The organism is Pseudomonas sp. USTB-Z (assembly GCF_019691255.1).
GTDB classification, from domain to species: Bacteria; Pseudomonadota; Gammaproteobacteria; order Pseudomonadales; family Pseudomonadaceae; genus Aquipseudomonas; species Aquipseudomonas alloputida.
Genome location: NZ_JAECZP010000023.1, coordinates 1 through 57,104 on the forward strand (window position 1 = coordinate 1; position 57,104 = coordinate 57,104).

The 57,104-nt window shown below is 62.0% G+C and carries 50 protein-coding genes, 1 other RNA gene and 2 pseudogenes (1 of these 53 running past the window's edge); 24 read left to right on the top strand and 29 right to left on the bottom strand.

Annotation, left to right across the window (positions count from 1 at the left end; translation table 11 throughout):
* Positions 1-225: 225 nt before the first annotated feature.
* The 6 genes from I8746_RS21975 (at position 226) to I8746_RS22000 (ending at position 5,152) form a co-directional block, all read left to right on the top strand.
* Positions 226-1,164 (top strand): 2-hydroxyacid dehydrogenase, encoded by a 939-nt coding sequence (locus I8746_RS21975; RefSeq protein ID WP_014755801.1) that lies wholly within the window; start codon positions 226-228, stop codon positions 1,162-1,164.
* A gap of 51 nt (positions 1,165-1,215) precedes the next feature.
* Positions 1,216-2,004 (top strand): PhzF family phenazine biosynthesis protein, encoded by a 789-nt coding sequence (locus I8746_RS21980; RefSeq protein ID WP_221101055.1) that lies wholly within the window; start codon positions 1,216-1,218, stop codon positions 2,002-2,004.
* Positions 2,005-2,143: 139 nt separating this feature from the next.
* Positions 2,144-2,551: a GFA family protein gene (locus I8746_RS21985; protein ID WP_161775440.1), complete on the top strand. Its 408-nt coding sequence runs from the start codon at positions 2,144-2,146 to the stop codon at positions 2,549-2,551.
* A gap of 127 nt (positions 2,552-2,678) precedes the next feature.
* Complete coding sequence (locus tag I8746_RS21990) at positions 2,679-3,017, top strand: FKBP-type peptidyl-prolyl cis-trans isomerase (RefSeq protein ID WP_003254365.1); 339 nt, start codon at positions 2,679-2,681, stop codon at positions 3,015-3,017.
* A 234-nt stretch (positions 3,018-3,251) separates the two neighbouring features.
* Complete coding sequence (locus I8746_RS21995) at positions 3,252-3,914, top strand: hypothetical protein (RefSeq protein ID WP_012051663.1); 663 nt, start codon at positions 3,252-3,254, stop codon at positions 3,912-3,914.
* Between the two features lie 44 nt (positions 3,915-3,958).
* On the top strand, positions 3,959-5,152 hold the full coding sequence (locus tag I8746_RS22000) for a D-amino acid dehydrogenase (RefSeq protein ID WP_221101056.1): 1,194 nt from the start codon (positions 3,959-3,961) through the stop codon (positions 5,150-5,152).
* 118 nt (positions 5,153-5,270) lie between these two features.
* Here I8746_RS22000 and I8746_RS22005 read toward each other — a convergent pair whose 3' ends face one another.
* The 3 genes from I8746_RS22005 to I8746_RS22015 all read right to left on the bottom strand — a co-directional run bounded on the left by I8746_RS22005 (position 5,271) and on the right by I8746_RS22015 (position 8,482).
* A complete protein-coding gene (locus tag I8746_RS22005) occupies positions 5,271-5,999 on the bottom strand; it encodes an aspartate/glutamate racemase family protein (protein ID WP_010955048.1) in 729 nt (242 codons plus the stop codon).
* A gap of 16 nt (positions 6,000-6,015) precedes the next feature.
* A complete protein-coding gene (locus tag I8746_RS22010) occupies positions 6,016-7,548 on the bottom strand; it encodes an NCS1 family nucleobase:cation symporter-1 (RefSeq protein WP_088513766.1) in 1,533 nt (510 codons plus the stop codon).
* Between the two features lie 496 nt (positions 7,549-8,044).
* Positions 8,045-8,482 carry an Lrp/AsnC family transcriptional regulator gene (locus I8746_RS22015; protein ID WP_003254357.1) on the bottom strand — a complete coding sequence of 146 codons (438 nt, stop codon included), beginning with the start codon at positions 8,480-8,482 and terminating at the stop codon, positions 8,045-8,047.
* A gap of 133 nt (positions 8,483-8,615) precedes the next feature.
* Here I8746_RS22015 and I8746_RS22020 point away from each other — a divergent pair, with 133 nt between their 5' ends.
* Entirely contained in the window at positions 8,616-9,539 is a 924-nt protein-coding gene (locus tag I8746_RS22020; protein WP_010955046.1) for a DMT family transporter, read from the top strand.
* A 31-nt stretch (positions 9,540-9,570) separates the two neighbouring features.
* Positions 9,571-10,497: a class I SAM-dependent methyltransferase gene (locus I8746_RS22025; RefSeq protein ID WP_371919701.1), complete on the top strand. Its 927-nt coding sequence runs from the start codon at positions 9,571-9,573 to the stop codon at positions 10,495-10,497.
* A 58-nt stretch (positions 10,498-10,555) separates the two neighbouring features.
* Here the strand turns inward: I8746_RS22025 and I8746_RS22030 are convergent.
* Positions 10,556-11,358 (bottom strand): annotated as a pseudogene (locus I8746_RS22030) (mechanosensitive ion channel family protein); the annotation flags it as partial.
* Between the two features lie 67 nt (positions 11,359-11,425).
* Here I8746_RS22030 and I8746_RS27290 point away from each other — a divergent pair.
* The 3 genes and pseudogenes from I8746_RS27290 to I8746_RS22045 all read left to right on the top strand — a co-directional run.
* Positions 11,426-11,593 (top strand): annotated as a pseudogene (locus I8746_RS27290) (class I SAM-dependent methyltransferase); the annotation flags it as partial.
* Between the two features lie 195 nt (positions 11,594-11,788).
* Complete coding sequence (locus tag I8746_RS22040) at positions 11,789-13,300, top strand: MFS transporter (protein WP_012051667.1); 1,512 nt, start codon at positions 11,789-11,791, stop codon at positions 13,298-13,300.
* A gap of 86 nt (positions 13,301-13,386) precedes the next feature.
* The gene (locus I8746_RS22045) at positions 13,387-13,767 is read left to right on the top strand and encodes a hypothetical protein (protein ID WP_012051668.1); all 381 of its coding nucleotides are present in this window, start codon (positions 13,387-13,389) and stop codon (positions 13,765-13,767) included.
* Positions 13,768-13,882: 115 nt separating this feature from the next.
* Here the strand turns inward: I8746_RS22045 and I8746_RS22050 are convergent, their stop codons facing one another.
* The 8 genes from I8746_RS22050 to gcl all read right to left on the bottom strand — a co-directional run bounded on the left by I8746_RS22050 (position 13,883) and on the right by gcl (position 23,622).
* The gene (locus I8746_RS22050; RefSeq protein WP_221101057.1) at positions 13,883-14,881 is read right to left on the bottom strand and encodes a sulfate ABC transporter substrate-binding protein; all 999 of its coding nucleotides are present in this window, start codon (positions 14,879-14,881) and stop codon (positions 13,883-13,885) included.
* Positions 14,882-15,090: 209 nt separating this feature from the next.
* Complete coding sequence (locus tag I8746_RS22055) at positions 15,091-15,912, bottom strand: ion transporter (RefSeq protein WP_012051670.1); 822 nt, start codon at positions 15,910-15,912, stop codon at positions 15,091-15,093.
* Positions 15,913-15,957: 45 nt separating this feature from the next.
* The gene (locus I8746_RS22060) at positions 15,958-16,830 is read right to left on the bottom strand and encodes an urea transporter (RefSeq protein WP_108190947.1); all 873 of its coding nucleotides are present in this window, start codon (positions 16,828-16,830) and stop codon (positions 15,958-15,960) included.
* Between the two features lie 206 nt (positions 16,831-17,036).
* Complete coding sequence (gene pyk / locus I8746_RS22065; RefSeq protein WP_003254349.1) at positions 17,037-18,452, bottom strand: pyruvate kinase; 1,416 nt, start codon at positions 18,450-18,452, stop codon at positions 17,037-17,039.
* Positions 18,449-19,723, bottom strand: a complete 1,275-nt coding sequence (locus I8746_RS22070; protein ID WP_003254348.1) for a glycerate kinase — start codon at positions 19,721-19,723, stop codon at positions 18,449-18,451. The genes pyk and I8746_RS22070 overlap by 4 nt, the downstream gene beginning before the upstream one ends.
* A 240-nt stretch (positions 19,724-19,963) precedes the next feature.
* Positions 19,964-20,857 carry a 2-hydroxy-3-oxopropionate reductase gene (locus tag I8746_RS22075; protein ID WP_003254347.1) on the bottom strand — a complete coding sequence of 298 codons (894 nt, stop codon included), beginning with the start codon at positions 20,855-20,857 and terminating at the stop codon, positions 19,964-19,966.
* A gap of 152 nt (positions 20,858-21,009) precedes the next feature.
* Entirely contained in the window at positions 21,010-21,792 is a 783-nt protein-coding gene (gene hyi / locus I8746_RS22080; protein WP_192907490.1) for a hydroxypyruvate isomerase, read from the bottom strand.
* Positions 21,793-21,846: 54 nt separating this feature from the next.
* On the bottom strand, positions 21,847-23,622 hold the full coding sequence (gene gcl / locus I8746_RS22085; RefSeq protein WP_003254345.1) for a glyoxylate carboligase: 1,776 nt from the start codon (positions 23,620-23,622) through the stop codon (positions 21,847-21,849).
* A 257-nt stretch (positions 23,623-23,879) separates the two neighbouring features.
* Here gcl and I8746_RS22090 point away from each other — a divergent pair, with 257 nt between their 5' ends.
* Positions 23,880-24,320 (top strand): heme-binding protein, encoded by a 441-nt coding sequence (locus I8746_RS22090; protein ID WP_012051674.1) that lies wholly within the window; start codon positions 23,880-23,882, stop codon positions 24,318-24,320.
* A gap of 122 nt (positions 24,321-24,442) precedes the next feature.
* Here the strand turns inward: I8746_RS22090 and I8746_RS22095 are convergent, their stop codons facing one another.
* A complete protein-coding gene (locus I8746_RS22095) occupies positions 24,443-25,054 on the bottom strand; it encodes a TetR/AcrR family transcriptional regulator (protein ID WP_010955036.1) in 612 nt (203 codons plus the stop codon).
* Between the two features lie 132 nt (positions 25,055-25,186).
* Between I8746_RS22095 and I8746_RS22100 the strand changes: the two genes are divergently transcribed.
* The gene (locus I8746_RS22100; RefSeq protein ID WP_088513764.1) at positions 25,187-26,101 is read left to right on the top strand and encodes a DUF808 domain-containing protein; all 915 of its coding nucleotides are present in this window, start codon (positions 25,187-25,189) and stop codon (positions 26,099-26,101) included.
* Between the two features lie 139 nt (positions 26,102-26,240).
* Here the strand turns inward: I8746_RS22100 and I8746_RS22105 are convergent, their stop codons facing one another.
* The 7 genes from I8746_RS22105 to puuE all read right to left on the bottom strand — a co-directional run bounded on the left by I8746_RS22105 (position 26,241) and on the right by puuE (position 33,210).
* A complete protein-coding gene (locus tag I8746_RS22105; protein WP_012051676.1) occupies positions 26,241-27,023 on the bottom strand; it encodes an outer membrane protein OmpK in 783 nt (260 codons plus the stop codon).
* A gap of 352 nt (positions 27,024-27,375) precedes the next feature.
* The gene (locus tag I8746_RS22110) at positions 27,376-28,161 is read right to left on the bottom strand and encodes an outer membrane protein OmpK (RefSeq protein ID WP_003254337.1); all 786 of its coding nucleotides are present in this window, start codon (positions 28,159-28,161) and stop codon (positions 27,376-27,378) included.
* Positions 28,162-28,301: 140 nt separating this feature from the next.
* Positions 28,302-29,657 carry a nucleobase:cation symporter-2 family protein gene (locus I8746_RS22115; RefSeq protein ID WP_003254336.1) on the bottom strand — a complete coding sequence of 452 codons (1,356 nt, stop codon included), beginning with the start codon at positions 29,655-29,657 and terminating at the stop codon, positions 28,302-28,304.
* A gap of 185 nt (positions 29,658-29,842) precedes the next feature.
* On the bottom strand, positions 29,843-31,171 hold the full coding sequence (locus I8746_RS22120; protein WP_221101058.1) for a urate hydroxylase PuuD: 1,329 nt from the start codon (positions 31,169-31,171) through the stop codon (positions 29,843-29,845).
* Positions 31,172-31,215: 44 nt separating this feature from the next.
* On the bottom strand, positions 31,216-31,719 hold the full coding sequence (locus I8746_RS22125; protein WP_003254333.1) for an ureidoglycolate lyase: 504 nt from the start codon (positions 31,717-31,719) through the stop codon (positions 31,216-31,218).
* A 49-nt stretch (positions 31,720-31,768) separates the two neighbouring features.
* Positions 31,769-32,284 (bottom strand): 2-oxo-4-hydroxy-4-carboxy-5-ureidoimidazoline decarboxylase, encoded by a 516-nt coding sequence (gene uraD, locus I8746_RS22130; RefSeq protein ID WP_004576924.1) that lies wholly within the window; start codon positions 32,282-32,284, stop codon positions 31,769-31,771.
* On the bottom strand, positions 32,284-33,210 hold the full coding sequence (puuE, locus tag I8746_RS22135) for an allantoinase PuuE (protein ID WP_014590202.1): 927 nt from the start codon (positions 33,208-33,210) through the stop codon (positions 32,284-32,286). Before puuE ends, uraD begins: the two co-directional genes overlap by 1 nt.
* Positions 33,211-33,609: 399 nt before the next feature.
* Here puuE and uraH point away from each other — a divergent pair, with 399 nt between their 5' ends.
* The gene (uraH, locus tag I8746_RS22140; RefSeq protein ID WP_221101059.1) at positions 33,610-33,963 is read left to right on the top strand and encodes a hydroxyisourate hydrolase; all 354 of its coding nucleotides are present in this window, start codon (positions 33,610-33,612) and stop codon (positions 33,961-33,963) included.
* Positions 33,964-34,271: 308 nt separating this feature from the next.
* Here uraH and I8746_RS22145 read toward each other — a convergent pair whose 3' ends face one another.
* On the bottom strand, positions 34,272-35,621 hold the full coding sequence (locus I8746_RS22145) for an NCS2 family permease (RefSeq protein WP_004577064.1): 1,350 nt from the start codon (positions 35,619-35,621) through the stop codon (positions 34,272-34,274).
* A gap of 284 nt (positions 35,622-35,905) precedes the next feature.
* Between I8746_RS22145 and I8746_RS22150 the strand changes: the two genes are divergently transcribed.
* Both I8746_RS22150 and aqpZ read left to right on the top strand, forming a co-directional pair.
* Positions 35,906-36,661 carry a GntR family transcriptional regulator gene (locus I8746_RS22150; protein WP_004577063.1) on the top strand — a complete coding sequence of 252 codons (756 nt, stop codon included), beginning with the start codon at positions 35,906-35,908 and terminating at the stop codon, positions 36,659-36,661.
* Between the two features lie 149 nt (positions 36,662-36,810).
* On the top strand, positions 36,811-37,509 hold the full coding sequence (aqpZ, locus tag I8746_RS22155) for an aquaporin Z (RefSeq protein ID WP_012051680.1): 699 nt from the start codon (positions 36,811-36,813) through the stop codon (positions 37,507-37,509).
* On the opposite strand, the gene guaD is transcribed toward aqpZ, so the two are convergent.
* The 4 genes from guaD to xdhA all read right to left on the bottom strand — a co-directional run bounded on the left by guaD (position 37,506) and on the right by xdhA (position 43,685).
* A complete protein-coding gene (gene guaD / locus I8746_RS22160) occupies positions 37,506-38,810 on the bottom strand; it encodes a guanine deaminase (protein WP_003254322.1) in 1,305 nt (434 codons plus the stop codon). The genes aqpZ and guaD overlap by 4 nt on opposite strands.
* Before the next feature lie 10 nt (positions 38,811-38,820).
* Positions 38,821-39,666 carry a xanthine dehydrogenase accessory protein XdhC gene (gene xdhC, locus I8746_RS22165; RefSeq protein ID WP_003254321.1) on the bottom strand — a complete coding sequence of 282 codons (846 nt, stop codon included), beginning with the start codon at positions 39,664-39,666 and terminating at the stop codon, positions 38,821-38,823.
* 172 nt (positions 39,667-39,838) lie between these two features.
* Complete coding sequence (gene xdhB, locus I8746_RS22170) at positions 39,839-42,238, bottom strand: xanthine dehydrogenase molybdopterin binding subunit (RefSeq protein WP_012051681.1); 2,400 nt, start codon at positions 42,236-42,238, stop codon at positions 39,839-39,841.
* Positions 42,231-43,685 carry a xanthine dehydrogenase small subunit gene (gene xdhA / locus I8746_RS22175; protein ID WP_088513759.1) on the bottom strand — a complete coding sequence of 485 codons (1,455 nt, stop codon included), beginning with the start codon at positions 43,683-43,685 and terminating at the stop codon, positions 42,231-42,233. Before xdhA ends, xdhB begins: the two co-directional genes overlap by 8 nt.
* A 268-nt stretch (positions 43,686-43,953) precedes the next feature.
* Between xdhA and I8746_RS22180 the strand changes: the two genes are divergently transcribed.
* The 5 genes from I8746_RS22180 (at position 43,954) to ffs (ending at position 52,092) form a co-directional block, all read left to right on the top strand.
* Entirely contained in the window at positions 43,954-44,613 is a 660-nt protein-coding gene (locus I8746_RS22180) for a GntR family transcriptional regulator (protein ID WP_003254317.1), read from the top strand.
* Positions 44,614-44,616: 3 nt separating this feature from the next.
* Entirely contained in the window at positions 44,617-48,105 is a 3,489-nt protein-coding gene (smc, locus tag I8746_RS22185; RefSeq protein WP_221101060.1) for a chromosome segregation protein SMC, read from the top strand.
* A 205-nt stretch (positions 48,106-48,310) separates the two neighbouring features.
* On the top strand, positions 48,311-49,204 hold the full coding sequence (gene zipA, locus I8746_RS22190; protein WP_012051683.1) for a cell division protein ZipA: 894 nt from the start codon (positions 48,311-48,313) through the stop codon (positions 49,202-49,204).
* A 235-nt stretch (positions 49,205-49,439) separates the two neighbouring features.
* Positions 49,440-51,770, top strand: a complete 2,331-nt coding sequence (ligA, locus tag I8746_RS22195; protein WP_003254312.1) for an NAD-dependent DNA ligase LigA — start codon at positions 49,440-49,442, stop codon at positions 51,768-51,770.
* 225 nt (positions 51,771-51,995) lie between these two features.
* Positions 51,996-52,092: signal recognition particle sRNA small type (gene ffs / locus I8746_RS22200), an RNA gene on the top strand.
* Between the two features lie 28 nt (positions 52,093-52,120).
* On the opposite strand, the gene I8746_RS22205 is transcribed toward ffs, so the two are convergent.
* Entirely contained in the window at positions 52,121-52,540 is a 420-nt protein-coding gene (locus tag I8746_RS22205; protein ID WP_012051684.1) for a helix-turn-helix domain-containing protein, read from the bottom strand.
* A gap of 83 nt (positions 52,541-52,623) precedes the next feature.
* On the opposite strand from I8746_RS22205, the gene I8746_RS22210 reads away from it, so the two are divergent.
* Complete coding sequence (locus I8746_RS22210; protein WP_012051685.1) at positions 52,624-53,112, top strand: DUF2938 domain-containing protein; 489 nt, start codon at positions 52,624-52,626, stop codon at positions 53,110-53,112.
* A gap of 15 nt (positions 53,113-53,127) precedes the next feature.
* Here I8746_RS22210 and I8746_RS22215 read toward each other — a convergent pair whose 3' ends face one another.
* Together I8746_RS22215 and I8746_RS22220 are read right to left on the bottom strand one after the other, a co-directional pair.
* The gene (locus I8746_RS22215; RefSeq protein ID WP_010955016.1) at positions 53,128-53,307 is read right to left on the bottom strand and encodes a hypothetical protein; all 180 of its coding nucleotides are present in this window, start codon (positions 53,305-53,307) and stop codon (positions 53,128-53,130) included.
* Between the two features lie 32 nt (positions 53,308-53,339).
* Positions 53,340-53,534 carry a hypothetical protein gene (locus I8746_RS22220; protein ID WP_041168372.1) on the bottom strand — a complete coding sequence of 65 codons (195 nt, stop codon included), beginning with the start codon at positions 53,532-53,534 and terminating at the stop codon, positions 53,340-53,342.
* A gap of 463 nt (positions 53,535-53,997) precedes the next feature.
* On the opposite strand from I8746_RS22220, the gene I8746_RS22225 reads away from it, so the two are divergent.
* Positions 53,998-54,273 (top strand): hypothetical protein, encoded by a 276-nt coding sequence (locus I8746_RS22225; RefSeq protein ID WP_012051686.1) that lies wholly within the window; start codon positions 53,998-54,000, stop codon positions 54,271-54,273.
* Between the two features lie 209 nt (positions 54,274-54,482).
* On the opposite strand, the gene I8746_RS22230 is transcribed toward I8746_RS22225, so the two are convergent.
* Entirely contained in the window at positions 54,483-55,289 is an 807-nt protein-coding gene (locus I8746_RS22230) for an ABC transporter substrate-binding protein (protein WP_221101061.1), read from the bottom strand.
* A gap of 121 nt (positions 55,290-55,410) precedes the next feature.
* On the opposite strand from I8746_RS22230, the gene dnaX reads away from it, so the two are divergent.
* Positions 55,411-57,104 carry the 5' portion of a DNA polymerase III subunit gamma/tau gene (gene dnaX / locus I8746_RS22235; RefSeq protein ID WP_012051688.1) on the top strand. The gene runs 385 nt beyond the window's last position, so 1,694 of the gene's 2,079 nt are visible here — the first part of the coding sequence; the start codon lies at positions 55,411-55,413; its stop codon lies off the right edge, out of view.

Genomic DNA, 57,104 nt, shown 5'->3' on the forward strand with positions numbered 1-57,104 from the left:
GAAGGCCCCATCCTGGGGCCTCAGCGCTTGACGGGCATCCATGCCCGTCACCTGCCTCCGCAAGGCCTGCGTTCGGCCTCCTGAAGTCGCGAAGATCAAGATCAAGATCAACAGCAACAGCAACAGCAACAGCAACAGCACAGTACAGTTTTGCCTTGTTATTTCCATTGACTGTACTGGCCGGTGACTCCGCATAATGACGCCTCGAATTCACCCGGAGGTGGCATGAGCAAGACAGTCCTGGTACTGGTGGAAACCGTCGACGATTACCTGCCCATGCTGGAGCAGGCCGGTTACCACCTGATCCGTGCCCCTTCGCCGCAACTGCGCGCCGATGCCATTCATCGCCACGCCGAAGAAATCGATGCGGTCCTCACCCGTGGGCCGCTGGGGCTATCCGCCACCGAAATTGACGCATTACCCAGATTGCAGATCATCTGCGTGATCGGCGCCGGCTACGAGCAGGTCGACCTGGCCGCCGCCGCCGCACGCGGCATAACCGTCACCAATGGCGCCGGGGCCAATGCCGCAGCCGTCGCCGACCACACCCTGGCCCTGCTGCTGGCGCTGCTGCGCGACATTCCTCGTGCCGATGCCAGCACGCGGCGCGGTGAATGGAACCGGGTGATCAGCCCCTCCGTGAGTGGCAAACGCCTGGGCATTCTCGGCCTCGGCGCAGTGGGGCTGGCGATCGCCAAGCGGGCCCACTTGGGCTTCGACATGCCCGTCAGCTACCACAGCCGCACACCACGCCAGGATGTGCCCTATGCCTGGTTCGACAGCCCTCGGCACTTGGCTGAAGCCGTCGACATCCTGGTGGTGGCCACCCCCGGTGGCGCCAACACTCGGCATCTGGTCGATGCCCACGTCCTTCAGGCCCTGGGGGCTGAAGGCTATCTGGTGAACATCGCCCGTGCCAGCGTGGTCGACACGCAGGCCCTGATTGCCGTATTGCAGCGGGGCCAACTGGCTGGCGCCGCGCTGGATGTCTTCGATGACGAGCCAGCAGTGCCCGATGCACTCAAGGCCTTGCCCAACACTGTGCTCACCCCCCACGTGGCTGGCCAATCGCCAGAAGCCGCGCGCGACACGGTGGCCTTGGTGCTGCGCAACCTGCAGGCGTTCTTTGCCGGTGAGCCAGTGTTGACCCCGGTACGCCCGTAGCCCTTTTCCAGATATCTGCCTGGCAGCGCCCAGGTAACAAGGAGTGTGTGCATGCAACTCGAAATCTTCCAGGTCGATGCCTTTTCCACTGAACCGTTCGGTGGCAACCCGGCCGCAGTGATCCCACTGGAAAGCTGGCTGCCGGACGATGTGCTGCAGCGCATCGCTGAAGAAAACAACCTGTCAGAAACAGCCTACTTCGTGCGCAAAGGCGAAACGTTCGACCTGCGTTGGTTCACCCCCACCGTGGAAGTCGACCTGTGCGGCCATGCTACCTTGGCCTCGGCTTACGTGCTGTTTGAGCAACTGGGTGAGCAGGCGCAAGTACTGCGCTTCAACACCCGCAGTGGCGAGCTGCGTGTCAGCCGCGGCACTGATGGCCTGCTGGCCATGGACTTCCCGGCCAAACAACCCGTAGCGGTGGACACGCCGGCGGGCCTGCTGCAGGCGCTGGGCTTGAGCCAGGCGAAGGCGGTGTACCGTAGCGACGATTATGTGGTGGTGATCGATGACGCCATGCTGCTCGAAACGTTGGAACCCGACTTTGTTGCGCTGTCGGCCTTCGACGTCCGTGGCATTGCCGTGACCGCGGCAGGGCGTGGCTTTGACTTCGTCACCCGCTGGTTCGGCCCGCGGGTTGGTGTGAATGAAGACCCGGTAACCGGCTCGGCACACACCTCGCTGGCGCCGTTATGGGCCCAAAGGCTGGGCAAGAACGTGCTGAGCTGCGAGCAGGGCGGGGCACGCAAAGGGCAGTTGCAGTGCGAAGTGCCGGGCAATGGCCGCGTAATCATCAGTGGGCGGGCGGCGTTGTACCTGCGTGGTACTGCGTACATCTAGCCGTGAGTGCGATGCCCTGTAGCAGACAGCCAGCCCTTTTGGGCTGCGCTGTCTCGCAGAGTACAAAAGCAGCAAGCAAGCTGCTTTCGCGGCGGGCTTCTATAATTGCAGGCCCATCTTTGCATTCGAGGAGCCACCCATGGCCCTGGAAACACAAGGCACCTGCCTGTGCGGCGACACGCGGCTGACGGTCACCGTCGACAATACCCATATCAGCGCTTGTCATTGCAGCATGTGCCGCAAGTGGACCGGCGGCCCGCTGCTGGTGGTGCACTGCAGCAAGCCTCCGCTGATCGAAGGGCGTGCGCCCAGCGTCTATGATTCGTCCGACTGGGCCCAGCGTGCTTTCTGTGGCCGCTGTGGTACGCACCTGTACTACCGGCTCAAGGCCAACGACTTCCATGCCGTGCCGGTCGGCCTGCTCGATGGCGACCAAGCCTGGGATTTCGACCTGCAGATCTTCGTCGAACAGAAGCCCGCGTGGTACTGCTTCGCCAATCAAACCAAGGAGCTGTCCGGTCAAGAGGTGTTCGAGCAGAACAGCTGATTCAACGTCATGTCTGTACGGAGGCATTCCGTCGGCGAAAGCCTCCGGACATTTCTGCGTGAACTTGCCAAACCGGTGCATTCCTGAGAAAAGGGCGGTTTTGTTTTTCAGCGTTTGGAGTGTACCCGTGAGCCAAGAACTGCAGATCATCGACCTGGTCGAGGGTGACGGCAAAGCCGCCGTCAAAGGTGCCCTGATCACCACCCAGTACACCGGCTGGCTGGCCGATGGCAGCGAGTTCGACTCGTCCTGGTCGCGCGGTAAGCCGTTTCAGTGCGTGATCGGTACCGGCAGGGTAATCAAAGGCTGGGATCAAGGCCTGATGGGCATGCGCGTAGGTGGCAAGCGCAAGCTGCTGGTACCGGCGCACCTGGGGTATGGCGAACGCAGCGTAGGGGCGATCCCGCCGAATTCGGACCTGACCTTCGAGATTGAACTGCTGGAAGTGCTCACGCGGGATGATTGAGTGGGCACGTTGCAACCCGAGGTTCTTGCACCTTACACAATTGCGCAACACCCAGCCCCTAATCTAGGCCTTGCCTAGGGAACGGCATCCACCTCCAGGGAGGAACCAAACGGGTTCGGGGCACTCTGACCCTGACGCGTTGCCAGGGATGGCATTCACTACACGGGCGCCCTGCAACTGGCCGGGCGATGTGGCGGGTAAACCCGATTTTCTCTGCCACACGAGCCTGTCTTGATGAAGTTGCCAACATTCTTCCGTCGTCGCCGCCACTTGCTGCTGAGCCTGGTGCTCACAGCCGTCGCCGTACCATTGGCCCTGGAGGCTGTAGAAAGCCGGGCACGACCGGTGGATGGCACCCAGACCCTGGTGTTTCTGCGTCATGGCGAGAAGCCGGGCGAGGGGCTCGGGCAGTTGAATTGCCAGGGCCTCAACCGTGCGCTGGACCTGGCCACTGTACTGCCCGAGCGCTTCGGCAAGGCCGACTATGTGTTTGCCGCCAACCCCACGCGGCATGTCGAGGAAGGCAGCAGGGATGAAAGCTACAGCTACATCCGCCCATTGATGACCATCACCCCCAGTGCCATCCGCCTCGGCTTACCGGTGAATATCGACTACGGCGCCAACGACACCGCTGAACTGGCCGATGAGTTGCTGAGCAACAAATACCGCAATGCGACCATCTATACCGCCTGGTCCCACGGCTACCTGCCGGAACTGATCAACACGGTGGCCGGCAAGGCCTTGGGGGAGGAGCGGGTGATCACCGAGGACTGGAGCGGCGAAGACTTCGACACCCTCTACGTACTGACCCTGACTTGGCACGATGGCAAGGCCAGCCTGCTGAGCCGCAATGTGCGTCAGGGCCTGAATGACGGTGCGCATAGCTGCCCGACCTGATCCGCTGGTACTGTTTGGCAAGGAAGCCGGAACAGGGATGAGCGATGAAGCAGCGGGTAACGGTGATCGGTGGCGGAGTGGTGGGCCTGGCGACGGCTTACGCGCTGGTTCTGGAAGGGCGGTCGGTTGATCTGATCGAGGCCCGCGACAGCCTGGCGTCGGCCACCAGCTTTGCCAATGGCGGGCAATTGTCTTATCGCTATGTGGCGCCGCTGGCTGATGCCGGGGTGCCGTGGCAGGCGCTGGGCTGGCTGTTGCAGGGCGAGTCGCCATTGCGCTTGCGCTTGCGCATGGACCCGGCCCAGTGGCGCTGGCTGCTGGCATTCACCCTGGCTTGCCGGCGTAGCGTCAATCGCCGTAATGCCGGGCAATTGCTTGAGCTGGCGCTGTACAGCCAAGCTGTTCTGGCGCAGTGGCGCGAACATCAGAACCTGGGGGATTTCGCCTGGCGGCGCAATGGCAAGCTGGTGGCTTTTCGCAGTGAACGGGCCTTTGCCCAAGGCCGGGAACAGTTGACGGACCCGGCCAGTCAGCAGGTGCTGGCGGCTGCCGAGCTGCGCGCGCTGGAGCCTGCCCTGGATGGCGCACCGTTTGTGGGTGGCGTGTTCACGGCGGGCGAAGAGGTTGGCGATTGCCACGTGTTTTGCTTGCGGCTGGAGGCGCTGTTGCGCGCGTCGGGCCAGTGCCGTTTCCTGCTTGGCCGGCCGGTGACGCAATTGGTTCAGCGCCAGGGCCAGGTCGTGGCACTGCAACTGGGCGATCAGCAGCTGGACGTGGAGCAGTTGGTGCTGTGTGCCGGGCATCGCGGCCCTGGCTTGGCATTACCGGGGGTGCAGATACCGGTTTACCCGCTGAAGGGCTACAGCCTGACCGCACCGATCACCTCCGGGCACCTGCCCCCGGAGGTGAGCCTTACCGACTATGAGCGCAAAATCGTCTATGCACGCCTGGGGCAGCAGCTGCGGGTAGCGGCGATGGTGGACATTGTCGGCTTCGACGAGTCGGTGGACATGCGCCGTTTGCAGAGCATGCGGCGGCTGGCGCTGGAGACGCTGCCGAGGGCGGCGGATTATGCCCAGGCGGTGGAGTGGGCGGGGATGCGACCAGCGACACCTACCGGGGTGCCGATCATAGGTGGGACGGTGTACCGCAACCTGTGGCTGAACCTGGGGCATGGGGCGTTGGGGTTCACCTTGGCCTGTGGCAGTGCGCAGCGTTTGGCCAGGATGATGCGTTAAGCGGGCCGGCCTCTTCGCGGCTAAAGCCGCTCCTACAAGGACCCCACGGTATTCAGGCTTGTGCTGGTCCTGTAGGAGCGGCTTTAGCCGCGAAGAGGCCGGTACAGGCGAAGGATGTCTAGCGGCCGAAGCGCATCGGCCAGCCCACCACTTTCTTCGCCCGTGGCGTCGCATAGGTGCGCACTTTGGACGTGCTCAACCCCATGCGCACCAGCGATTCGGCAATGGTCACCGCTGCACTCACACCATCCACCACTGGCACGCCGGTGCGTTGGCGAATCTGCTCGTCCAGCCCGGCCATGCCGCCACAACCCAGGCAAATCACCTCGGCCTTGTCGTCACGCACGGCGCGTTCGGCCTGCTCGACAATCGCCTCCACGGCCCGCAGCGGGTCGGCTTCCAGTTCCAGCACCGCCAGCCCGCTGGCTCGCACCGAGGCGCAGCGGTCATACAGGCCCGAGAGCTTCAGGCGGTCCTCGATCAATGGCACGGTGCGGTCAAGCGTGGTTACTACGGAATAGGCGTGGCCCAGGTACATTGCCGTGCTGGCGGCGGCATCAGTAATGTCCACCACAGGCACGTTGAGCAGTTCCTGCAGGCCTTCGCGGCCATGTTCGCCATAACCGGCCTGGATCACGGCATCGTAGGGCCCTTCAAAGGCCAGGACCCGGTCCATCACCGCGATGGCCGCCAGGTAGCTCTCGAAGTTGCCCTCCACCGATTCGGCGCCGAACCAGGGCGTGAGGCCGACGATTTCGGTACCGGGTGCGGCCACCGCACGGGCCTGCTCGGCAATGGCATGGGTGATGGCTTCGGTGGTGTTGACGTTGGCGATCAGAATGCGCATGGGCAGTCCTCCCTGACTAATGGCTGCTATGGTCGACGGCGATGCACTCGCCGCTGATGTCGTGGTATTGGCGGTTGCGTGGCGCGATCAACAGATAGAGGGCGGCGGCGATGCCGGCACCGATCAGCCAGGAGAACGGCGCGATACCCTGGAAGTTGGGCACCAGGGCCAGCACGATGGCCAGCAGTGCGGCCGGCACGAAGGCGGCCACGGCGCGCAGGTTGATGCCCTTGCTGTAGTGATAGGCGCCGGCCGGGTGCTCGGTATACAGCTCTGGCACGTTGATGCAGCCTTTGCGCAGCAACCAGTAGTCGGACATGATCACGCCGTACAGCGGGCCGAGCAGGGCGCCCAGGCCCGACAGGAAGTACACGATGACCAGCGGGCTGTTGTACAGGTTCCAGGGCAGGATCAGCACCGCCAGGGTGGCACTGATCAGCCCGGCACGGCGGAAGTTCAGGTGGCGCGGTGCCAGGTTGCTGAGTACGAAGGCTGGGGCGACGAAGTTGGCCATGATGTTCACCGCCACGGTGACGATCAGGAAGGCCAGGCAGCCGAGCACCAGGAATGGCGTGCTGGGTATGGCGGCGACGATCTGCGTCGGGCTGTCGATGATCTGGCCGTTGATCTGGAATTGCGCGCCGCACAGCACCACGGTGATCACGGCGAATACCAGGATGTTCACCGGCAGGCCCCAGAAGTTGCCGACGCGGATGGTCTTGCGGCAAGGCGAGGAGCGGGCGAAGTCACAGAAGTTCAGCACCAGGGTGCCGTAGATCGCCAGCCACAGTGCGCCGCCGGCAAAGATGTTGCGCCACATCTCGTAGCCGGTCAGCGGGGTAGCCACCGACCAGGCAATGCGCGCGTCGGCCTTGAAGTACATGAACACCGCCAGGGCGGCGACGGTCAGCAGGATCACAGGCCCGGCAAAGGCCTCGTAACGGCGCACCATCTCCATGCCGTAGGCCAGGATCACCAGCTGCACCAGCCAGATCGACACGAAACACACCCAGCCCAGGCTCGACAGGCCGAGGATGCTGTCGTGGTCGTAGGCTGCCAGTTGCGGCCACACGGCGGTGAGCAGCACCCGCAGCACTACCGATGCCAGGTAGGTCTGGATGCCGAACCAGGCGATGGCAATGATGGCACGGATCAGCGCCGGGATCTGCGCGCCGTGGATGCCGAAGGCAATGCGGCTGATGACCGGGAACGGTACCCCGGTTTTCTGGCCCATGTAACCCGACAGGTTCATGAAGAAGTACACCAGCGCCGCGCCGATGGCCAGCGACAACAGAATTTGCCAGCCGCCCAGGCCGAGGGCGAACAAGCCCATGGCGAACGAATAGTTGGCGATATTGTGCACATCGTTGGTCCACAGCGCGAAGATGCTGTAGCCGCCCCAGCGACGGCCTTCCATACGCGTTGGCGCCAGGTCGCGGTTATGCAGGCGCGGGCTGAGAACAAGGTCCGGCTGGTGGCCGGCAAGCGTGGACGCGGGGTGTGTGCTGGCGACGGATTGTTCAGGGGCAAGGTCGAGGCTGCTACTCATTCCGGCGGGCTCCTGATGCACATGGACTGCGATGAGCGGGCATGCGCACGGGCTCGCCATCTCGTCGGTGCAGCGTTGGCATCACAGGGTTGTGGGCGCGGCGGCTGACATTGGGTCGGCGTCGCGGATTCTTGTGTATCTATGTTTTGTTTAAGTTGTATACAAAACACGAACACACAAAAGCGAGTTCCATGCCAAGGGAAGAGCAGGTTTCAGCAGGCGATCATTTCGAACTTATCTTGTTAAAAGGTAAGTTAATGAAATACAGAGCATATAAGTTGACCAAATGAACAAGTTATATTTTTTGAAAGATTGATTAGTTGATCATTTGGTCAAAATAAAGGGTGGGAAGTGTGTAACGAATTGGGGCGCCACTGAAGAAAGTGCACACAAAAATGGCACCTATGGTTACGTCTTTGTGTACAAAAAATAGTCAACTTTTCCTGTGCTGGCCTCTTCGCGGGCACGCCTGCGAGGAGGCCAGTACAGGGGCCAATCAATCCATTGGCGGCAACCGCCGCTTGACCGGGGTCTTCTTGATGATCGCGGTATTGGTCTCAGCCAGCACATTCATGAGGTCGAGCAGGGTGTCCAGCTGCTCCATCGAGCGCACATGCAGTCGGGCGACGAAGCAGTCTTCGCCAATGACCTTGTCGCATTCGGTGAACTCAGGGATGGCAATGATCTGGCGCTCCACCTCCTGCAGCTTCCCCGGTAGCGGACGGATGCGCACGATCGCCTGCAACTGGTAGCCAAAGGCGCGCGGGTCGACCTCCACGGTGTAGCCGCGCAGCACGCCACGCTCTTCCAGCCGTCGCAGGCGCTCGCTGACGCTAGGTGCGGACAGCCCGCTGACCTGCGCCAGCGCCTTGAGCGAGCGGCGCGAGTCCTCCATCAGTGCGTTGATCAATAATTGGTCGATGGCATCGGTCATACCCACCTCATGAGGTAATTCGTGTTATTTACCTTGATAGTAAAGGTAGGTTGGCGAAAATGCCTTGGTTATCCGCTGGATGGCCAGCCTGCAGCCTTTGCATACTGTTGCCATTATCAAAGGGAGGTTTGAGATGGACAGTTCATTGCGCCGTGGCTCGCTGGAAATGGTCGCCGCCATGCTGATTTCCGGGACCATTGGCTGGTTCGTGCTGGTGTCCGGCCAGCCGGTGCTGGATGTGGTGTTCTGGCGCTGCGTGTTCGGTGCCGTGACCTTGCTGGCGATTTGCGCCGCGTTTGGTTTTCTGCGACCGGGCGTGATCAGCCGCACGGCATTTTTGCTGGCGATTGCCAGCGGGGTGGCCATTGTCGGCAACTGGCTGCTGTTGTTCGCTTCATACGCACGGGCGTCGATTGCCATCGGCACGGCGGTGTACAACGTGCAGCCGTTCATGCTGGTGGGGCTGGCGGCGCTGTTTCTGGGCGAAAAGATCACCTTGGCCAAGGTGACCTGGCTGAGTGTGGCGTTCCTCGGCATGCTGGCCATCGTCAGTGCCCATGGCGCTGGGCAAAGTAATGGCGAGGACTATCTGCTGGGGATTGCCCTGGCGCTGGGGGCGGCGTTTCTGTATGCAATCGCGGCCTTGATCATCAAGCGCCTGAGTGGCACGCCCCCGCACCTGATTGCGTTGATTCAGGTAACCACGGGTGTGTTGCTGCTGGCGCCATGGGTCACGCTTGGCGGGTTGCCGGTTGAAGTGCCCGCGTTGGCCAGCTTGTTGACACTGGGGATGGTGCACACCGGCCTGATGTATGTGCTGTTGTACAGCGCCATCCAGCGTTTGCCCACAGCCTTGACCGGTGCGCTGTCGTTCATTTACCCGATTGCGGCAATTCTGGTGGACTGGGTGGCGTTCGGGCACCGCCTGGCGCCGCTGCAGTGGCTGGGGGTGGGGTTGATCCTGTTGGCGGCGGCGGGGATGCAGCAGGGGTGGTGGTTCCGCTCGGCGCGGCATCCTGTAGGCGCGGGTTTACCCGCGAAGAGGCCCGCAAGGTAGAATGCCGCTTTTTGCCAGCCTGCGATCCGCCATGACCTCGCCCATAGACACCCTTGAGCAACACCTGCTTGCCGCCCTCGACCCTGCCCCACAGGAAACCCGCCGCCTGTTTCACGGCCGCGGCCGCTGCTGGCAGGGCCTGGAGCAGGTGACCGTCGACTGGCTGCAGGGCGTGCTGTCGGTCGCCTTGTTCCGTGAGCCGCCCGAAGGCCAGCTCGCCGAACTCGAAGCCATGCTGCGCAGCTTGGCCGAGCGCCCGCAGTGGACGGGGCAGGCAGTCATCATCCAGCACCGCTACCTGCCCGACAGCCCGGGCCAGTGGCTGCTGGGTGAGCCGTGCCAGCAACGCGAAGTGATCGAGGACGGCCTGACCTACCTGCTGGACTTGGGCGTGCGGCAAAACAATGGCCTGTTCCTCGACATGCGCTATGGCCGCCGTTGGGTGCGCGAGCAGGCGGCGGGCAAGCGCGTGCTGAACCTGTTCGCTTATACCTGCGGCTTTTCCGTGGCAGCGATTGCCGGTGGCGCTGAGCAGGTGGTGAACCTGGACATGGCCAAGTCGGCCCTGTCGCGGGGCCGGGACAACCATCGCCTCAATGGCCACGATGCATCACGGGTGGCATACCTGGGGCATGAACTGTTCAAGTCGTGGGGCAAGGTGCGCAAGTACGGGCCTTATGACCTGATCATCATCGACCCGCCAACCTTCCAGCGTGGCAGCTTTGTGCTGACCCAGGATTACGCAAAGATCCTGCGGCGTTTGCCTGAGTTGTTGAGCGAAGGCGGGACGGTGCTGGCGTGTGTCAACGACCCGGGGATCGGGCCTGAGTTTCTGATTGAAGGCATGGCAGAGCAGGCGCCTTCGTTGGCTTATGTCGAACGCCTGGAAAACCCGCCGGAGTTTCCGGACGTTGACCCGGCGGGGGGGCTGAAGGCCTTGGTATTCCGTCAGGTTTGATGCTGCCCTTGCTGGAAGCTTCGCGGGCGAGCCCGCGAAAGGGCCGGTGCAGGCGAATTCAAGCCCCCAGGGCCTGCAGCGGCAGCGGGTACACCTGGGCAAAGCGGTCCACCCCGGATACCTGTAACGGCCCTTGCAGGTTGATGCGCAGCAGCGGGTCTTCGCTGATCGACTTGCCCACCTCATGGATCAGCGCGAGTGACGCATCCACATCACTGTCGTAAGTGAACTGCACCGAGAAGAACGCATAGGCGAACTGCCGCGACTGGTTGGTAACCGCCTTGATCTGGCCAAACGGCACCGAGTGCACGAAGCCTTTGCCATCGCGCAGCCGCTACGGATCGTCAGGCTTTCGACTGTACCGGTATGGCCGGAATCGAGCACTACCCAGTCGCCGATGGAAATGGAATCCTCGATGAGGATGAACAACCCGGTAATCACATCGTGCACCAGCTGCTGCGAGCCGAAGCCGATGGCCAGGCCGATCACCCCGGCACCGGCCAGGAACGGCGCGACGTTGGTGCCCAGGTTGGCCATGGTGGTGATGGTGCAGATGACGATCAGGACCACTTTGATCGCATTGTGCAGCACCGGCAGGATGGTCCGCACCCGGGTGCTCGGCTGACGCGCGCTGCGGCGGCCGATGGGGGGCTTGAGTGCTTCCTGGATGGCCGTATCGAGTACCACCCACAGCAGCCAGGTGACCAGCAGGATCAAGCCAATGCTCGACAGCGAGTTGCTGATCGCCTGGCCCAGGCTGTTGCTCAGGGCGAAATCGACCACCGAGAAGCCCCAGATGCGCCCCAGCAGCTCGATGAAGGTGACGGCCATGGCGATGCGCAGTAGCGCGTGGGCGAGGCTGCGCATCCCTTGTAGGAGCCGAGGTGAACGGCACGCTGTTGTCCGGCAGGCGGGTTACCAGTTGTTCGGCACCTTACTGGCCTGTGCCAACGACCCAGGCATCGGGCTGCAGTTCCTTATCGAAGAGTTGTCCTTGCATGCCCCGGCGCTGGTGTTCGCCGAGCGGCTGGCGAGTCCGCCAATTTTTCGGATGCGGGCGTGGAGGAGCACTCAAGGTGATGAAGTTCTATTTTAAATGCGTCATTATTCATCCGTTAATGTAGGATTTATCTTACGGATATGATTTATTTATACTCATTGTGTGGGGATTAATTGTTTTGACAATTTTTAATATTTGCAATGAAGTTGGCCGTCTACTAGGATCCGAGTTCCTATTTGGATGCGGCGCCGACAATCAGTGATCGGCTTGATCAAGGCAGGGAGAATGCCAATGTTCAACACTTACCAGCGATGGCTCGTATTGGCCGTCCTGTCCTTCGCCTTGCTATTGGTTGCGATCGACATGACGGTCCTTTACATCGCCTTGCCCACACTTACCCATGCGCTCGGGGCATCTACCTCCGAAAAGCTGTGGATCATCAACATGTATCCTCTGGTCGTCGCCGGCCTGTTGCTGGGTGCTGGCACCTTCGGTGATCGCATCGGCCACCAGCGATTGTTCGTGATCGGCCTTGTGCTGTTCGGTGCGGCGTCGCTTCTGGCTGCATTCGCGCCATCTTCCGTGCTGCTAATCCTGGCTAGGGGCGCGCTGGGCGTCGGTGCGGCGGCCATGATGCCGGCCACGCTGGCGATCATCAGTCTGACCTTCGAGGATGAGCGTGAGCGTGGTTTTGCCATCGGCGTCTGGACGGCCGTGGCTTCAGGTGGTGCAGCGATTGGTCCGCTGATAGGGGGGGCGCTGCTCGAGCATTTCTGGTGGGGTTCCGTGTTTCTGATCAACGTGCCCATCGTGCTGGTGGCCCTGGTGTTGTCCTTGCTGCTGATCAGGAACACGCAACAGGCCAACGCCGGGCCATGGGACTTGCTTGGCTCCCTTCAGGCGATGGTAGGGCTCATCAGCCTGGCGTACCTGATCAAGGAATTCGCCAAGCCCGAGCCCTCGCTGGTGGCGGCGCTGGGGGCGTTGGCCATCTGCGCGGGCTTCGGCTGGATGTTCGTGCGCGGGCAGCGCAAGCGTGGTTTTCCGTTGATCGACCTGCAGATTTTCCGCAGCCCCGCGTTCTCCTCTGCGGTCATCGCCAGCCTGGCCGCGGCCGGCTGCCTGATGGGCATCAACCTGGTACTGAGCCAGCGCCTGCAACTGGTTGTCGGGCTATCCCCGCTCGAGACCGGCCTTTATTTCCTGCCCCTTTCCGTGGGAGCGATCGTGGCCGGTCCGTTAAGCGGCTGGTTGCTGCCCAAGGTTCGTTGTGATCGGTTCCTGGTGCTCGCACTGTTGATCTACGCCGGTGCCATTGGCCTGTTCATGTACAGTTTCAGCCAGTCGGTCGCCCTGCAACTGCTGCTGCTGTTCGTCATGGGTGCTTGCGTAGGGGCGAGTATGACCGGGGCGTCCACCACCATCATGGCCAGCGCGCCGCCGGAGCGAGCGGGGATGGCCGCTTCGGCCGAGGAAATTTCCTACGAGCTGGGAGGAGGGTTGGGCATCGCCTTCATGGGTAGCCTGATGTCGGTGGTGTACAGCCGCTCGCTGGTCGTGCCCGAGCAGGCCGCCGACGCGGCGCGCCTGCAGGACGGGATCGACAGCGCGCTGGCCGCTGCCGCGCAAATGCCCGCCCCGCTGGGGCAGGAAATCGCTGTGAATGCGCGATTGGCGTTCGACCAAGCGGTGTCCTCGGTAATGATGGCCACCGTGGGGGTACTCGTGGTCATCGCACTGTTGGTGTTTGTGAACTTTCGAAGGTATTCGACAGTTTCTGCCGAACAGCAAGTTTCTTCTTAATTTAGTCAAATAATGCTCGGCCCGGAACTGTTCAGTTGAATAGTTCCGGGTCTGGATTTTTGCTGCTTTAAATTTGGAGAGGTGGCATGCGCCTATTATTGGGGCAATTGTATGATCAGCGTGCGGCCTTGCATCTGGAACAGCGTTATGTCGGCGAAGTCCTGATACCGCAGGAGCATCTTTGTGCTCATCATCTGCGTGAGGCCGTGCGGTTTGTCGTGAGGAAGTATCCGGCACTTCGTGGCTGTTTCACGCGCAGCGAAGGCGAATGGCGCATGGACTTTGTTGCCGTTGACGCGTTTCCCGTGGACCAGGCATTGAATGTAGTTGCCACCGCCCCCGGGGTGTTGCCTGGTGCACAGGTTCAGGCACAGCGTCGAAGCACTGCTCACGACCTTTCCTTTACCGTTTTGCTCAATAGCCGCGCTTTAATCTCTAATGTGGTGTTTCAGAGAGAGGGCTTTTGACAGGCGCATAAAAAATCCGATGCTCGTTTCCAAGCGTCGGATTTTGCGGCCTACAGGCTAAAGGTCAATGAGTCTGTCTTAACTGACTGGCATTAGGCCAGATGCCCCCTTATGGCTATTGGTTGGCATAGATCTGGTCAAACACCCCACCGTCATTGAAGTGGGTCTTCTGCACGGTACGCCAGTCACCGAAGGTTTTCTCCACCGACAGGAAGTCCACTTTCGGGAAGCGGTCGGTGTACTTGGCCAGTACCGTCGCATCACGCGGGCGCAGGTAGTTGTTGGCGGCGATCTCCTGGGCTGCGGGTGACCACAGGTACTTCAGGTATTCCTCGGCCACGGCCTGGGTGCCTTTCCTGGCCACCACCTTGTCGACCACCGTCACCGGTGGCTCGGCTTCGGCCGATACGCTTGGGTAGACCACTTCGAACTGGTCGCGGCCGAACTCGCGGGCGATCATCTCGGCTTCGTTCTCGAAGGTGACCAGCACGTCACCGATCTGGTTGGTCATGAACGTGGTGGTGGCGGCACGGCCACCGGTGTCCAGCACGGGTGCCTGTTTGAACAGCTTGCCGACGAAGTCGCGGGCTTTGCTTTCATCGCCGCCTTGCTTGAGTACGTAGCCCCAGGCCGACAGGTAGGTATAGCGGCCATTACCCGAGGTTTTCGGGTTGGGCACGATCACCTGGACACCGTCCTTGAGCAGGTCGGGCCAGTCTTTCAGGGCTTTCGGGTTGCCCTTGCGCACGATGAACACAGTGGCCGAGGTGAACGGCGCGCTGTTGTTCGGCAGGCGGGTTACCCAGTTGTCGGGCACCAGCTTGCCGTTGTCTGCCAGGGCGTTGATGTCGGTGGCCATGTTCATGGTGATGACATCGGCCGGCAGGCCATCGATCACCGCACGGGCCTGCTTGCTCGAACCGCCGAAGGACATCTGCACGTTGACCTTCTCGTTGTGCTCGGCTTCCCAGTGCTTCTGGAAGGCCGGGTTGTAGTCCTTGTAGAAGTCGCGCATCACGTCGTAGGAAACGTTGAGCAGGGTGGGGGCGGCCTGGGCGAGGTTGCCCAGGGCCAGGCCTGCGGCGAGCAGCGAGGCGGTGAAGAGTTTTTTCACGTTGCTTCCTTGTTCTTGAAGGGTGTTGGGGCAGATTGCCTGCGACTATAGCGGGTGGGTTTATACGGGTTAAAGAACAAAAAATGCTTTGGTTATGCTTCTGCCTGTGCCGGCCTCTTCGCGGGTAAACCCGCTCCTACGGGGACCGCGCACGGTCCGGGCCTGTTGTAGGGGCGGGTTTACCCGCGAAGAGGCCGGCGCAGGCGCTGTCACGCTTTGGGAAACAACCCATTCCCACAGCGAGAACAGAACGCTGCCCCATGCTCGTGGGTCTTCTTGTGGCAGGTCGGGCAATCATGCTGCAGCTGCTCCCCACGCATGGCATTGGCCAGCTCGGCGGTAAAGATGCCGGTCGGCACGGCAATGATCGAGTAACCGGTAATCATCACCAGCGACGACAGCACCTGCCCCAGCGGCGTCTTGGGCACGATGTCGCCAAAGCCCACGGTGGTCAGGGTAACGATGGCCCAGTAGATGCCTTTGGGGATGCTGGTAAAGCCATGCTCAGGCCCTTCGATCACGTACATCAGCGTGCCGAACACCGTTACCAGCGTCGATACTGTCACCAGGAACACGATGATCTTCTGCTTGCTGCCGCGTAGCGCCTCCATCAGGTAATGGGCCTGCTTGAGGTACGGGCTGAGCTTGAGTACACGGAAGATCCGCAGCATCCGGATGACCCGGATGATGAGCAGGTACTGGGCGTCGCTGTAGTACAGCGCGAGGATCCCCGGCACGATCGCCAGTAAATCGACCAGGCCGTAGAAACTGAAGGCATAGCGCAACGGCTTGGGCGAGCAGTACAGGCGGGTGATGTATTCGGCCAGGAAGATTGCGGTAAAGCCCCACTCGATGCCGGCCAGCAGGCCGGCGTAGCCCTGGTGCACCTCATCGATGCTGTCGAGGATCACCGTGACCAGGCTGGCCAGGATGATCAGCAACAGGATCTTGTCGAAGCGGCGACCGGCTACGGTGTCGGTCTGGAAGACGATGACGAAGAGCCGCTCGCGCAGGCTCGCTGGGTTGTTCATTGGCTCGTTCCACAAAAGCGATGGGCTGAGCCTAGGGGTTGCGTATCAGCCGTGCAAGCGGCTGGCGTTGCGCTGCCTGGGTTGCGCCAGGTGACTGCCCAAGTGCATCAGCCAGCAGGCGGCAACGAAGGGGGCGGTCAGGCCAGGCACTGGCAGCAGCTTGAACAGCGGTTGCAACAGCAGGGCCAACGCTATCGCCAGCAGCGTTACCCAAGGTTTTTCACCTTGCCTGCTGAAGGCCAGTGCCGCCAGTGCGCCATTGAAGCCATACAAACCCAGCCACGCTCCCTGTGCCTGGTCGGCGAGCAACGCCACCCCGCCGCCAATGGCCGAGCCGATCACCGCCCACAGCGCCGCATAGGGGTTGGCGATGAACATGCCCACGATGATCAGCAACCCGGCCAAGGGCTGGTCGAGCAGGAAGATCTGGCCCACGCCGCGGGCCAGCGCGTACAGCGGGTCAGCTTCGACGAAGCCGCTGGGTGAGGGGCTGACGACTAGCAGTGTGCCCCAGCCCAGCAGCACGAATGGCGCGGTGTAGGCGACCAGCAACTTGCCGCCGCGCTTGCGCCACTGGTGGGTGATGATGCTGGACAGGCCGCCGGCGGCGATGATCAGGGGGGGCAATATGACCGACCAGGGCAGCACGGCGCTGATCAGGATGCCGATCAGCACGCCGTTGTAGCAGTACAGCCCGGCCTGGCGGTCGGCACGGTCATAGCCGCGTGCCTGGGCGGTGAGCAGGCCGGCCAGGGCGCCAAGCAGGGCGCCGCCGACCAGGTTGGGTGCGGTCAGCAGGATAGCCAGCAGGCAGCACAGGCCGCACAGGGGGTTGCGCAGCAGCAGCACTTGGCTGAAGCCGTTGAGTAACGCCGTGGCCCAGTCGGGGCACGGGTTGACGAAATTTTTGGTGTACATGGGGCAGTCAGTGAGGTTGATGGGGGAGCGGTGGGCCTCTTTGGGCCTCGGTTTTCCGCGGTCGGGTAAAGCGGTATTCAGGGAGGGCTTTGCCCTCCAATCGCGACACGAGGCCGCTCCCACAGGGATCGCATTCCCTTGTGCCAGCGTGGCCCTGTGGGAGCGGCCTTGTGTCGCGAAAGGGGCGCAACGCGCCCCCGGCAATCTCAGATCAAAGTCTCGATCCGCAGCGTGTTAGTCGTACCCGGCTTGCCGAAAGGCACGCCAGCGGTGATCAGCAGCGTGTCGCCACGGCTGGCCATGCCTTGCGCCTGGGCAATCTCCAGGGCGGTGGAAACCACCTCGTCGACCTGACGCAGGCGGTCGTTGACCACCGAATGCACGCCCCAGGCCACGCTCAGGCGCCGTGCGGTGTTCAGGTTCGGCGTCAGGTTGAGGATCGGTGCCCGTGGCCGCTCACGTGCCGCGCGCAGGGTCGAGGCACCCGACTCGCTGTAGTTGACCAGCACCGCCACCGGCAGGATGCCGCTGATGCGGCGGATCGCGCAGCTGATGGCGTCCGACACGGTGGCCTCGGCCTTTGGCCGGCCGACGTCGAGCTGGGCCTGGTAGTCCGGGCCGTTCTCAACCTGGCGGATGATCTTGCTCATCATCTGCACGGCTTCCAGCGGGTAATCACCCGAGGCGGTTTCGGCCGACAGCATCACTGCATCGGCACCTTCGGCCACCGCGTTGGCCACGTCGGTGACTTCGGCACGGGTTGGCGCTGGCGAGAAACGCATCGACTCGAGCATCTGCGTGGCCACCACCACGGGTTTGCCCAGCTGGCGGCAGGTGCCGATGATGCGCTTCTGGATCTGCGGCACGCTCTCGGCCGGTACTTCCACGCCCAGGTCACCACGGGCCACCATGATCGCGTCTGCCAGCTCGGCGATGGCTTGCAGTTGCTCGACGGCCGATGGCTTCTCGATCTTGGCCATCAGGTAGGCGCGGTCGCCAATCAGCTGGCGCGCTTCGACGATGTCTTCAGGGCGCTGCACGAACGACAGGGCGACCCAGTCCACACCCAGCTCCAGGCCAAAGGCCAGGTCGCGGCGGTCTTTTTCGGTGAGCGGGGAGAGGTCGAGCACCGCTTGCGGTACGTTGACGCCCTTACGGTCGGAAAGCTCGCCACCGTTCAGCACCTCGGTGTCAATCGCGTCGCTGTGCTTGGCGGTCACGCGCAGGCGCAGTTTGCCGTCGTCCAGCAGCAGGTCCATGCCGGGCTCGAGGGCGGCGATGATTTCGGGGTGCGGCAGGTTGACCCGGCGGCTGTCGCCCGGGGTTTTGTCCAGGTCCAGGCGCAGGGCCTGCCCGCGTTGCAACTGCACTTTGCCTTCGGCGAAGCGGCCAACGCGCAGCTTCGGCCCTTGCAGGTCCATGAGGATGCCCAGCGGGTAGTTCAGTTGCTGCTCGACTTCGCGGATCCACTGGTAGCGCAGGGCGTGGTCGGCATGCTCGCCATGGCTGAAGTTGAGGCGAAAGATGTTCACCCCGGCTTCGACCAGCTGGCGGATATCGTCGATGCCGTTGATCGCAGGGCCAAGGGTGGCGAGGATCTTAACTTTTTTATCAGGCGTCATGATTGGGCAGTCTCGAGGATCAGGATGGCGCGGAAGTCGTTGACGTTGGTGCGAGTCGGTTCGGTGACGATCAGCGCATCCAGCGCGGCGAAGTAGCCGTAGCCGTTGTTGTTGTCCAGCTCGTCGCTGGCCGACAGGCCCAAGGCTTCGGCGCTGGCGTAGCTGGCCGGGGTCATGAAGGCACCGGCGTTTTCTTCCGAGCCATCGATGCCGTCGGTATCACCGGCCAGGGCGTACACGCCCGGCAGGCCTTTCAGGCTTTCGGTGAGGCTGAGCAGGAACTCGGCGTTGCGCCCGCCACGGCCATTGCCGCGCACGGTCACGGTGGTTTCGCCACCCGACAGGATCACGCAGGGCGCTTTGAGCGGCTGGCCGTGCTGAACGATTTGCCGGGCGATACCGGCATGCACCTTGGCCACTTCGCGCGATTCACCTTCCAGGTCGCCGAGGATCAGCGGGCTGAAACCGGCCTGACGGGCTTTGACCGCGGCGGCCTCGAGCGACTGCTGGGGTTTGGCGATCAACTGGAAGTGGCTGCGGGCCAGGGCCGGGTCATCGGCCTTGACGGTTTCCGAGGCCGGGTTGTTCAGCCAGTCGATGACCGCTTTGGGCGCTTCGATGTTGTAGCGTTTGAGGATGGCCAGGGCGTCGGCCGAGGTGCTCGGGTCGGCCACGGTGGGGCCGGAAGCGATGACCGTGGCGAGGTCGCCCGGTACATCGGAAATGGCATAGGTGTAGACCGTGGCCGGCCAGCAGGCCTTGGCCAGGCGCCCGCCCTTGATCGCCGAGAGGTGCTTGCGCACACAGTTCATCTCGCCGATGGTGGCGCCGGATTTCAGCAGTGCCTTGTTGATCTGCTGCTTGTCGGCCAGGGTCAGGCCTTCGGCAGGCAGGGCCAGCAGCGCCGAGCCACCGCCAGACAGCAGGAAGATGACGCGGTCTTCTTCGTTGAGGTTGCTGACCAGTTCCAGCACGCGCTTGGCCACCGCCAGGCCGGCAGCGTCCGGGACCGGGTGGGCGGCTTCGACCACCTCGATCTTCTGGCAGTTGGCGCCGTGGCCGTAACGGGTCACGACCAGGCCGGAGACTTCGCCCTGCCAGCTTTTCTCGACCACTTCGGCCATGGCGGCTGCGGCCTTGCCGGCGCCGATGACGATAACCCGGCCGCTGCGATCGGCGGGCAGGTAGGGTTCGAGGACTTGACGGGGGTGGGCGGCGGCTATGGCTGTGTCGAACAGTTCGCGGAGAAGTTTTTGCGGATCGACCGACATGGCAGGCTCCCAATTATTGTTGTTCTGCAGAATCAAAAACGCCCCTGGAACTGCCTCCGTGCAGGCCGAACCAGGGGCGGGTGTTGCTCGATGCCACCATTGGGCCTGTGGTCGCAGGTTCAACGGCGTTGGCTTCTTCGCGGACAAGCCCCGCTCCTACATGCACAGCTCTGAGCGATTGTGCGGTCTTTGGTAGGAGCGGGTTTACCCGCGAAGAGGCCAGTGAAGGCTAAAAACGTCTTATTTGTCGTCGCGGATCGAGAAGTTGGCCATGTGCTCCAGGCCTTTGATCAGCGCCGAGTGGTCCCAGTTGCCGCCGCCCAGTGCCTGGCAGGTGTTGAACACTTGCTGGGCATTGGAGGTGTTGGGCAGGTTGATGCCCAGTTCCTTGGCGCCTTGCAGGGCCAGGTTCAGGTCCTTCTGGTGCAGGTTGATGCGGAAGCCTGGGTCGAAGGTGCCCTTGATCATGCGCTCGGCGTGCACTTCGAGGATTTTCGACGAAGCAAAGCCGCCCATCAGTGCTTCACGCACCTTGGCAGGGTCGGCGCCGTTCTTGGCGGCGAACAGCAGGGCTTCGGCCACGGCCTGGATGTTCAGGGCGACAATGATCTGGTTGGCGACCTTGGCGGTCTGGCCGTCACCGTTGCCACCGACCCGGGTAATGTTCTTGCCCATGGCTTCGAACAGCGGCAGGGTGCGCTCGAAGGCTTTCGGGCAGCCACCGACCATGATGCTCAGGGTCGCGGCCTTGGCGCCGACTTCACCACCGGACACTGGGGCGTCCAGGTAGGCGGCACCGGTAGCCTTGATTTTTTCGGCGAAGGCTTTGGTAGCGGTAGGGGAGATCGAGCTCATGTCGATCACCACCTTGTTCGGGCCAACGCCTTCGGCCACGCCGTTTTCACCGAACAGGACGCTTTCGACCTGCGGAGTGTCGGGAACCATGACGATGATGAATTCGGCTTCCTGGGCAACTTCTTTCGGGTTGGCCAGGGCCACGGCACCGGCGGCGATCAGGTCGGCTGGCGCGGCGTCGTGGTGGGTGGAAACGAAGATGCTGTGACCTGCTTTTTGCAGGTTCTGGGCCATGGGCTTGCCCATGATGCCGGTGCCGATGAAACCGATTTTAGCCATGAGAAATTACCTCTTTGTAATTGTGATATCTCAAGCAAGCTTTGGCCCCCTGTGGGAGCGGGCTCGCCCGCGAAGCAGACAACTCGGTGGATGGCACCGGCTTTGCCGGTGTTCGCGGGCGAGCCCGCTCCCACAGGGTCCCGAGTTGTTCCTCAGATTGCGTTGTGGGTTTTCAGCCAGCCCAGGCCCGCTTCGGTGGTGGTCAGCGGCTTGTACTCCGCGCCCACCCAGCCCTGGTAGCCAATGCGGTCCAAGTGTTCGAACAGGAAGCGGTAGTTGATCTCGCCGGTGCCTGGTTCATTGCGGCCGGGGTTGTCGGCCAGCTGGATGTGGTTGATCAGTTTCAGGTTGGCTTCCATGGTGCGAGCCAGGTCACCTTCCATGATCTGCATGTGGTAGATGTCGTATTGCAGGAACAGGTTGTCGCTGCCCACCTCGGCCTGGATTTCCAGGGCCTGCTGGGTGGTGTTCAGGTAGAAGCCTGGGATGTCGCGGGTGTTGATCATTTCCATGACCAGGCGAATACCGGCGCCCTTGAGCTTGTCAGCGGCGTAGCGCAGGTTCTCGACGAAGGTCTTGCGCACGGTGGCGCAGTCCGGGCCTTGTGGGCGGATGCCGGCCAGGGCGTTGACCTGGGTGTTGCCCAGCACCTTGGCGTATTCGATGGCCTTGTCGACACCCGCGCGGAATTCCTCGACGCGGTCAGGGTGGCAGGTGATACCGCGCTCACCTTTGGCCCAGTCGCCGGCCGGCAGGTTGAACAGCACCTGGGTCAGGCCGTTGGCTTCCAGCTGCTGCTTGATGTCGGCAGCGCTGAAGTCGTACGGGAACAGGTATTCGACGCCGCTGAAACCAGCATCGGCGGCACCCTTGAAGCGGGCCAGGAAGTCCTGTTCGGTGAACAGCATGGACAGGTTGGCAGCGAAGCGAGGCATGAGTTGTCTCCTTGCGATGAAGGCCCCCAGGGCGTGCCTGGGGGCGTCAGGCGATCAGTCCAGCAGCGAGATGGCGGTTGGCGCGTCGTTGCCGACCAGGGCCAGGTCTTCGAATTCGTTGACCGCGTTGATCTCGGTGCCCATGGAAATGTTGGTCACACGCTCGAGAATCACTTCAACCACCACCGGCACGCGGAACTCTTCGGCCATCTTCTGTGCCTTGATCAGGGCAGGGGCGATTTCTGCTGGCTCGAACACACGGATGGCCTTGCAACCCAGGCCTTCGACCACGGCGACGTGGTCGACACCGTAGGTGGCAGCGTCGGTCGAGTTGATGTTCTCGAACGCCAGTTGTACACAGTAATCCATGTCGAAGCCACGCTGCGCCTGGCGGATCAGGCCCAGGTAGGCGTTGTTGACCAGCACGTGCACGTACGGCAGGTTGAACTGCGCACCCACCGCCAGTTCTTCGATCATGAACTGGAAGTCGTAGTCACCGGACAGCGCCACAACCTTGCGCTTCGGATCGGCTTTGACCACGCCCAGCGCAGCAGGGATGGTCCAGCCCAGCGGGCCGGCCTGGCCGCAGTTGATCCAGTGGCGAGGCTTGTACACATGCAGGAACTGCGCGCCGGCAATCTGCGACAGGCCGATGGTGCTGACGTAGCAGGTGTCTTTGCCGAACACCTGGTTCATTTCTTCGTAGACGCGCTGCGGCTTGACCGGCACGTTGTCGAAGTGGGTCTTGCGCTGCAGGCTCGACTTGCGCTCCTGGCACTCTTCCAGCCAGGCCTTGCGGCACTTGAGCTTGCCGGCGGCTTTCCACTCGCGGGCCACTTCCAGGAACACGTCCAGTGCCTTGCCAGCATCGGAAACGATGCCCAGGTCCGGGGTGAACACACGGCCGATCTGGGTCGGCTCGATGTCCACGTGCACGAACTTGCGGCCTTCGGTGTAGACATCGACCGAGCCGGTGTGGCGGTTGGCCCAGCGGTTACCGATACCGAATACCAGGTCGGACTTCAGCAGGGTTGCGTTGCCATAGCGGTGCGAGGTCTGCAGGCCGACCATGCCGACCATCTGGGCGTGGTCGTCCGGGATGGTGCCCCAGCCCATCAGGGTCGGGATCACGGGTACGCCGGTCAGTTCGGCGAATTCGACCAGCTTGTCGCTGGCATCGGCGTTGATGATGCCGCCACCGGCTACCAGCAGTGGGCGCTCGGCGTCATTGAGCAGGGCCAGGGCTTTCTCGGCCTGTACGCGGGTGGCGGATGGCTTGTTGACTGCCAGTGGTTCGTAGGCGTCGATGTCGAATTCGATTTCGGCCATCTGCACGTCGAACGGCAGGTCGATCAGCACCGGGCCTGGGCGGCCGGTACGCATTTCATAGAAGGCCTTCTGGAAGGCGTAAGGCACCTGGCCTGGCTCCAGAACGGTGGTCGCCCACTTGGTCACCGGCTTGACGATGTTAGTGATGTCGACAGCCTGGAAGTCTTCCTTGTGCAGACGGGCACGTGGCGCCTGGCCAGTGATGCACAGAATCGGGATGGAGTCGGCCGAGGCACTGTACAGGCCGGTGACCATGTCGGTGCCGGCAGGGCCGGAAGTGCCGATGCACACACCGATGTTGCCCGGGTTGGCGCGGGTGTAGCCCTCGGCCATGTGCGAGGCACCTTCGACGTGACGAGCGAGGACGTGATCGATGCCACCGACTTTCTTCAGGGCCGAATACAACGGGTTGATGGCAGCCCCCGGGATGCCGAACGCGGTATCTACACCTTCACGGCGCATGACCAGAACGGCTGCATCGATTGCTCTCATTTTGCTCATGGTTTGTGCCTCATCGATTTTGTAATTGTATACAACTTGCTTTGCGACAGAGTGTATTCACGCCTGGCGGCTCAGGTCAATGGGTTTTCATCGACTAAGCTGGCATTCGTCAGAGCGCCCGTGAAAACGAGGGTTTGCGTCATCGCATACGATCGTTTCAAAATATTGTATACAAAAATATCTCTCGTTGTGTTCTATTTGTTCGATCGGTTTTCAACTGCCCTCCGGGCTTCTCACAACAAGAAGAGGACCTTTCCATGAACGTTCTGAACCTGAAAATCGCCGTCAGCCTGGTGAATGCCGCGCTGGTGGCGGGCCGCAAGATCAATGCCGCGCCACTGACCGTGGCGGTGCTGGATGCCGGCGGGCACCTGCTGGCGCTGCAGCGCGAGGATGGCGCGAGCTTGATTCGTCCTGAAGTGGCCACTGGCAAAGCCTGGGGGGCGATTGCCCTGGGCAAGGGGTCGCGCTTGCTGGCGCTGGATGCGCAGCAGCGGCCGGCTTTTTTTGCCGCGTTGAACGGGATGGGTGAGCGGCCGGTGGTGCCGGCGCCGGGTGGGGTGCTGATTCGTGATCAGGACGGCAAGGTGCTGGGTGCCGTGGGGATCAGCGGCGATACGTCGGATATCGACGAGCAGTGTGCGATCAGTGCGATCGAGGAGGTGGGGTTGCGGGCAGATGCCGGGGTAGCGGCCTAAATCTCTATTGCCTGTTCTGGCCCATTCGCGGGCAAGCCCGCTCCTACAGGGACTCCACAACCTTCAGGCAAGTGGTGATCCTGTGGGAGCGGGCTTGCCCGCGAATGGCCCTTCGGGATGGTTCAGGCTGCCTCAGGCTCACAACCTTTCAAGACCATACGAATAATGGTTTCGGCCGCCGCGTCATAATCACTGTCGGCCAGCTTGGCCTTGCCGGTCACCGCAGAAATCTGCCAGTCGAAGTCCGCATAGGTCTGGGTCGCCGCCCAGATGCTGAACATCAGGTGATGCGCGTCCACATGGGCGATCTGCCCGCGGTCGATCCAGCGCTGGATGCACTCGATGTTGTGCCGGGCCTGCTCGTTCAACTGCTCTACCTGGTTCGGTGACAGGTGCGGCGCGCCATGCATGATCTCGCTGGCGAACACCTTGGACGCATGGGGCAGGTCACGCGAAATGCGAATTTTCGAACGAATGTACGCACTCAGCACTTCCTTCGGGTCGCCGTCTGCATTGAACGGCGTGGATGCCTGCATGATCGGCGCGATGATGCTTTCCAGGACCTCGCGGTAAAGGTTGTCCTTGGACTTGAAGTAGTAGTACACGTTCGGCTTGGGCAGGCCGGCCTTGGCCGCGATATCGCTGGTCTTGGTGGCGGCGAAGCCCTTGTCGGCGAATTCCTCGCTGGCCGCGCGCAGGATCAATTCCTTGTTGCGCTCGCGAATGGTGCTCATGGTCAGGGATCTTCCTCGTGTCTGGCCACCTCTAAGGGGGATCGGGCATGGTAGCACCGGCCTCGACGGGCGCTCAAGGCAGCGGCTTTGGGCTAGAATCCGGCACATTGACTTATTTGGATACAAGCAAACATGGCAGGAAGCAGTCTACTGGTACTGATCGACGATATCGCCACGCTGCTGGACGACGTCTCTCTGATGACCAAGGTGGCGGCAAAAAAAACCGCAGGCGTGCTGGGTGATGACCTGGCGCTGAATGCCCAGCAGGTCACCGGCGTGCGCGCCGATCGCGAACTTCCGGTCGTCTGGGCGGTGGCCAAGGGGTCGTTCGTCAACAAGGCGATCCTGGTACCGGCCGCGTTGCTGATCAGTGCGTTCATACCCTGGGCGGTTACGCCGTTGTTGATGTTGGGTGGCGCGTTCCTGTGCTTCGAGGGTTTCGAGAAGCTGGCGCACAAGTTCTTGCACAGCAAGGAAGAGGATGAGGCACAGCACGCGGCGCGCAAGGAGGCTGTTGCCGATGCCAGTGTTGACCTGGTGGCTTTTGAAAAAGCCAAGATCAAGGGGGCGGTGCGTACCGACTTCATCCTGTCGGCGGAAATCATCGCCATTACCTTGGGTATCGTGGCTGACTCGCCGCTGACCCAGCAGATCATCGTGCTGTCGGGCATTGCGGTGGTCATGACCATTGGTGTGTATGGGTTGGTAGGCGGGATCGTCAAGCTTGACGACCTTGGGCTGTGGATGGCCCGCAAAACCTCCAGGCTGACTCAGGCAGTGGGTAACGGCATCCTGCGGGCGGCGCCGTACATGATGAAAAGCCTGTCGGTGATTGGTACTGCGGCGATGTTTCTGGTGGGCGGTGGGATCCTGGTGCATGGCATCGAGCCGCTGCATCATGCCATCGAGGCGTTCAGCGAAGGGCGTGGCGGGGCGTTGACCGGCGCGTTGCTCAACGGCGGGGTCGGAGTCCTCGCAGGTGCTGTGGTGCTGGCGGTGGTAAGCGTTGCGGGGAAATTGTGGCGGGCGGTTCGGCCGGCCAATTGAGGCGCTTTGCCGGGGCTTTGCCCCGGTTCGCGGGTGAACCCGCTCCTACCAGGTACCGCGTTTGCCTTGAACCCGGCGCGTCCCCTGTAGGAGCGGGTTTACCCGCGAATGGGCCGCAAAGCGGCCCCGCTAACTCAGGTCAGAAGTGAACCTTGACCAAGAAGCTCATGGTGTTCTGGTCGGTAGTGAAGGCATCGCTGTCCTTGATGCCGTACTTGTTTTTCCAGTAGTCATACTCCACACCCACATACAGCTGTTTCTCACCCAGGTGCAATGCCTTGCCCAGGTCGTACTTGATCTGCGGGTTGAAGTGCAGGTTGGCCTGGTAGGTGCCGCGGCGGTTCTCGTCGTTGTCCACCACCCAGTCCATGAAGCCGTCGATCAGCACGTCGGAGTCACCGACCGGAATGGTGTACGACCACACCGGGGTGATCTGCCACACGTTGTCGCCCGCGCGGCTGCCGTCGGTGGTGCGGTTGTAGAAGTTCAGCTGGAAGTAGTCGAAGCCCGGGATGGCCAGGTCGAAGCCCGGACCGATCAGGTAAGACTCGGTGTCACCCTCGCCAAACTCGTAGGTCATCGCCAACAGCACGTCCTTGACCGGGCCAAACTCGATCTTCTGGTCGAAAATCTTGCCGAACGACAGGCGTGGGCTGATCTCACCGTAGTAGGTGTTCGGGCCGTTGCCGGCGTCTTTCTGGCCCTGGTAGAAGATCTTGTCGACGAAAATGAAGTTGTCGCCGTACTTCCAGCCATCGGCGTGCTCGAAGGTGACGGTTTGCTGAATTGCCGGGTTGACCTTGAAGTTCTTGCCCCACAGGTAGGTCAGGCTGTTGTTCTGCCATTGCAGCAGGTCGCCGCCGAAGGTGGTGCCGCAGGCCAGCAGGCCGCCGGCGAGGATCAGGCTGTTGATGGTACGCATTGCGAGTGTCGCTCCCTTGATTGATCTGTTGTCAGCGCTCGTTGCCGGCGCTTTTTTGTCTTTTGAGTCAGCTTTTTTCGATAGGCCACAGCTGTTTGGCAAGGGTCGAGCCAACTTTTCCGGGTTGGCAAAACCTTCCTGCTCGACTTCGTTCTGAACGGATGAAAAGGGTCTTTCAGGCTGGCAACACGTTGGCCAACCGCCCGTATTCATTGACTGAGCGGTCAGTAAACGCAGGCAGAATCCGTTCTGCCCTGATCGAGGGGGCGCGCAGATTACTGGCTTGCGCGCCGCGCCTCAAGTGCTCCGTCCTGGAGCGGGGTGATTCAAACTTGTGCGTTTGGTCAACTTCCTAGAAGTGCACCTTGATCAGCGCACTGGCCACGCTCTGGTTGCTGTCCAGGTTGCCGCGGCTGTCAATGCCGTACTTGTCTTTCCAGTAGCTGTATTCAAAGCCGACGTAGAGCTGCTTGGCGCCCAGGTTCAGCGCCTTGCCCAGGTCGTATTTGACCTGCGGGTTGAAGTGCAGGTTGGCGTGATAGGTGCCACGGCGGGTCTGGTCGTTGTCGGTAACCCAGTCCATGTAACCGTCGATCAGAATGTCTGACCGGCCTACAGGGAGGGTGTACGACCAGCCGGGGGTAATCTGCCAGACGTTGTCACCGGGGCGGCTGCCTTCGGTGTTGCGCACGTAGAAATTGAGGGTGAAATAGTTGAAGCCGGGGATGTTCAAGTCAAAGCCTGGGCCGATCAGGTAGGCCTCGTTGTCGCCTTCACCGCGCTCGTAGGTCATGGCCAGCAGCACATCCTTGATCGGACCGAAGGCAAGCTTGCGGTCGAAGATCTTGCCCAATGACAGGCGTGGGCTGAACTCGCCGTAGTAGGTGGTCACACCTTTGCCGGGGTCGGCCTTGCCGTTGTAGAAGATCTTGTCGACGAACATGAAGGTGTCGCCGTACTTCCATTTGTTGGCGTGCTCGAAGGTGATGGTCTGCTGGATATCAGGGTTGACCTTGAAGTCCTTGCCGTACAGGTAGGTCAGGCTTTCGCCGTGCCACTGCAGCCATTCGCCTGCGTGCGAGGGTAGGGTGGCCAGCAGGCTGCTGCCCAACAACAGGGACGTGGTGATGCGCTTCATGTTGTGATTCCCGGACTTATTGTTTTTGTTGGCGGTTTTTTTGGCGCGCAGGCGCCCCGGGCGACCCATTCCGGCGGGTCGACGGCGTAGCGGTTACTGCAGAGGTAAATGAGGGGCGGTCATGCACCGCCCCTTTTGGCTCAATGCTGGTGACAGACGTCGTTGTGCATTGCGCGGTCGGCACCGCCAAGGATGTTGAACAGAACGTTCAACACCAGGGCACAGACCGTGGCCATGGCGATACCGCTGTGGGTGATGGGTTCCATCCACTGTGGCATCTGGGCAAAGAACTCCGGACGCACCACGGGGATCAACCCGAAGCCGACGCTCACGGCAACCAACAGCTGGTTGCGGCGGTCGCCGATGTCCGCCTCCTGAAGAATCTTGATCCCGGTGGCGGTGACCATGCCGAACATGGCGATGGACGCGCCGCCCAGTACTGCGGGCGGGATCGAGGCAATCAGGAAGGCCGCCTTGGGCAGCAGGCTGAGCAGGATCAGCAGTGCACCGGCCACGATGGTGACATAGCGGCAGCGCACCCCGGTCATCTGCACCAGGCCGATGTTTTGGGCGAACGAGGAGTGGGTGAAGGTGTTGAAGAAGCCCGCAATGAACGACGCACCGGCATCGCACAGCAGGCCGCGACGCAGCATGCCAGGGGTGACTTCGCGATCGGTCACCTTGCCCAGGGCCAGGAACATGCCGGTGGACTCGACGAAGATGATCACCACTACCAGGCACATGGACAGGATCGGCGCCAGGCTGAAGGTCGGCATGCCAAAGTGCAGCGGGGTGACCACCTGCAACCACGGTGCTTCATTCAGACCCGACAGGTCGACCATGCCGATGGAGCCGGCCAGGATGTAGCCAAGGCCCATGCCCACCAGTACCGACACGTTGACCCAGAAACCGCGCATGAAGCGGTTGATCAGCAGGATCACGGCCAGTACCAGGCCGGCCACCAGCAGGTAGATCGGCGAGCCGAACGTTTGAGCGTCTTGGCCGCCACCGGCCCAGTTGACGGCCACCGGGAACAGCGACAGGCCAATCGAGGTGATCACCGTACCGGTGACCAGTGGGGGAAAGAAGCGGACAACCTTGGACATGAACGGCGCGATCAGCATGCCGAAGAACCCGGCAGCGATGGTCGCGCCGAAGATCCCCTGCAGGCCCACGCCGGGCATGCCGGCCATGGCCACCATGCTGCCGACGGCAGCGAAACTGGCACCCATCATCACCGGCATGCGGATGCCCACCGGGCCGATACCGAACGACTGGATGATGGTAGCGACGCCAGCGACCAGCAGGTCGGCGTTGATCAGGAAAGCGACTTCTTCACGGGACAAACCGGCGGCCTGGCCGATGATCAACGGCACGGCGATCGCGCCACCGTACATCAGCAGAACGTGTTGCAGGCCAACCAGGAACAGTTGGAACAGGGGCAAGGGTTCTCGCGGCGGCGCAATGGGGATATACGCCTTGCGTGACTCGGACATGCAGCACCTCGAGTTTTGTTTTTATTCTCGGATCCAAGCGGCAGGCCTCATGCCTGCGCGCTCGATGCTTGCTTGTTGCGTAACACATGGAGCTTGAGGCCGGGGCTTCCGGCCTCTTCGCGGGCAAGCCCGCTCCTACAGGGGAAGGTGATTCCCTTGGGGGCGGGTTGCCTGGCGAGGTGCTGTCAGTTGACCTGGGCGCCTTTGGCGATCCAGTCGCCGACGAGCTTGCGCTCTTCGGTGGTCATCTGGGTGATGTTGCCCAGCGGCATGATCTGGCTGGCAACCGCTTGCGCCTGAATGCGCGCGGCCTGGGCCTGGATCTGCTGCGGAGTGTCGAACATCACGCCGGCAGGAGCGGCGCTGAACAGTGGGCTGGTCGGCTTGGACGAGTGGCACACGGTGCAGCGTTCCTGGATGACATTGTGGATCTTGTCGAAGTCGCCACCTCCGGCCTGGGCAGCGGCCTGGGCCGGTGCCTGCGCAGGTGCGGCGGGTGCTTCGGCAGCCTTGGCGGCGTCCTCGGCACGCTGCTCGGCAGCGGTCTTGCCACCTACCGCAGTTGCTGGCAGCGGTTGGTACTCGATCTTCGCTGCGGCTTGCTCAGGGCTTAAGGCCATCGGTTTCGGGCCGGTAACGTAGGCCAGGCAGATCATCGCCAAGGCGCCGACGGGCAGGGTCCAGGCGTACTTGTTGCTGTCGTGGCGGGTGTTGAAGTAGTGGCGGATCAGCACCGCGGCTACTGCGATACCGGCCAGGATCAGCCAGTTGTACTGGCTACCGTAGGTGCTCGGGAAATGGTTGCTGATCATGATGAACAGCACCGGCAGGGTGAAGTAGTTGTTGTGACGCGAGCGCAGCAGGCCCTTGGCCGGCAGTACCGGGTCGGGCGTCTGGTTGTTCTCGATCGCCGCCACCAGCTGGCGTTGGGCCGGCATGATGATGCGGAACACGTTACCGACCATGATGGTGCCAATGATCGCGCCGGTATGCAGGTAGGCACCACGGCCGCTGAACACCAGGCTGAAGCCCCAGCAGGCAGCGATGATCAGCACGAACAGCACACCACCGAGCAGCGCTGGCTTCTTGCCCAAGGGCGAGTCGCACAGGAAGTCGTAGATGAACCAGCCCGCGATCAGCGAGCCGATACCGATGGCCACGCCTTCGGCACCGCTCAGGGTGCTGCCAGGTGCCAGCAGGTACAGGGTCGGGTTCCAGTAGAACACCACGCACAGCAGGGCGATACCGGACATCCAGGTGAAGTAGGCTTCCCATTTGAACCAGTGCAGGTTCTCGGGCATTTTCGGGGGGGCGAGCTTGTATTTCTCCAGGTGGTAGATACCACCGCCGTGAATCGCCCAGAGATCACCCGACAACCCATCGCGCGGGTTGCTTCGGTTCAGGTGGTTCTCCAGCCAGACGAAGTAGAACGATGCACCGATCCAGGCGACGCCGGTGATCATGTGAACCCAGCGAATGCTCAGGTTCAGCCATTCGTGAAGGTGTGCTTCCACAGTATGTACCTCTGCCAGTCACCGAGAAGATGACTGACCTTTTCTTATTGGTGGGGATTGAGGATCAGCATCTGTTCCTCGGTGAAGTAATGCTCATCGCAGTTGTTGCCAGAACCACTGCGATCAACCACCAGGAAATCATCCCGCTTTTCGATCGTCAGCACCGGGTGGTGCCAGACGCCGCGATGGTAATTAACGCCCTGCCTGCCATTACTGCGGAAGGCTCGGACCAAGCCTGATACAGGTGCATCGCCAACGGGCGCGACCACGATCAGAAAGGGGTTGCCGAGCAGCGGGATAAAAGCCTGGCTGCCCAGCGGATGGCGTTCCAGCATGCGCACGGTCAGCGGCATGTCCTGCGCGTCGGCGCGGAAGATGCTGATGATCGCCTTGTCTTCAGGCTCGGCGGTTTCGACCGTGGCGAGCTTGTGAAAGCGCATGGTCGAGCCGTTGTTGATCATGAAGTGGTCGCTGCCGTCGGTTTCGATCACGTCTCCGAACTGGGCGAAGGCTTCTTTGGTCAAGGGCTCGATCATCAGGGTGCGCATGCGGTTATCTCTTCTATTGTTCGTTTTCTGAATAAGGTTCGGCTGTTGCTTACAGCTGCAGTAGGCGGAACAGGGCGATCAGGTTGATCTGCGCCAGGGCTTCCTTGAATTCGGCATCGGCATCGTTGTGGATGCGTTTTTCAAAGGCGGCGAGAATCTGGTGCCGGTTACTGCCCTTCACCGCCATGATGAACGGGAACTGGAACTTGGCCTTATAGGCATCGTTCAGTTCGGTGAACCGGGCGAACTCTTCGGCGGTGCACTGGTGGATACCGGCACCGGCCTGTTCGTTGGTGCTCGATTCGGTCAGTTCGCCCTGGATGGCGGCCTTGCCTGCCAGGTCCGGGTGAGCATTGATCAGCGCGAGCTGGTCAGCGTGGTTGGCGCTGAGCAGGATATCGCTCATGCGCTGGTGCAGCGCCTCGATCTCGTCCAGCTCGCCCAGTTGGCCCAGGTCATAGGCTTTTTCGGCAACCCACGGCGAGTGCTCGTAGATGTCGGCGAAGGCCTTGACGAAGGCGTCGCGGTCCAGGGCGGATGGTTTGAGGGTATTGAAGGCGGTCATCAGGCGTTCTCTTTCTTGTACGGGTGGGTGGTGTGCCAGTGGCGGGCGATATCCACGCGACGGGCGAACCAGACCTGGTCATGACTTTTTGCGTAATCGACGAAGCGCTTCAGTGCAGCCAGGCGTGCCGGGCGGCCGACCAGGCGGCAGTGCAGGCCGATGGAAAGCATTTTCGGTGCGTCGGCGCCTTCGGCGTACAGCACATCAAAGGCGTCTTTCAGGTACTGGAAGAACTGCTCGCCGCAGTTGAAGCCCTGTACCTGGGTGAAGCGCATGTCGTTGGTGTCCAGGGTGTAGGGGATCACCAGGTGCGGCTTGCCGGTGGGGTTGTTCGGCTCCCAGTAGGGCAGGTCGTCGTCGTAGGTGTCGCTGTCATAGAGGAAACCACCTTCCTCCATCACCAGGCGGCGGGTGTTCGGGCCGGTACGGCCGGTGTACCAGCCCAGCGGGCGCTCGCCGGTGAGTTCGGTGAGGATACGGATGGCTTCGAGCATGTGCTCGCGCTCCTGGGCCTCGTCCATGTTCTGGTAGTCGATCCAGCGGTAGCCGTGGCTGCAGATCTCGTGGCCGGCTTCGACCATGGCGCGGATCACGTCGGGGTGGCGCTGGGCGGCCATGGCCACGGCGAAGACGGTGAGTGGCACGCCGCTGTCCTTGAACAGCTTCAGCAGGCGCCATACACCGGCACGGCTGCCGTATTCATACAGCGACTCCATGCTCATGTTGCGCTGGCCCTGCAGGGGTTGGGCAGCGACCATCTCGGACAGGAAGGCTTCGGATTCCTTGTCACCGTGCAGGATGTTGCGTTCGCCACCTTCCTCGTAATTGAGGACGAAAGACAGCGCGATGCGGGCGTTGCCCGGCCATTGCGGGTGAGGAGGGTTGTTGCCGTAACCGATCAGGTCGCGAGGGTAATCAGCGCTCACTGCAGTCTTCCTTCTTGTGCGTTAGTGCGGGGGGTGGGCGGGCCGCGTCGGTATGTCGCACCACCGGATGGGCTGATTGTATACAACTTCTGAAATCTTTTGTAAGCCTGTTTTTCCGCATTTCTTCCCTTTTGTCGCCTGACAGCGACCGGGAAATACAGTGCAAGAAACCTGCCTGTTTGGTCAGCTAATGAGGTTGGCATCGTTATGGTGCGTGTATTTGCGACCGATGGGGCGTTAATGGGCAGCAAATGAAGGGTGTGACAGAGGGGATCAAAAAATTGTGTACAATCCTCGGGTGGAATGTCTTAATAACGTCATTCCCGCCTACCGCAGGCGCTAAGCTGGTGCGATGGCTGAGTATTTTTTGCCCACAGATTGAACAAGAGGCGACACGCAATGGGACGTTTGACCACACACGTACTGGATGCCGCGCATGGCTGCCCGGGTAGCTCGATCAAGGTCGAGCTGTACCGCGTCGAAGGCCAGCAGCTGGAGCTGGTGAACACCGCCCTGACCAACAGCGATGGCCGCGTCAACGCGCCGCTGTTGCAGGGGGACGATTACCGCACTGGCGTTTACCAGTTGCAGTTCAGCGCTGGGGATTACTACCGCGCCCGTGGCGTGCAATTGCCGGCCCAGGCGTTTCTGGATGTTGTCGTGCTGCGCTTTGGCATCGACGAGTCGCAGGAGCACTACCACGTGCCGCTGCTGATTTCGCCTTACAGCTATTCGACCTATCGTGGAAGCTAGTTGGTCGCTAGAAGAATCTTCGTAGGTCCTTTGGCCCGCTCTCACACTGGCGGGCTTTTTTTCGTCTGCTGTTTTTGTGTGGCCTGTGCCGGCCTCTTCGCGGGTGAACCCGCTCCTACGGGCGACCGCGCAGGCCTTTCAAATGTTGAGCAAGGGCGCCATATCGTGGCGTCCCAACAAGGCGTTCGCGCGTCCCTCGCAGGCATTAATGGGCCGGAACAAGCGTAGGAGCGACCTTGCTCGCGATGCGCCGCGCGTGCGGCGCTCGATTTCGAGAACACTGGAAATCTAAAGCCAAGCGCCCTTGCTCAGAGGAACACGAACTTGGCAATGAAGATTGCGCACAGTACCCACAGGCTGGCCGAGATTTCCTTGTACTTGCCGGTACCTGCCTTCAACGCGACGTAGGTGATGAAACCCAGCGCGATACCATCGGCAACGGAGAAGGTCAGCGGCATCATGATGACCGTGACAATCGCCGGAATGCTGTCGGTGGCTTCGTCCCAATGGATGTGCGCCATGCTGCCCATCATCAGCATTGCCACGTAGATCAGTGCGCCTGCTGTCGCGTAGGCCGGGATCATCCCCGCCAGCGGGGCGAAGAACATCGCTGCGACGAACAGCAAGCCGACCACCACGGCCGTCAAACCGGTACGGCCACCTGCGGCGACACCTGCGGCACTCTCCACATAACTGGTCACTGGGGGCACGCCGACCACAGCACCGAATACGCTGGAAGCACTGTCGGCCTTCAAGGCGCGTGACAGGCCTTCGATACGCCCGTCCGGCGCTACCAGGTTCGCTCGCTGGGCAACCCCCATCAGCGTGCCGGCAGTGTCGAACATGTGCACGAACAGGAACGCCAGCACCACGCTGATCATGCTGACATTGAACACGCCAGCCACGTCCATGGCCATCCAGGTCGGTGCCAGGCTTGGGGGCATCGACATCACCCCGCCAAACTTGACCAGGCCCAGGCCCCAGCCCGCCAGGGTGACACCAATGATGCTGATCAGGATCGCGCCGAATACCCGCTTGTAGCTGAGGATGGCGATCAGCAGGAAGCACACGGCCGCCAGCAGCGGCCCCGGCTCATGCAACGAGCCCAGCTTGATCAGGGTGGCGGGGCTGTCGACGATGATGCCTGCGGTCTTCAGGCCGATCAGCCCGAGAAACAATCCGACGCCGGCCCCCATGGCATGGCGCAGGCTGACCGGGATGCTGTTGAGCAGCCATTCGCGCACTTTCGACAAGGTCAGGAACATAAACAACACGCCGGAGACGAATACCGCCCCCAGCGCCGTTTCCCAGTTGTAGCCCATGGTGCCGACCACGGTGTAGGTAAAGAAAGCATTGAGCCCCATGCCCGGCGCCAGGCCCACCGGCCAGTTGGCGTACAGGCCCATCAGCAGGCAGCCCAGCGCGGCGGCGATGCAGGTGGCGACAAAAGCGGCACCATGGTCGATGCCGGCGTCGGCCATGATGTTGGGGTTGACGAAGATGATGTAGGCCATGGTGATGAAGGTGGTCACCCCAGCGATCATTTCGGTTTTGACAGTGCTGCCGTGTTGCTTGAGTTTGAAAATCCGCTCCAGCCAGCTCGTTTCGAGCGGCGGGGCGAGATCCAGCGTAGGGGCTTCGGATTTGCGGCTTTCCACAGCGGGTACTCCTCAAGTCTTTCTTGTTGTTATGGAGCCAGTTTCCTGCGCAATGCACTTGGCGGCTCCGCGAGGGAAGGCAGACGTCTGACCTTTTTTGTTGACTCAAGGGTCAAGAAGTTGCTCGGTGGATTATGCTTTTGTGTACAAATAAAGCAAATAATGTTTTATGTTTTGTATGCGCAATGCGTCGTACAACGGCTATATAGGTAAAACGCCCCCTGCGGAATCGCCTCAGCCTGTGTACAATGGCGCCATACTTTCTCTTCGTGCCTCGAGAGCCCATGAACGAACAGCTGCAACCTCTGAAAAAACCTGCACGAGTCGGCAAGGCCGGCCGCAGCGGTACCCAGGACGACATCGTCTACGCGCATATTTTCGAGGCGATCCTCGAGCAGCGTCTGGCTCCGGGCACCAAGTTGAGCGAGGAAGCGCTGGGCGAGATCTTTGGCGTCAGCCGCACCATCATCCGCCGCGCCTTGTCGCGCCTGGCCCACGAAAGCGTGGTGCTGCTGCGGCCGAACCGCGGCGCGGTGGTGGCCAGCCCGACTGTAGAAGAGGCGCGCCAGGTGTTCTTCTCGCGGCGCATGGTCGAACGCGCCATCACCGAGCTGGCGGTGCAGCATGCCACCCCCGATCAGCTTAACGAGCTGCGGCAGATGGTGCGTGAGGAGCGCGACAGCTTTTCGCGCGGTGACCGGGGTGCCGGCATTCGCCTGTCCGGTGAGTTCCACCTCAAGCTGGCCGAAGCGGCGGGCAATGCACCGCTGGTAAGTTTCCAGCGCAGCCTGGTATCGCAGACTTCGCTGATCATTGCCCAGTACGAAAGCGGCAACCGCTCGCACTGCTCTTACGATGAGCACATGCAGCTCATCGATGCCATCGAGGCGCGCGATGCCGAGCAGGCCGTGAGCCTGATGATGCATCACATGGACCACATCGACAGCAAGCTGAACCTGGACGAGGAGAGCGCCTCGGACGATTTGCATGCGGTGTTCTCGCATCTATTGAAAAAGCCCAAGGTTTCCGTCAAGGGTTGATCGTTTGCCGATGTAATCGTGGGGCTGCACGGCAGCCTCCAGCCGCTACTGGCCATAACCCAAAGGTCTGCTAAATTCTTGTGAGCAAACCTTCATCAAGCAGTTGGGCTTGCGCATTCGTTGCGTTCAACTTCTTGAGGAATGGATTCATGAGCATGTCCCTCGGTAAACGCATGGGTGCCGAACTGATCGGCACCTTCTGGCTGGTCCTTGGTGGCTGTGGCAGTGCGGTACTCGCAGCCAGTTCCCCCGTCGGCATCGGTGTGCTCGGTGTCGCCTTCGCCTTCGGCCTCACCGTACTGACCATGGCCTTTGCCATCGGCCATATCTCGGGTTGCCATCTAAACCCTGCCGTGTCGTTCGGGCTGGTGGTCGGCGGGCGCTTCCCGGCCAAAGAGCTGCTGCCTTATGTGATCGCCCAGGTGATCGGTGCCATCCTGGCGGCCGGGGTGATCTACCTCATCGCCAGCGGCAAGGCCGGGTTCGAGCTGTCTTCGGGGTTGGCTTCAAACGGCTACGCCGACCATTCGCCCGGTGGCTATACGCTGGGTGCGGGTTTTGTCAGTGAAGTGGTGATGACGGCGATGTTCCTGGTGGTCATCATGGGGGCGACCGACGCCCGCGCACCGGCAGGTTTTGCACCGATCGCCATCGGCCTGGCCCTAACCCTGATCCACCTGATCTCGATCCCGGTGACCAATACCTCGGTCAACCCCGCGCGTAGCACGGGGCCGGCCTTGTTCGTCGGTGGCTGGGCCCTGCAGCAGCTGTGGCTGTTCTGGGTGGCGCCGCTGATCGGTGCTGCAATCGGCGGCGCGCTGTATCGGGGCCTGGCGAAAGAACCTTAGCGCTGGTGCACGCAGCGCCCGGCGGCGTAGGTTTCACGCACGGTACGGTCATCGCCCAGGGTGGTGAGCACGAACAAGGTTTCTTCGATGCTGTTGGACTGCTGGATGCGATAGTCCAGCAGTGGCGTGGCCTTGTAGTCCAGCACCACGAAGTCGGCATCGTTACCCGGGCGCAGGCTGCCGATACGGTCGTCCAGGCGTAGCGCGCGAGCGCCGCCGAGGGTGGCCAGGTACAGCGATTTGTACGGGTGCAGGCGCGCGCCTTGCAGCTGCATCACCTTGTATGCCTCGTTCAGGGTGTTGAGCAGAGAGAAGCTGGTGCCGGCGCCAACGTCGGTACCCAGGCCCACGTTGACCTTGAACCGCTCGGCCTGGGGCAGGTTGAACAGGCCGCTGCCGAGGAACAGGTTGGAGGTGGGGCAGAAGGCCACGGCCGAGCCGGTTTCTGCCAGGCGCTGGCACTCGTCGTCGCACAGGTGCACGCCGTGGGCGAACACCGAGCGCTCGCCCAGCAGCTCGAAGTGATCGTAGACGTCCAGATAACCCTTTTGCTCAGGGAACAGCGACTTGACCCAGTCGATTTCCTTGAGGTTTTCCGACAGGTGCGTGTGCATGTACACGCCCGGGTGCTCCTTGAGCAATTGGCCGGCCAGGGTCAACTGTTGCGGCGTGCTGGTCGGGGCGAAACGCGGGGTCACTGCATAGTGCAGGCGGCCTTTGCCGTGCCAGCGCTCGATCAGTGCCTTGCTTTCGGCATAGCCGGACTCGGCGGTGTCGGTCAGGTAGTCTGGGGCATTGCGGTCCATCATCACTTTGCCGGCGATCAGGCGCAGGTCCAGGCGCTCGGCCTCTTCGAACAGGGCGTTGACCGATTCCGGGTGCACGCTGCCGAATACCAGCGCAGTGGTGGTGCCGTTGCGCAGCAGTTCCTTGAGGAAGATCTTCGCCACCTGGTCGGCGTGGCCTTTGTCGGCGAACTGCTTTTCGCATGGGAAAGTGTAGGTGTTCAGCCAGTCCAGCAACTGCTCGCCGTACGAGCCGATCATGCCGGTCTGCGGGAAGTGGATGTGGGTATCGATGAAGCCCGGGGTGATCAGCGCGTCCTGGTAGTGCTCGACCGGGATGCCGGCATCCAGCGTCGGCAGCAGTTCACTGGCGTGCCCAACGGCGCTGATGCGGCCATCGTCGACCACCAGCAGGCCGTCTTCGTAGTATTCATGGGAAGCCTCCAGGCCCACCTCGGCCGGGTCGGCAATGCTGTGCAGGATGGCGGCACGGTAGGCTTTGCGGGTAACGGTCATAACACACTCGTCAAATGGCTTGGCTGCGGCGGGAGGGCGGCAGCAATTGGGCAATGGGGCCGGCATTGGCGGCAGCGTCGTGCTGGCCGAAGCAGGCGTTGTAAGTGGCAATGATTTCACCGGCGATAGACACGGCGATCTCGATGGGCAGCTTGCCCTTGACCTCGGCCAGGCCCATCGGGCAGCGCATGCGTGCCATGACGGCCTCGTCGAAGCCTCGCTCGCGTAGGCGGTGCTCGAACTTGACCCGTTTGGTCTTCGAGCCGATTAGGCCGAACCAGGTGAAATCGTTGCGCTTGAGAATGGCGGCGGTCAGTTCCAGGTCGAGCTGGTGGTTGTGGGTCATGACGATGCAGTAGCTGCCGGGTGGTAGGTCTGCGACTTCGTCGACCGGCTCTTCACTGACCACCTTGGTCACCCCGTTGGGGATGAGCTCGGGGAATTCCTGTTCACGCGAGTCGATCCAGCGCACCCGGCAGGGGAGCGCGGCGAGCAAGGGTACCAGAGCCCTGCCGACATGGCCCGCGCCGAACACGGCGATCTGAGCCTGCACGGCGGCCATGGGTTCGAACAGCAGCACGGTCACGCCGCCGCAGCACTGGCCCAGGCTGGCGCCGAGGCTGAAGCGCTCAAGGTGCGGCGTGGTGCGCTGCGCTTCGAGCATTTGCCGGGCGATGTGCAGCGCCTTGTATTCCAGGTGGCCGCCGCCGATGGTGTCGAACAGACCGCTGGCGCTGACCACCATCTTCGAGCCGGCATTGCGCGGGGTCGAGCCGCGTTCCTCGATGATGGTCACCAGCACGCACGCTTCGCCACGGGACTGGTGGTCGGCGAGGGCGTTGATCCATTGGTGCATGATGCAGATCCTCTTCAGGTCAACGCGGTCCGCTTCTTTGTGGGAGCGGCCTTGTGTCGCGATAGGGGCGCGAAGCGGCCCCAGAATATTTAAAGCAACATACATATTTGGGGCTGCTGCGCAGCCCTTTCGCGACACAAGGCCGCTCCCACAGAAAAAGCGGAGCGCGGCGTTACTGGGTGACGGTTTCCAGCTCCGGTTCTGCGGACTGAGTGGCAGCCACCGCCTTGCGCATCTGCTCACAGCCCCACAGCACCCGCTCCGGTGTTGCCGGCGCGTCCACCTGTGGCTGCACGCGGTAGTTGGCGAGGCTGGCCACGGCATCCTTGATCGCGCACCAGGCGGCAATGCCGAGCATGAACGGCGGCTCGCCCACGGCCTTGGAGTGGAACACGGTGTCTTCCGGGTTCTTGCGGTTTTCCACCAGCTTCACCCGCAAGTCCAGTGGCATGTCGGCCACGGCCGGGATCTTGTAGCTGGCCGGGCCGTTGGTCATCAGCTTGCCTTTGGCGTTCCACACCAGTTCTTCGGTGGTCAGCCAGCCCATGCCCTGGATGAAACCGCCTTCCACTTGGCCGATGTCGATCGCAGGGTTCAGCGAATCGCCCACGTCGTGCAGGATGTCGGCGCGCAACATCTTGTATTCGCCGGTCAGCGTATCGACGATCACTTCCACGCAGGCAGCGCCAAAGGCGAAGTAGTAGAACGGCCGGCCGCGTGCCTGGCTGCGGTCGTAGAAGATCTTCGGCGTGCGGTAGAACCCGGTGCTGGACAGCGACACCTGAGCGAAGTAAGCCTGCTGCACCAGTTGCTCGAAGCTGACGATCTGGTCGCGTACCCGCACATGGCCGTTACGGAATTCGACGTCTTCCTCGGTCACCTGATAATGCCGTGCGGCAAACTCGGTCAGGCGTTTCTTGAGGATTTCGGCCGCGTTCTGCGCCGCCTTGCCGTTCAGGTCGGCACCACTCGACGCTGCGGTTGGCGAGGTGTTGGGTACCTTGTCGGTGTTGGTGGCGGTGATCTGGATGCGGCTGAAATCAACCTGGAAGATCTGCGCCACCACCTGAGCCACCTTGGTGTTCAGGCCTTGGCCCATTTCGGTGCCGCCGTGGTTCAGGTGAATGCTGCCGTCGGTGTAGATATGGATCAGTGCACCGGCCTGGTTGAGGAAGGTGGCGGTGAACGAAATGCCGAACTTGACCGGTGTCAGTGCCAGGCCTTTCTTCAGGATCGGGCTGTTGGCGTTGAAGCGGCGGATCGACTCGCGGCGTTCGGCGTAGTCGCTGCTGGCTTCCAGTTCGGCGGTCATCTCCTCGAGCATGTTGTGCTCGACGGTCTGGTAGTAGTGGGTGACGTTGCGTTCGGTCTTGCCGTAATAGTTGGCCTTGCGCACGTCCAGTGGGTCACGGCCCAGATGACGGGCGATATGGTCCATCACCTGCTCGATGGCGACCATACCCTGTGGGCCGCCAAAGCCGCGGTAGGCGGTGTTGGAGGCGGTATTGGTCTTGCAGCGGTGGCCGTGGACGGTGGCATCGCCCAGGTAGTAAGCGTTGTCGGAGTGGAACATGGCACGGTCGACGATCGAACCGGACAGGTCGGGCGAATAGCCGCAATTGCCGGCCAGGTCGAAATTGATCCCGTGCAGCCGGCCGTTGTCGTCGAAGCCCACGTCATACTCGACGTAAAACGGGTGGCGCTTGCCGGTCATGGTCATGTCTTCGACCCGCGGCAGACGCATCTTGGTTGGCTGGCCGGTCAGGCGCGCGACCACCGCGCACAGGCACGCCGGGCTGGCGGCCTGGGTTTCCTTGCCGCCAAAGCCGCCTCCCATGCGGCGCATGTCCAGCACTACCTTGTTCATCGGTACGTCGAGCACTTCGGCGACCAGTTTCTGCACTTCGGTGGGGTTCTGCGTGGAGCAGTAGACGATCATGCCGCCGTCTTCGGTGGGCATCACCGAGGAAATCTGCGTTTCGAGGTAGAAATGCTCCTGGCCGCCGATGTGCAGGGTGCCCTGAATGCGGTGCGGGGCGCTGGCCAGGGCGGCAGCGGAATCGCCACGTTGATGGGTGTGGCTGTCGAGCACGAAGTGCTTCTTGCGCAGCGCATCGACCACATCCAGCACCGGCTCCAGGTCTTCGTACTCGACGATGGCGGCCATGGCCGCTTTGCGTGCGGTTTCAAGATCCCGGGCTGCAACGGCAAGCACCGGCTGGCCGAAGAACTCGACCTTGTCGATGGCTAGCAGCGGGTCGCCGGCCACTACCGGGCCGATGTCTTTCAGGCCGGGGATGTCTTCGTGGGTGATGGCAATGCGCACACCCTCGAAGGCATAGCACGGCGTGGTGTCGATGCGCAGGATGCGCGCATGGGCGCGGTCGGCGGTGCGGGCATAGACGTGCAACTGGTTGGGGAATTCCAGGCGGTCGTCGATGTACACAGCCTCGCCGGATACATGCTTGTCGGCGCTGTCGTGCTTGACGCTGCGGCCGACCCCGGTGGTCAGGTCCTGGCTGAACAGTTCGGCCATCTCGGCCTGGCTCTTGGCTACGTGATGGTTAGACATAAGCGGTCACCCGGGTTTCGATGTGCGGCGTTTGCTGTTCGATGAAGTACTTGCGCAGCAGGTTCTGCGCGGTCAGCAGGCGGTATTCCTTGCTGGCGCGGAAGTCGCTGAGTGGGGTGAAGTCCTCGGCCAGGGCCTGGCAGGCGCGCTCGATGGCGGCCTGGTTCCAAGGCTTGCCGCGCAACGCTGCCTCGCAGGCACGGGCGCGCTTGGGTATCGCCGCCATGCCGCCGAAGGCGATCCGCACACCGCTGACCACACCGTCTTCGATGCTCAGGTTGAAGGCTGCGCACACGGCGGAGATGTCGTCGTCCAGGCGCTTGGACACTTTATAGGCGCGGAACGCCCAGTCACTGGAGGCGCGCGGTACGATGATTTTTTCGATGAACTCGCTGTCCTGGCGAGCCGTGATGCGGTAGTCGATGAAGTAGTCTTCCAGTGGCATCACCCGTTGGCGTTCACCCTGACGCAGCACCACCTGCGCGTCCAGGGCGATCAGCAGGGGTGGCGAGTCGCCGATTGGCGAGGCGTTGCCGATGTTGCCGCCGAGGGTGCCCTGGTTGCGTATCTGCAGCGAGGCAAAGCGGTGCAGCAGGGCGCCGAAGTCGGGATATTCCTCGTTAAGCGCGCCATAGCAGTCGGTGAGCGGGGTGGCGGCGCCGATTTCCAGGTGGCTGGCGGTTTTCTCGATGCGCTTGAGCTCGGCCACGTGGCCGACGTAGATCATCACGGGCAAGGTCTTGTGGAACTGGGTGACTTCCAGCGCCAGGTCGGTACCACCGGCCAGCAGCCGCGCTTCGGGGTGCGAGCTGTACAGGTCGGCCAGATCCGCCACGGTCAGCGGCACCAGGCAGCGCTTGTCGCCGCTGTTCAGCTCGCCGGTCTGCGTCGGGGCAATGGCCTTGAGGCGGCTGATGGTTTGCGCCTGCTGGGCATCGAACTGGTCGCGGCAGGGCTGGCGGCAGCTCTGCTCGGCGGCGTCGAGGATCGGCCGGTAACCGGTGCAGCGGCACAGGTTGCCAGCCAGGGCTTCCTGGGCCTGGTGCAGGTCAGGGCCGCTGCTGTTCTTTTGCAGGGCGAACAGCGACATGACAAAGCCGGGGGTGCAGAAGCCGCACTGCGATCCATGGCAATCGGCCATGGCCTGTTGCACGCTGTGCAGTTGGCCTTGGTGCTTGAGCCCCTCGACGCTGATCAGTTGCTTGCCGTGCAGCGACGACACAAAGGTCAGGCACGAATTGAGGCTGCGGTAGCGCAGGCTGTCGTTGCCGTGGTCGTCCTGGCTCAGTTCGCCGACCACCACGGTGCACGCACCGCAGTCACCACTGGCGCAGCCCTCCTTGGTGCCGGGTTTGCCCAGGTGCTCGCGCAGGTACTGCAGCACTGTCATGTTAGGGTCCAGGGCGTGCTCACTACGCAGCTCCTGGTTGACGAGAAACTGGATCACGGGGATGGCCTCGCAATGGTTTTATTGTTGTTGGGCGGACTCTAAGCAAGACCTGTCTAGCAGGTCAATATTTTTCTGACTCAAGGGTCAAGAAAATGCGCATGTCCATGCCCAGCCGCACACACTGCCTCTATTCCAAGCATAGATCGCGCCGGGCGCGTGGCTGTCTGAAAGGTCAAATAAACCACCTGGCCCCTCTGCGCGATTACCGCCCAAGTACGCTACAATTCGCCCCTTGTGCCCAGTTCAATGATTTTGAAGGAAAACCATGACGTTCAAGGCCCCGGACAGCCTCTCCGAGCAGATTGCCGATTACCTGGCCGAACGCATCATCCGCGGCGAGCTGGCGCCAGGCGAACGTATCCAGGAGCAGAAGGTTACCCAGGCGCTCAACGTCAGTCGCGGCTCGGTGCGCGAAGCGCTGCTGATCCTCGAACGCCGCCATCTGGTGGCGATCCTGCCGCGACGTGGTGCCCATGTCACCGAACTGGACGAACGCAGCGTTCGTAGCCTGTGCTCGCTGATGGGCGAGTTCTACATCCTGCTGGGCAATGCGGTTGCGCAAAAATGGCGCACCGAAGCCGACCTGCGCCCGTTTCTGGAGATCCAGCAGCGGCTGCAGCGTGCCCATGACCAGCTCGACATCAAGACCTTCGTCGCCGACAGTTTTGCGGTCATGCGTGCGGCCTATCCGTTCGCCGACAACCCGTTCCTGCAGGAAACCGTGGAAAACCTGCAGCCGGCCATGAGCCGTGCCTATTACCTGTCGCTGGACCAGCGCCAGGCCAACATGATCGACTATCTCGACCTGTTCGCCCGCCTGCTCGAAGCCGTGGTCTCCCGCGACCTGCCGCGCATTCGCGAGGTGCTCACCGCCTATGGCCAGCGCAGCTGCGAACTGGTGCTGGCGGCACTGGCCAGAGGCTGACCGATGCGCCTGAAGTGCATTCGCCTGGCCGGGTTCAAGTCGTTCGTCGACCCGATCACGGTCAACTTCCCCAGCAACATGGCGGCCGTGGTCGGCCCAAACGGCTGCGGCAAGTCCAATATCATCGACGCGGTGCGTTGGGTGATGGGCGAAAGTTCGGCGAAAAACCTGCGCGGCGAGTCGATGACCGACGTCATCTTCAACGGCTCCAGTGGCCGCAAGCCAGTCAGCCAGGCCAGTATCGAACTGGTGTTCGACAACAGCGAAACCACCCTGGTCGGCGAGTATGCCGCCTACGCCGAGATTTCGATCCGCCGCAAGGTTACCCGCGACGGGCAGAACAGCTATTACCTCAACGGCACCAAGTGCCGCCGGCGTGACATCACGGATATTTTCCTCGGGACGGGTCTGGGGCCGCGCAGCTACTCGATCATCGAGCAGGGCATGATCTCCAAGCTGATCGAGGCCAAGCCCGAGGAGCTGCGCAACTTCATCGAGGAAGCGGCGGGCATTTCCAAATACAAGGAGCGCCGCCGCGAAACCGAGAACCGCATCCGTCGCACCCAGGAAAACCTGGCGCGCCTGACCGACCTGCGCGAAGAGCTCGAGCGCCAGCTGGAGCGTCTGCATCGCCAGGCCCAGGCAGCCGAGAAGTACCGTGAGTACAAGGCTCAGGAGCGCCAGATGAAAGCGCGCCTGTCTGCCTTGCGCTGGCGAGACCTGGACGAACAAGTACGCCAGCGCGAATCGGTGATCGGCGATCAGGGCGTTTCTCACGAGGCACTGGTGGCCGAGCAGCGCAATGCCGATGCCAGTATCGAACGCCTGCGCGACGGTCATCACGAACTGTCCGAACGCTTCAACCAGGTGCAGGGCCGTTTCTATTCGGTGGCCGGTGACATCGCCCGGGTCGAGCAGAGCATTCAGCATGGCCAGCAGCGCCTGCGGCAGTTGCAGGACGACTTCAAGGAAGCCGAGCGCACACGCCTGGAAACCGAATCGCACCTGGGGCACGACCGTACCTTGCTGGCAACCCTGAGCGAAGAGCTGGTCATGCTCGAACCCGAGCAGGAAATGACCCTGGCGGCTGCCGAGGAAGCCGCTGCCGCGCTTGAAGAGGCCGAGCTGGGCATGCACGGCTGGCAGGAACAGTGGGACAGCTTCAACAGCCGCTCCGCCGAACCGCGCCGCCAGGCCGAAGTGCAGCAGGCGCGCCTGCAGCAGCTGGAAACCAGCCTTGAGCGCCAGGCCGAGCGCCAGCGCAAGTTGGTCGAGGAGCGCGAGCAACTGGGCGGCGACCCGCAGGATGCCGCCATGCTCGAACTGGCCGAGCAACTGGCCAGCAGCGAAATGCTGCTGGAGGAACTGCAGCTCTGCGAAGAGCAGGTGATCGAGCGCCTGGAAAGCGCGCGCGAGCAAATGCAGCAGGCCACCCAGGCGCAACAGCAGGCACAGGGTGACCTGCAGCGTCTGGGCGGGCGTCTGGCCTCGCTTGAAGCCTTGCAGCAGGCCGCCCTGGAGCCGGGCGCAGGTGCTGCGCAATGGCTGCACGGCCAAGGGCTGGAGCAACAGCCGCGGCTGGCCGAAGGCTTGCGGGTGGAGCCGGGTTGGGAGCTGGCGGTAGAGACGGTGCTTGGCGCCGATCTGCAGGCTGTGCTGGTGGACGATTTCAACGACCTCGATTTTGCGGGCCTGGAACAGGGTGAGCTGCGTTTGCTGCTGGCCGTCGGCGCGGGGGCGACGTTGCCCGGCAGCTTGCTGGAGAAGGTTGAGGGCCGTATCGACCTGGCGCCCTGGCTGGGCCAGGTCAGGCCTGTGGAAGACCTGGCTCAGGCACTGGAGCAGCGCGCGTCGCTCGGCGAAGGGCAGAGCCTGGTCAGTCGTGATGGCTACTGGGTCGGCCGGCACTTCGTGCGGGTACGCCGAGGTGGCGAGGCCGAAGGCGGCGTGCTGGCGCGCGGCCAGGAAATCGAACGCCTGGGCCAGGAACAACTGGAGCAGGAAGCGGCGCTGGAGCAACTCGATCAACAGTTGCAGGCGCTGCGCGAGCAGCAACTGGACCTGGAGGAGCAGCGCGAACAGTTGCGCCGCCGCACACAGGATGAAAACCGCCTGCACGGCGAGCTGAAGGCCAGTCTTTCGGCCAGCCGCGCGCGCGCCGAGCAGGTCGAGTTGCGCCGCCGCCGCTTGCACGAAGAGCTGAGCGAGCTGGAAGAGCAGCGCGCCCTGGAACACGAGCAACTGGGCGAAGCACGCCTGCTGCTGCAAGAGGCTCTGGAGCTCATGGCCCAGGACACCGAGCAGCGCGAACAGTTGATGGCCCGCCGCGACACCCTGCGCGAAAGCCTTGACCGGGTGCGTCAGGAGGCCCGCCAGCACAAGGACCACGCTCACCAGCTGGCGGTGCGCCTGGGGTCGTTGCGTGCCCAGCACGACTCCACCCGCCAGGCGCTGGAGCGTCTGGAGCAGCAAGCTGCGCGCCTGACCGAGCGCCAGGAACAACTGAGCCTGAACCTGGAGGAGGGTGAAGCCCCGCAGGAAGAACTGCGCCTGAAGCTGGAGGAGCTGCTGGAGCGGCGCATGAGCGTCGACGAGGAAATGCGCCTGGCTCGCCTGCACATGGACGAAGCTGACCGCGAACTGCGCGATGCCGAAAAACGCCGCACCCAGGCCGAGCAGCAGGCCCAGCTGCTGCGTGGTCAACTGGAGCAGCTGCGCCTGGAGTGCCAGGGCCTGGATGTGCGGCGCAAGACCCTGCAAGAGCAGTTGCTGGCCGACGGCTATGACCTGCAAGGCGTGCTCGCCACCCTGGAAGCCGAGGCCAGCGAGCAGGGCACCGAGCAGGAGCTGGAACAGCTTGAAGCGCGCATCCAGCGCCTGGGGGCGATCAACCTGGCGGCCATCGAAGAATACGAGCAGCAATCCGAGCGCAAACGATACCTGGACGCTCAGGACGCCGACCTGGTCGAAGCGCTGGAGACCCTCGAAAACGTCATCCGCAAAATCGACAAGGAAACCCGCAACCGCTTCAAGGATACCTTTGATCAGATAAATGCCGGATTACAGGCACTTTTCCCAAAAGTTTTCGGTGGTGGCAGCGCTTATCTGGAACTGACGGGCGAAGATCTACTCGATACAGGGGTAACGATCATGGCGCGACCGCCGGGCAAGAAGAACAGCACCATCCATCTGCTGTCCGGTGGCGAGAAGGCACTGACCGCTTTGGCGCTGGTGTTTGCCATCTTCAAGTTGAACCCCGCACCGTTCTGCATGCTCGACGAGGTCGATGCACCGCTGGACGATGCCAACGTCGGGCGCTACGCGCGTCTGGTCAAGGAAATGAGTGAAAGCGTGCAGTTCATCTACATCACCCATAACAAGATTGCCATGGAGATGGCGGACCAATTGATGGGGGTGACCATGCATGAGCCGGGTTGTTCACGCCTTGTTGCAGTTGATGTGGAGGCGGCCATGGCCATGGTCGACGCTTGATGCACGACGATAGGGGCACATTCTGCAGCGAAATGCCCCCGCCGTGTGCGACAGACGGTGTAAAGTTGTCTTTGGTCGTGCTAGCTTAATGTCACTCGTTTTTTGCGTGGGTAAAACGCCTGTCAGAACATAGAGTTGGCGCCACGTGTTAAAGGGCTTTGAACCCTTTGTTTTCAAGCATATTTTTATAGAGGCACGGGATTACATGGAAATCGGTCTGCGCGAGTGGCTGATCCTCATCGGCATCATTGTTATCGCCGGGATTCTTTTCGACGGCTGGCGCCGCATGCGCGGCGGGAAAGGCAAGTTGAAATTCCGTCTGGATCGCAGTTATTCCAACCTGCCGGACGAAGAGGGTGGCAGTGCCGAAGTGCTCGGCCCGTCGCGAGTGCTCGATACCCACAAGGAGCCTGAGCTGGACGAAAGCGACCTGCCGTCCCTCAGCGCGTCTGCGCGTGATCGCGAGCGTGAGCCCAAGCCAGTCAAGGCCAGCAAGCGCGGCAAGCGTGTCAGTGCGGCTGCCGATGTGCAGCAGGGTGACCTGAACCTGAGCGCCGAGCAGCGCGAGCCCGACCTGTTTGCCGACAGCGATGACGACTTTGCCGCCGACAACAACCGTAGCAGCGGCGCAGCGCCTGCCAGCAGCAGCGTCAAGGAGTTGCCACCCGCCGAAGAGGTGCTGGTCATCAGCGTGATCTCCCGCGACGAGGGTGGCTTCAAGGGCCCGGCGCTGCTGCAGAACATCCTGGAAAGCGGCTTGCGCTTCGGCGAAATGGACATCTTCCACCGCCACGAGAGCATGGCCGGTCACGGCGAGGTGCTGTTCTCGATGGCCAACGCAGTCAAGCCTGGCGTGTTCGATCTGGACGATATCGATCACTTCAGCACTCGCGCTGTGAGCTTCTTCCTCGGTTTGCCGGGCCCGCGTCATCCGAAGCAGGCTTTCGACGTGATGGTTGCCGCGGCACGCAAGCTGGCCCACGAACTGAACGGTGAGCTCAAGGATGACCAGCGCAGCGTGCTGACTGCCCAGACCATCGAGCACTACCGCCAGCGTATCGTCGAGTTCGAGCGCCGCGCGCTGACCCAGAAACGCTGACAGATCCAGACGAAAGAGCAGCCTGAGGGCGTGCTGGCCGGTTCGGGTGTCGTCGTTGCCTGTGCCGGCCTCTTCGCGGGTAAACCCGCTCCTACAGGTACATCACCGCCCTAGGCATGTGACGCCCTTGTAGGAGCGGGTTTACCCGCGAAGAGGCCGGCACAGTCAACAGACACCTGGAACCCCACGCACCACCCCAAGCTGCTCTTTTGCTTTGCAAGAGAAGACAAATCCCATGACCGCCGAAACCCGTATCCTCGAACTGCGTGCCGAGCTCGATCAGCATAACTATCGCTACTACGTGCTCGACGAGCCCAGCGTGCCCGATGCCGAATACGACCGCCTGTTCAACGAGCTCAAGGCGCTGGAAGCTGAACACCCGCACCTGGTAACCCCCGACTCGCCCACCCAGCGCGTTGGCGGCGCTGCCTTGGCTGCGTTCAGCCAGGTGCGCCACGAAGTGCCCATGCTCAGCCTGGGCAACGCCTTCGAAGAAGCCGATCTGCGTGAGTTCGGTCGCCGTGTGGTAGAAGGCCTCGATCAGCCGGGTGCGGTCGACTACAGCTGCGAACCCAAGCTCGATGGCCTGGCCGTGAGCCTGCTGTACCGCGACGGACAGCTGGTGCAGGGCGCCACCCGGGGCGACGGCACCACTGGCGAAGACATCAGCGCCAACGTACGCACCGTGCGCAACATCCCGCTCAAGTTGCAGGGCAAGGGCTGGCCGGCAGTGCTGGAGGTGCGCGGCGAGGTGTACATGAGCAAGGCCGGTTTCGACCGGCTCAATGCCGCCCAGGCCGAGGCCGGTGGCAAGACCTTCGCCAACCCGCGCAATGCCGCCGCTGGCAGCTTGCGCCAGCTGGACTCGAAAATCACCGCCAGCCGCCCGCTGGAGTTCTGCTGCTATGGCGTCGGCCAGTTGTCCGAAAGCATCGGCGACAGCCACATCGGCATCCTCGAGCAACTCAAGGCCTGGGGCCTGCCGATCAGCCGCGAGCTCAAGCATGCGGCGGGCATCGAAGAATGCCTGGCCTACTACCGCGACATTGGCGAGCGGCGTAACAGCCTGCCGTATGAGATCGACGGTGTAGTGTTCAAGGTCAACAGCCTGGCTGCCCAGCGCGAGCTGGGCTTCCGCGCCCGAGAGCCGCGCTGGGCGATTGCCCACAAGTTCCCGGCCATGGAAGAGCTGACCGAGGTGCTGGACGTTGAGTTCCAGGTTGGCCGTACGGGAGCCGTAACGCCTGTGGCGCGGCTGAAGCCGGTCAAGGTGGCCGGTGTGACCGTGTCCAACGCCACCTTGCACAACATGGACGAAATCGCCCGCCTGGGCCTGCGCATCGGCGACACGGTGATCATTCGCAGGGCCGGCGACGTGATCCCGCAGGTGATGCAGGTGGTGCTGGAGCGTCGTCCGCAAGACGCCCGCCCGGTAGAGGTGCCAAGCGAGTGCCCGGTGTGTGGTTCGCAGGTCGAGCGTACCCAGCTGGTCAAACGCAGCAAAGGCAAGGAAACCACCAGCGAAGGTGCGGTGTACCGCTGCGTCGGCCGCCTGGCCTGTGGCGCGCAGCTCAAGCAGGCGATCATTCATTATGTGTCGCGCCGTGCCATGGACATCGACGGCCTGGGTGAGAAGAGTGTCGAGCAGTTGGTGGATGAAGGCCTGATCGGCTCGCCGGCTGACCTGTACAAGCTGCAGTTCGAGCAGGTCGTCGGCCTTGAAGGCTTTGCCGAGGTGTCGACCCAGAAGCTGCTGGATGCCATCGAAGCCAGCAAGCGCCCGAGCCTGGCGCGCTTCATCTACGCGCTGGGCATCCCGGATGTCGGCGAGGAGACTGCCAAGGTGCTGGCCCGCTCGCTGGGCAGCCTGGCGCGCGTGCAGCAGGCACTGCCGCAGGTGCTGACCTATTTGCCGGACATCGGTCTCGAAGTGGCCTACGAGATCCACAATTTCTTTGAAGACGAGCACAACCAGAAGGTTATCCAGCAGTTGCTCGACAGCGGTATGCAGTTGCAGGACGAAGGTGAGCTGGCTGCCGAATTTGCCGCCAGCACCACCTTGGCCGGGATGATCGCCAAGCTCGACATTGCCTCCGTCGGCCCGACCGGTGCCGAGAAGTTGGTGGCCAAGCTCGACAGCCTGGACAAGATCATCGCCGCCGACGGCATTGACCTGCGCCAGGCCCTGGCGGCCAAGCAGGCCGACGCAGTGCGTGAGTTCTTCAAGGATGAAGCAAACCAGAAACTGGCCCGGGACATCGAAGCGCAGCTGCTGGCATTCGGCATGCACTGGAGCAGCGAGAAGAAGGTGGCCGAAGGCTTGCCGCTGGCCGGCCAGACCTGGGTGCTGACCGGTACGCTGGAGCGCATGAGTCGGGACATTGCCAAGGACAAGCTGGAAAGCCTGGGGGCCAAGGTTGCCGGTTCCGTTTCCGGCAAGACCCACTGCGTGGTGGCAGGGCCGGGGGCAGGTTCCAAGCTGGCCAAGGCTGCTGAGCTGGGTGTGAAGGTACTGGACGAAGATGCCTTCGTCACATTCCTGGCCGAACAGGGCATAGCGGTCTAGGCATACGTGCCCCCTTGTGGGGGGCAACTGCCTTGCTCAAAACTCGAAAAGCCTGCGCGGTCCCCCGTAGGATCGGGTTTACCCGCGAAGAGGCCCGTCCAGGCCGTCTCGCCCCTGACAAGTCATTGAGAAATGATGACTTTTTCTGCCGCAGTGGTTGTATCTGCCCCAAAGACCGGTACAATGGCGCCACTCGCTGCTCAGCGAGGCATGTAGTGGTGGCCCCATCGGTCCCCCCGCATTGATTACCCGTTAACCTGGTCAGGCCCGGAAGGGAGCAGCCATAGCGGGAACATCGAGTGCCGGGGTGTGGCTGGTGGGGCCGCCTCCATTTCTGGGGTCGGAAAACCTCAATCTGTAACAAACGCCTTCGTTCTTTCCTGCTTTTCGCCCAATGCTCCCGCCGCCGACAGCTTCATCAGCCGTTGGAATTTCGGGCATGCCAGATGATCTTTCTCAGGGCATTGCGCCGCATGCCGCAACCCCTTGCTCATCGCCTGCAACCGCTTGATCCGCGCATCCAGCTCGTCCGCCTTTGCTATCAGCATCTGTCGGTCGACCTGCAGGTCCACCAGCATCGTCCCCACTTCATCCAGCGAAAACCCCGCGGCCTGCCCCAGGGCGATCAGCGCCAACCGGTCTGCCACATCGGCTGCAAACTGTCGACGCTGACCGTGCCCGGCAAGCGACTTGAGCAAGCCTTTCTTCTCGTAGTAACGCAGTGTCGATGCAGGTACGCCAGTGCGTTTGGCGACGTCGGCAATGTCCATTTCGGGCCCTTGACTTGAAGTTGACTTCAACTTCTATGCTGCGCGGCATGGTAATGACCGTCAACCTTCGAGGGCTTGTTCAAATGACGTTTACTGCGATGTTTCTAGCTGCAGTGCCGATTGGCATTGGTGCCACTGTAGTGATGGACCTGTGGGGGTTGCTGCTGAGGCGGTTAGGTATAGCAACGCTGAATTTCGCCATGGTCGGACGTTGGGCGGGGCACCTGCTAGGCGGGCGTGTTTCGCACCAAGCGATTGCCAAAGCGGAACCGGTGCGAAATGAGTTGGCGTGGGGATGGGTGATTCACTACGCCATCGGCGTGCTTTTCGCGATGCTGCTGGTTGTGATCGCAGGGGAGGGCTGGTTGCGGTCGCCTACTCTTTTACCTGCAGTAGTTGTGGGTGTGGGTACAGCCGTGGCGCCGCTGTGCTTCATGCAGCCGGCGATGGGTGCAGGGTTCTTTGCGTCCAGGACGCCGACGCCTGCGCGTAACTGCCTGAAGAGCCTGGCCACGCATTTTGTGTTTGGTGTGGGATTGTTCTTGAGTGCGGGTTTACTTGCTTTAGTGTGACGGCAGGAAGTTGGGTCAGAGCGAGCGCAAAATCAGCATGCCTGCTAACAGCAGTACCCCTGTAGAGATTGCGCCGATGTAAAAAAGGAGCACACCTGTCCATGGCGAAGACGCTCGAAGGTTGCGCATTTCTTCGGCGAACGCTTCTGCTTCATTCAGTGCTGTTCTGGTGTGATCCTGGGCGGCGCGGTGCATGTGTTACTCCTTGTGGCTGGCTTAATCGAAGCTCAGAGCTTGCTGGCCAGTGCCATTACGCCAACTAGGGTCGTGACAACTGCTGAACCCGTTGCGATTGGGTACCAGAAGGCCTCCTGCCGGAGCTTACGCGCTTCTGCTACAAATTTCTGTGCCTCGGCCCTTAACTTGCGGCCTTCATTTTGTAACTTCTCAAGTTCGAGATGTTCACGGTCATCCTGATGCATCGGGCTGTCTATTCTGTTGCGGCGAAGGTGCCAGGGGGCGGGCTTGATTGTGTGCGGTTTGGTTCGGCCGCGAAACCGCCGTCTTCCAGTGAGTGTTGTAGTCCAATTGCGATCAAGATCGATCATGTACTTCACGTCGGAGTAATTTTAGACGGATCTGATATCAATCGAAGAAAGCTCCTACATGTCAGGTAGGTATAGCGAATTATCCTACGATCTCCGTCGACTCCCGTCTGATTGTCCCGGTAAACCTCGCCCACTAGGCTTTCGCGGTCGCTGTCAGTTCAGCGATCGGGTGTGGAAGCCTGGGTGGCACATGGGACAGTTGTCATTTTTGGCGGCTGTGCGCGGGAGGTATTCGTACCTGCCGGGTCTACCGTGTGCCTGGTCTTCCACCCCGCGTACAGTTGCCACCCTAATGTGTGGAAGCAGAAGGGGACAACACAGCCAACACGGAGCTGTCATGAAAAAACTGGTCCCCGATCCACCCCACGTCTTCGATCTTCCCCAAGGCAAATCCCTTTCCCGCGCGATCAGCGAAGGCATCGTCCCGATGGAGTTCGCGTTGATGAATGTTTCCCACTACCTGATGTTCGCCTACAGCGATAGCCGGCGGGCGCTTGAGCGCATTCAGGACGAAGAAACCAGGCAGTTGTTGGAGCATGGTTTGCGGGCCATGCAGATTGCCTGGGGGCAGGCGGATGCTGTCAGCTTGGCGTTTGAACGTAAAGGCCGGTGACGTTGAGTTTGTGATAGCGATTGTGAATGTGCCGCACAATGCTGTGGGAGCGGGCATGCCCGCGAAGAATATAGCGCGGTGGATGGCACGGGCTTCGCCCGTGTTCGCGGGCAAGCCCGCTCCCACAGGGATCGCGCCAGCTTTTAGAAATTGAGCAAGACAGTTGCTCCAGCAGTGTTTGCGCAAGCGTTCGCGAAATGAGCAGGGCGTTAGTTGCGCTGGCTGTGTGCCGGCATTTTGCTGGGTATTTCGGGCCGGGCCACAGACATACTGTCCGAGTCGCCCGTCCCTCCATACCGCTGCAAAATCCGCTCGATCTCCCCCGACTGCTTCATCCTTACCAACGCCCGCAACAGCCCTTGTGTCGGTATCGCCGGATCGTTGCGCACCATGCACCCCAAATCCTGTTCGTCCAGCACCGCCAGCGCTTGCAATTGCTGCTCCGCTGGCAACCCTTGGTTGAACCACTGCAACGACAACTGGTTGCTCACCGCATGGCGATACCGGCCGGCCTGCAGCTTTTGCAGTACCAGCAACTGGTTGCGGCTGTCCTCACGGTGCAACTGGCCGTGGTCCAGCAGTGGTTGCAGGGTTGAATAGGTGTAGCCCAGTACCGTGCCGATCGCCTGAGGTGGCAGTTGCTCAGGGGGGATCGGTGTGCTGTCGCTGGCGCGGCCGACCAGTACGTCACGCTGATGAATCAGCGGGATACTCCACACAAAATCCCTTGGGCGGTCGTTGAGCCATTGGGTACTGACGTAGCAACGGACATCAATATCGCCGCTGCTCATGGCCTCCTCCAGGCGCAAGCGGGCCATGACGTGGAACTCGGGGCGAGCGCCCACTTGCCTGGCAACGGCTTGCATCAGGTCGTAAAGCAATCCCTCCACTGGCTGATCGCCTTCGATGCGTACCAGGGGCATGCTCCAGCTCTCGGCTACGGAGAAGCGCAGCACCGGCTGGTCAGCCAGGCTGTTTGTAGACCACAGCAGTAACAGGGCCAGCAGTCTTCGCAAAGGCAATCCTCCCTGGACAATGCGCCATTCCAAGCTTAGACGAGTTGCGCAGGGTGCAATTTTGCCCCCGCTCCGCTAGCATTAGCGATCTTCCGCTCGATCAGGCTACGATGGTTTTTCGATGAGTTATCAGGTTCTTGCACGAAAATGGCGTCCGCGCTCGTTCCGCGAAATGGTCGGCCAGACCCATGTGCTCAAGGCCTTGATCAATGCCTTGGACAACCAGCGCCTGCACCATGCCTACCTGTTCACCGGTACCCGCGGCGTGGGCAAGACGACCATCGCCCGTATTATCGCCAAGTGCCTGAACTGTGAAACCGGCATCACCTCCACGCCCTGTGGCACCTGTTCGGTGTGCCGTGAAATCGACGAAGGCCGTTTCGTCGACCTGATCGAGATCGACGCCGCCAGCCGTACCAAGGTCGAGGACACTCGCGAACTGCTCGATAACGTGCAGTACGCCCCCAGCCGTGGGCGCTTCAAGGTCTACCTGATCGACGAAGTGCACATGCTCTCGACCCACTCGTTCAACGCCTTGCTCAAGACGCTGGAAGAGCCACCGCCCTACGTCAAGTTCATCCTCGCCACCACCGATCCGCAGAAGCTGCCGGCCACTATCCTGTCGCGCTGCCTGCAGTTCTCGTTGAAGAACATGAGCCCGGAGCGGGTGGTGGAGCACCTCAGCCACGTACTGGCCGCCGAAAATGTGCCGTTCGAGGAAGATGCCCTGTGGCTGCTGGGCCGTGCGGCCGATGGTTCCATGCGTGATGCCATGAGCCTGACCGACCAGGCCATCGCCTTTGGTGAAGGCAAGGTACTGGCCGCCGATGTACGTGCCATGTTGGGTAGCCTCGACCATGGCCAGGTGTATGGGGTCTTGCAGGCACTGCTCGAAGGCGATGCCAGGGCTTTGCTGGAGGCCGTGCGTAATCTGGCCGAGCAAGGGCCGGACTGGTCGGGCGTTCTGGCCGAAATGCTCAATGTGCTGCACCGTGTAGCCATTGCCCAGGCGCTGCCCGAAGCGGTAGACAACGGCCAGGGTGATCGCGAGCGGGTATTGGCGCTGGCTTCGGCGCTGCCGGCCGAGGATGTGCAGTTTTATTATCAGATGGGCCTGATTGGCCGCCGTGATCTGCCCCTTGCGCCGGATCCGCGCGGTGGGTTCGAGATGGTGCTGCTGCGCATGCTGGCGTTCCGCCCGGCAGACACGGACGATGCACCGAAGCCGGTGCTAAAGCCAACGGGGATCAGCCAGGCCACAGCTGATCCTGCAGGGCAGGTGGCAGCCGCGGCGCCGGTCGCGCTTTCATCGCCTGTCGCGGCTGTGCCGGCGGAGCCTGTAGCGCAAGCCCCGCAGCTGGAGGTGCCTGCACCCGCGACGGCTGATCATGAGCCGGAGGCCGAGGCAGATGTTGAGCTGAAGGCCGAAGCCGAGGCCATCTCCGTACCTGAGCCTGTTGCCGAAGTGGTCGACTTGCCGTGGGAAGAGCCTGCCGTTTTACCCGCGCCGTTAGCGGCTGAACCCGCGCCTGAACCGGCACCTGCCGAGCCCGAGCCTGTTGCCCCGGTGGCGCCCCCACAGGCCACCCCGGCACACGACGAGCCGCCTTTCGACCCGTCTGCCTACGCTGCCGTGGGGATGGAGCGCGACGATGAGCCGCCGCTTGACGAAGACTATTACGGCGGCGAAAGCGATCCGGCAGGCTTCAGCTACCTGGACGAGCTGGCCGAACATGTTCAGGAAGACGTGTCCAAACCGGCGGCCGAACCGTTGCCGGCAGCCAAACCGGCCACCGGTCTGGCCCTGCAATGGCT

Coding starts and splice junctions, on each gene's coding strand:
- I8746_RS21975 (WP_014755801.1), top strand. CDS start 226: ATGAGCAAGACAGTCCTGGTACTGGTGGAAACCGTCGACGATTACCTG.
- I8746_RS21980 (WP_221101055.1), top strand. CDS start 1,216: ATGCAACTCGAAATCTTCCAGGTCGATGCCTTTTCCACTGAACCGTTC.
- I8746_RS21985 (WP_161775440.1), top strand. CDS start 2,144: ATGGCCCTGGAAACACAAGGCACCTGCCTGTGCGGCGACACGCGGCTG.
- I8746_RS21995 (WP_012051663.1), top strand. CDS start 3,252: ATGAAGTTGCCAACATTCTTCCGTCGTCGCCGCCACTTGCTGCTGAGC.
- I8746_RS22000 (WP_221101056.1), top strand. CDS start 3,959: ATGAAGCAGCGGGTAACGGTGATCGGTGGCGGAGTGGTGGGCCTGGCG.
- I8746_RS22005 (WP_010955048.1), bottom strand. CDS start 5,999: ATGCGCATTCTGATCGCCAACGTCAACACCACCGAAGCCATCACCCAT.
- I8746_RS22010 (WP_088513766.1), bottom strand. CDS start 7,548: ATGAGTAGCAGCCTCGACCTTGCCCCTGAACAATCCGTCGCCAGCACA.
- I8746_RS22015 (WP_003254357.1), bottom strand. CDS start 8,482: ATGACCGATGCCATCGACCAATTATTGATCAACGCACTGATGGAGGAC.
- I8746_RS22020 (WP_010955046.1), top strand. CDS start 8,616: ATGGACAGTTCATTGCGCCGTGGCTCGCTGGAAATGGTCGCCGCCATG.
- I8746_RS22025 (WP_371919701.1), top strand. CDS start 9,571: ATGACCTCGCCCATAGACACCCTTGAGCAACACCTGCTTGCCGCCCTC.
- I8746_RS22040 (WP_012051667.1), top strand. CDS start 11,789: ATGTTCAACACTTACCAGCGATGGCTCGTATTGGCCGTCCTGTCCTTC.
- I8746_RS22045 (WP_012051668.1), top strand. CDS start 13,387: ATGCGCCTATTATTGGGGCAATTGTATGATCAGCGTGCGGCCTTGCAT.
- I8746_RS22055 (WP_012051670.1), bottom strand. CDS start 15,912: ATGAACAACCCAGCGAGCCTGCGCGAGCGGCTCTTCGTCATCGTCTTC.
- I8746_RS22060 (WP_108190947.1), bottom strand. CDS start 16,830: ATGTACACCAAAAATTTCGTCAACCCGTGCCCCGACTGGGCCACGGCG.
- pyk (WP_003254349.1), bottom strand. CDS start 18,452: ATGACGCCTGATAAAAAAGTTAAGATCCTCGCCACCCTTGGCCCTGCG.
- I8746_RS22070 (WP_003254348.1), bottom strand. CDS start 19,723: ATGTCGGTCGATCCGCAAAAACTTCTCCGCGAACTGTTCGACACAGCC.
- I8746_RS22075 (WP_003254347.1), bottom strand. CDS start 20,857: ATGGCTAAAATCGGTTTCATCGGCACCGGCATCATGGGCAAGCCCATG.
- hyi (WP_192907490.1), bottom strand. CDS start 21,792: ATGCCTCGCTTCGCTGCCAACCTGTCCATGCTGTTCACCGAACAGGAC.
- gcl (WP_003254345.1), bottom strand. CDS start 23,622: ATGAGCAAAATGAGAGCAATCGATGCAGCCGTTCTGGTCATGCGCCGT.
- I8746_RS22090 (WP_012051674.1), top strand. CDS start 23,880: ATGAACGTTCTGAACCTGAAAATCGCCGTCAGCCTGGTGAATGCCGCG.
- I8746_RS22095 (WP_010955036.1), bottom strand. CDS start 25,054: ATGAGCACCATTCGCGAGCGCAACAAGGAATTGATCCTGCGCGCGGCC.
- I8746_RS22100 (WP_088513764.1), top strand. CDS start 25,187: ATGGCAGGAAGCAGTCTACTGGTACTGATCGACGATATCGCCACGCTG.
- I8746_RS22105 (WP_012051676.1), bottom strand. CDS start 27,023: ATGCGTACCATCAACAGCCTGATCCTCGCCGGCGGCCTGCTGGCCTGC.
- I8746_RS22110 (WP_003254337.1), bottom strand. CDS start 28,161: ATGAAGCGCATCACCACGTCCCTGTTGTTGGGCAGCAGCCTGCTGGCC.
- I8746_RS22115 (WP_003254336.1), bottom strand. CDS start 29,657: ATGTCCGAGTCACGCAAGGCGTATATCCCCATTGCGCCGCCGCGAGAA.
- I8746_RS22125 (WP_003254333.1), bottom strand. CDS start 31,719: ATGCGCACCCTGATGATCGAGCCCTTGACCAAAGAAGCCTTCGCCCAG.
- uraD (WP_004576924.1), bottom strand. CDS start 32,284: ATGACCGCCTTCAATACCCTCAAACCATCCGCCCTGGACCGCGACGCC.
- uraH (WP_221101059.1), top strand. CDS start 33,610: ATGGGACGTTTGACCACACACGTACTGGATGCCGCGCATGGCTGCCCG.
- I8746_RS22150 (WP_004577063.1), top strand. CDS start 35,906: ATGAACGAACAGCTGCAACCTCTGAAAAAACCTGCACGAGTCGGCAAG.
- aqpZ (WP_012051680.1), top strand. CDS start 36,811: ATGAGCATGTCCCTCGGTAAACGCATGGGTGCCGAACTGATCGGCACC.
- guaD (WP_003254322.1), bottom strand. CDS start 38,810: ATGACCGTTACCCGCAAAGCCTACCGTGCCGCCATCCTGCACAGCATT.
- xdhC (WP_003254321.1), bottom strand. CDS start 39,666: ATGCACCAATGGATCAACGCCCTCGCCGACCACCAGTCCCGTGGCGAA.
- xdhB (WP_012051681.1), bottom strand. CDS start 42,238: ATGTCTAACCATCACGTAGCCAAGAGCCAGGCCGAGATGGCCGAACTG.
- I8746_RS22180 (WP_003254317.1), top strand. CDS start 43,954: ATGACGTTCAAGGCCCCGGACAGCCTCTCCGAGCAGATTGCCGATTAC.
- smc (WP_221101060.1), top strand. CDS start 44,617: ATGCGCCTGAAGTGCATTCGCCTGGCCGGGTTCAAGTCGTTCGTCGAC.
- zipA (WP_012051683.1), top strand. CDS start 48,311: ATGGAAATCGGTCTGCGCGAGTGGCTGATCCTCATCGGCATCATTGTT.
- ligA (WP_003254312.1), top strand. CDS start 49,440: ATGACCGCCGAAACCCGTATCCTCGAACTGCGTGCCGAGCTCGATCAG.
- I8746_RS22205 (WP_012051684.1), bottom strand. CDS start 52,540: ATGGACATTGCCGACGTCGCCAAACGCACTGGCGTACCTGCATCGACA.
- I8746_RS22210 (WP_012051685.1), top strand. CDS start 52,624: ATGACGTTTACTGCGATGTTTCTAGCTGCAGTGCCGATTGGCATTGGT.
- I8746_RS22215 (WP_010955016.1), bottom strand. CDS start 53,307: ATGCACCGCGCCGCCCAGGATCACACCAGAACAGCACTGAATGAAGCA.
- I8746_RS22220 (WP_041168372.1), bottom strand. CDS start 53,534: ATGCATCAGGATGACCGTGAACATCTCGAACTTGAGAAGTTACAAAAT.
- I8746_RS22225 (WP_012051686.1), top strand. CDS start 53,998: ATGAAAAAACTGGTCCCCGATCCACCCCACGTCTTCGATCTTCCCCAA.